Source organism: Methylobacter sp. BBA5.1, assembly GCF_000746145.1.
GTDB lineage: Bacteria > Pseudomonadota > Gammaproteobacteria > Methylococcales > Methylomonadaceae > Methylobacter > Methylobacter marinus.
On sequence record NZ_JQKS01000028.1, the window covers coordinates 18,560 to 65,898 of the forward strand.

At 55.9% G+C, this 47,339-nt stretch carries 38 protein-coding genes and 1 pseudogene; 20 read left to right on the forward strand and 19 right to left on the reverse strand.

Translation table 11 applies throughout. From position 1 onward, the window contains the following. Positions 1–35: 35 nt before the first annotated feature. Complete coding sequence (locus tag EK22_RS16725; RefSeq protein WP_036252815.1) at positions 36–620, forward strand: MMPL family transporter; 585 nt, start codon at positions 36–38, stop codon at positions 618–620. 130 nt (positions 621–750) lie between these two features. On the opposite strand, the gene EK22_RS16730 is transcribed toward EK22_RS16725, so the two are convergent. The 6 genes from EK22_RS16730 to EK22_RS16750 all read right to left on the reverse strand — a co-directional run bounded on the left by EK22_RS16730 (position 751) and on the right by EK22_RS16750 (position 7,746). Beyond that, positions 751–1,029, reverse strand: coding sequence for an Lpp/OprI family alanine-zipper lipoprotein (locus EK22_RS16730; protein ID WP_036252817.1), 279 nt, complete (start codon positions 1,027–1,029; stop codon positions 751–753). Between the two features lie 448 nt (positions 1,030–1,477). Next, positions 1,478–1,714 (reverse strand): hypothetical protein, encoded by a 237-nt coding sequence (locus EK22_RS25590; protein WP_369798224.1) that lies wholly within the window; start codon positions 1,712–1,714, stop codon positions 1,478–1,480. Continuing rightward, positions 1,696–1,944: an REP-associated tyrosine transposase gene (locus EK22_RS25595; protein ID WP_369798225.1), complete on the reverse strand. Its 249-nt coding sequence runs from the start codon at positions 1,942–1,944 to the stop codon at positions 1,696–1,698. Before EK22_RS25595 ends, EK22_RS25590 begins: the two co-directional genes overlap by 19 nt. 269 nt (positions 1,945–2,213) lie before the next feature. Beyond that, the gene (locus EK22_RS16740) at positions 2,214–6,962 is read right to left on the reverse strand and encodes an NAD-glutamate dehydrogenase domain-containing protein (protein ID WP_036252819.1); all 4,749 of its coding nucleotides are present in this window, start codon (positions 6,960–6,962) and stop codon (positions 2,214–2,216) included. Positions 6,963–6,972: 10 nt separating this feature from the next. Continuing rightward, on the reverse strand, positions 6,973–7,398 hold the full coding sequence (locus EK22_RS16745) for an ATP-binding protein (protein WP_036252820.1): 426 nt from the start codon (positions 7,396–7,398) through the stop codon (positions 6,973–6,975). A 9-nt stretch (positions 7,399–7,407) separates the two neighbouring features. Beyond that, complete coding sequence (locus EK22_RS16750; RefSeq protein WP_020157263.1) at positions 7,408–7,746, reverse strand: STAS domain-containing protein; 339 nt, start codon at positions 7,744–7,746, stop codon at positions 7,408–7,410. Positions 7,747–7,934: 188 nt separating this feature from the next. Here EK22_RS16750 and putA point away from each other — a divergent pair, with 188 nt between their 5' ends. The 5 genes from putA to EK22_RS16780 all read left to right on the forward strand — a co-directional run bounded on the left by putA (position 7,935) and on the right by EK22_RS16780 (position 14,158). Continuing rightward, positions 7,935–11,078 (forward strand): bifunctional proline dehydrogenase/L-glutamate gamma-semialdehyde dehydrogenase PutA, encoded by a 3,144-nt coding sequence (gene putA / locus EK22_RS16755; protein WP_051961939.1) that lies wholly within the window; start codon positions 7,935–7,937, stop codon positions 11,076–11,078. Between the two features lie 164 nt (positions 11,079–11,242). Beyond that, on the forward strand, positions 11,243–11,458 hold the full coding sequence (locus EK22_RS16760; RefSeq protein ID WP_036252821.1) for a (2Fe-2S)-binding protein: 216 nt from the start codon (positions 11,243–11,245) through the stop codon (positions 11,456–11,458). 18 nt (positions 11,459–11,476) lie between these two features. Next, positions 11,477–11,941 (forward strand): bacterioferritin, encoded by a 465-nt coding sequence (bfr, locus tag EK22_RS16765; RefSeq protein ID WP_020157266.1) that lies wholly within the window; start codon positions 11,477–11,479, stop codon positions 11,939–11,941. A gap of 122 nt (positions 11,942–12,063) precedes the next feature. Then, on the forward strand, positions 12,064–13,029 hold the full coding sequence (locus EK22_RS16770) for an oxygen-dependent tRNA uridine(34) hydroxylase TrhO (protein WP_036252822.1): 966 nt from the start codon (positions 12,064–12,066) through the stop codon (positions 13,027–13,029). A 469-nt stretch (positions 13,030–13,498) separates the two neighbouring features. Then, positions 13,499–14,158 (forward strand): TlpA family protein disulfide reductase, encoded by a 660-nt coding sequence (locus EK22_RS16780; protein ID WP_036252824.1) that lies wholly within the window; start codon positions 13,499–13,501, stop codon positions 14,156–14,158. A gap of 4 nt (positions 14,159–14,162) precedes the next feature. Here EK22_RS16780 and EK22_RS23270 read toward each other — a convergent pair whose 3' ends face one another. The 5 genes from EK22_RS23270 to EK22_RS16805 all read right to left on the reverse strand — a co-directional run bounded on the left by EK22_RS23270 (position 14,163) and on the right by EK22_RS16805 (position 23,486). Then, a complete protein-coding gene (locus EK22_RS23270; protein ID WP_051961940.1) occupies positions 14,163–15,848 on the reverse strand; it encodes a diguanylate cyclase in 1,686 nt (561 codons plus the stop codon). A gap of 3 nt (positions 15,849–15,851) precedes the next feature. Further along, positions 15,852–16,301, reverse strand: coding sequence for a response regulator (locus EK22_RS16790; protein WP_020157270.1), 450 nt, complete (start codon positions 16,299–16,301; stop codon positions 15,852–15,854). Positions 16,302–16,304: 3 nt separating this feature from the next. Continuing rightward, positions 16,305–18,455: a CHASE domain-containing sensor histidine kinase gene (locus EK22_RS16795; protein ID WP_235209433.1), complete on the reverse strand. Its 2,151-nt coding sequence runs from the start codon at positions 18,453–18,455 to the stop codon at positions 16,305–16,307. After that, positions 18,452–20,815 (reverse strand): PAS domain-containing sensor histidine kinase, encoded by a 2,364-nt coding sequence (locus tag EK22_RS23275; RefSeq protein ID WP_051961941.1) that lies wholly within the window; start codon positions 20,813–20,815, stop codon positions 18,452–18,454. The genes EK22_RS16795 and EK22_RS23275 overlap by 4 nt, the downstream gene beginning before the upstream one ends. Before the next feature lie 124 nt (positions 20,816–20,939). After that, entirely contained in the window at positions 20,940–23,486 is a 2,547-nt protein-coding gene (locus EK22_RS16805; RefSeq protein ID WP_235209434.1) for an EAL domain-containing protein, read from the reverse strand. A gap of 325 nt (positions 23,487–23,811) precedes the next feature. Here EK22_RS16805 and EK22_RS16810 point away from each other — a divergent pair, with 325 nt between their 5' ends. Continuing rightward, on the forward strand, positions 23,812–25,617 hold the full coding sequence (locus tag EK22_RS16810; RefSeq protein WP_051961942.1) for a glycoside hydrolase family 17 protein: 1,806 nt from the start codon (positions 23,812–23,814) through the stop codon (positions 25,615–25,617). An 83-nt stretch (positions 25,618–25,700) separates the two neighbouring features. Here EK22_RS16810 and EK22_RS16815 read toward each other — a convergent pair whose 3' ends face one another. Next, a complete protein-coding gene (locus EK22_RS16815; protein ID WP_036252826.1) occupies positions 25,701–26,342 on the reverse strand; it encodes a hypothetical protein in 642 nt (213 codons plus the stop codon). A gap of 260 nt (positions 26,343–26,602) precedes the next feature. Here EK22_RS16815 and EK22_RS16820 point away from each other — a divergent pair, with 260 nt between their 5' ends. From EK22_RS16820 to ahcY, 7 genes and pseudogenes are all read left to right on the forward strand, one after another. After that, entirely contained in the window at positions 26,603–27,109 is a 507-nt protein-coding gene (locus tag EK22_RS16820) for a hypothetical protein (RefSeq protein ID WP_027146944.1), read from the forward strand. A 59-nt stretch (positions 27,110–27,168) separates the two neighbouring features. Beyond that, on the forward strand, positions 27,169–27,300 hold the full coding sequence (locus EK22_RS25475; protein WP_255360596.1) for a NifB/NifX family molybdenum-iron cluster-binding protein: 132 nt from the start codon (positions 27,169–27,171) through the stop codon (positions 27,298–27,300). Between the two features lie 428 nt (positions 27,301–27,728). Next, positions 27,729–28,106 carry a heme-binding domain-containing protein gene (locus EK22_RS16825; RefSeq protein WP_036252828.1) on the forward strand — a complete coding sequence of 126 codons (378 nt, stop codon included), beginning with the start codon at positions 27,729–27,731 and terminating at the stop codon, positions 28,104–28,106. A gap of 194 nt (positions 28,107–28,300) precedes the next feature. Next, positions 28,301–29,066, forward strand: a pseudogene (locus EK22_RS25600) (cytochrome-c peroxidase). A 104-nt stretch (positions 29,067–29,170) separates the two neighbouring features. Next, the gene (locus EK22_RS16835) at positions 29,171–29,620 is read left to right on the forward strand and encodes a YkvA family protein (RefSeq protein WP_051961943.1); all 450 of its coding nucleotides are present in this window, start codon (positions 29,171–29,173) and stop codon (positions 29,618–29,620) included. Next, positions 29,583–30,518, forward strand: a complete 936-nt coding sequence (locus EK22_RS16840; RefSeq protein WP_235209435.1) for a ZIP family metal transporter — start codon at positions 29,583–29,585, stop codon at positions 30,516–30,518. Before EK22_RS16835 ends, EK22_RS16840 begins: the two co-directional genes overlap by 38 nt. Positions 30,519–30,616: 98 nt before the next feature. Next, entirely contained in the window at positions 30,617–31,882 is a 1,266-nt protein-coding gene (gene ahcY, locus EK22_RS16845; protein ID WP_036252866.1) for an adenosylhomocysteinase, read from the forward strand. Between the two features lie 50 nt (positions 31,883–31,932). On the opposite strand, the gene EK22_RS16850 is transcribed toward ahcY, so the two are convergent. From EK22_RS16850 to feoB, 3 genes are all read right to left on the reverse strand, one after another. Then, a complete protein-coding gene (locus EK22_RS16850; RefSeq protein WP_051961944.1) occupies positions 31,933–33,921 on the reverse strand; it encodes a heavy metal translocating P-type ATPase in 1,989 nt (662 codons plus the stop codon). A gap of 85 nt (positions 33,922–34,006) precedes the next feature. Beyond that, on the reverse strand, positions 34,007–34,528 hold the full coding sequence (locus EK22_RS25325; RefSeq protein WP_051961945.1) for a P-loop NTPase family protein: 522 nt from the start codon (positions 34,526–34,528) through the stop codon (positions 34,007–34,009). After that, positions 34,500–36,497: a ferrous iron transport protein B gene (feoB, locus tag EK22_RS16855; protein ID WP_051961946.1), complete on the reverse strand. Its 1,998-nt coding sequence runs from the start codon at positions 36,495–36,497 to the stop codon at positions 34,500–34,502. Before feoB ends, EK22_RS25325 begins: the two co-directional genes overlap by 29 nt. Positions 36,498–37,014: 517 nt before the next feature. Here feoB and EK22_RS16860 point away from each other — a divergent pair. The 3 genes from EK22_RS16860 to EK22_RS16870 all read left to right on the forward strand — a co-directional run bounded on the left by EK22_RS16860 (position 37,015) and on the right by EK22_RS16870 (position 39,400). After that, positions 37,015–37,629 (forward strand): cation efflux transmembrane domain-containing protein, encoded by a 615-nt coding sequence (locus EK22_RS16860; RefSeq protein ID WP_036252830.1) that lies wholly within the window; start codon positions 37,015–37,017, stop codon positions 37,627–37,629. A gap of 231 nt (positions 37,630–37,860) precedes the next feature. Beyond that, positions 37,861–38,394 carry a copper resistance protein NlpE gene (locus EK22_RS16865; protein WP_036252832.1) on the forward strand — a complete coding sequence of 178 codons (534 nt, stop codon included), beginning with the start codon at positions 37,861–37,863 and terminating at the stop codon, positions 38,392–38,394. Between the two features lie 649 nt (positions 38,395–39,043). Next, the gene (locus EK22_RS16870; RefSeq protein WP_036252834.1) at positions 39,044–39,400 is read left to right on the forward strand and encodes a hypothetical protein; all 357 of its coding nucleotides are present in this window, start codon (positions 39,044–39,046) and stop codon (positions 39,398–39,400) included. A 265-nt stretch (positions 39,401–39,665) separates the two neighbouring features. On the opposite strand, the gene EK22_RS16875 is transcribed toward EK22_RS16870, so the two are convergent. Next, the gene (locus tag EK22_RS16875; protein WP_020157289.1) at positions 39,666–40,601 is read right to left on the reverse strand and encodes a radical SAM protein; all 936 of its coding nucleotides are present in this window, start codon (positions 40,599–40,601) and stop codon (positions 39,666–39,668) included. Positions 40,602–40,638: 37 nt separating this feature from the next. Here EK22_RS16875 and EK22_RS16880 point away from each other — a divergent pair, with 37 nt between their 5' ends. The 3 genes from EK22_RS16880 to EK22_RS16890 all read left to right on the forward strand — a co-directional run bounded on the left by EK22_RS16880 (position 40,639) and on the right by EK22_RS16890 (position 44,747). Beyond that, positions 40,639–41,337, forward strand: coding sequence for a metal ABC transporter ATP-binding protein (locus EK22_RS16880; RefSeq protein WP_036252868.1), 699 nt, complete (start codon positions 40,639–40,641; stop codon positions 41,335–41,337). A 6-nt stretch (positions 41,338–41,343) separates the two neighbouring features. Further along, entirely contained in the window at positions 41,344–42,123 is a 780-nt protein-coding gene (locus EK22_RS16885; protein ID WP_036252836.1) for a metal ABC transporter permease, read from the forward strand. Positions 42,124–42,287: 164 nt separating this feature from the next. Continuing rightward, positions 42,288–44,747: an NAD-dependent epimerase/dehydratase family protein gene (locus tag EK22_RS16890; protein WP_036252838.1), complete on the forward strand. Its 2,460-nt coding sequence runs from the start codon at positions 42,288–42,290 to the stop codon at positions 44,745–44,747. 311 nt (positions 44,748–45,058) lie between these two features. Here EK22_RS16890 and EK22_RS16895 read toward each other — a convergent pair whose 3' ends face one another. The 3 genes from EK22_RS16895 to EK22_RS16905 all read right to left on the reverse strand — a co-directional run bounded on the left by EK22_RS16895 (position 45,059) and on the right by EK22_RS16905 (position 47,307). Then, a complete protein-coding gene (locus EK22_RS16895) occupies positions 45,059–45,388 on the reverse strand; it encodes an exosortase system-associated protein, TIGR04073 family (RefSeq protein WP_036252841.1) in 330 nt (109 codons plus the stop codon). 57 nt (positions 45,389–45,445) lie between these two features. Further along, positions 45,446–46,855, reverse strand: a complete 1,410-nt coding sequence (locus EK22_RS16900) for a high affinity choline transporter 1 (protein WP_036252843.1) — start codon at positions 46,853–46,855, stop codon at positions 45,446–45,448. Positions 46,856–47,052: 197 nt separating this feature from the next. Next, on the reverse strand, positions 47,053–47,307 hold the full coding sequence (locus EK22_RS16905) for a hypothetical protein (protein ID WP_232216307.1): 255 nt from the start codon (positions 47,305–47,307) through the stop codon (positions 47,053–47,055). Between the last annotated feature and the right edge of the window lie 32 nt (positions 47,308–47,339).

Sequence of the window (47,339 nt, forward strand, 5' to 3'; positions counted from 1 at the left end):
AACGCTGGCTCAGCGAGGACGGCGTTTACCGGATCATGATCACGCCCCGCAAGGATCTGAATGATGAGAACAATCTGCGCGAGTTCGTCAACGAAGTCCGGCAGCTGGCGCCCGACGCCACGGGTTTACCGGTCATTTACCTGGAATCGGGCAACGCGATCGTGCAAGCCTTTCGGCAGGCACTGATCAGCGCGCTGGCGGCCATCGTCCTGGTATTGCTGCTTACCCAGCGCAGCATCAAGGATACCCTGCTGATTCTCCTGCCCCTGCTGATGACGGCCATCCTGACCGGCGCCTCGACGGTGATCATGGACAATCCGTTCAATTTCGCCAATATCATCGTCATCCCGCTGCTTTTCGGACTCGGCGTCGATGCCGGCATCTATATTGTCAACCGCCTGCGCAATCCCGATCAGGAAGACAGCGTATTGAATACCAGCACGGCCAGAGGCGTGGTGTTCGGGGAAATGACCACGCTCTGCAGTCTGGTCAGCATGGCGTTCACGCCGCACCTGGGTCTGGCGAGCATGGGGCAACTGCTGGCCATCGGTTTGATCCTGATGATTATTTGCACGCTGATCATATTGCCGGCGTTTGCCTATCAAAAGGCGAGTGCTTGAACGGAGCCGAGATTGCATGGTTTCACCGTGGGGGGCCGGATGACTGGCATGGTCGGTAAATTGAAAATATAAACGCCAAAAAGCCCGGGAGTTTCCCCGCCGGGCGATTTTCCACTCTGGTAAAAAGTGATTATTTCATCATTGAGCGTCTGAAATTATTATCCAGCTTGCTGTTGGTATCTTGGGCCAATTGGGCAGCCCGATTGGCGGCGGCTTCCGCGGCTCCGGCCCTTGCGGCCGCGTCAGCCGCGGCAGTTTGGGCATTGGCCGCATCAGTCGATGCCTGTTGAACGGAAGCATTCAAGCCATCAACCTGCGACTGCAGGTTTTCTACATCCGAAGTCGTTGCGCAAGCTGTAACCAGACTGAAAGCCAGGGTGATTATTGATAATTTTATTACTTTTTTCATATTATTTTATTTACTGAACATTATTATTTTAAAAACATTTTATATATCCAATAACCCGATAATACTTAATCCGAGTTATTTGAATATATTGTCATCCTGAAAACTTAATTCGAACTTAACCCGGCGAGTTTAAGAATAGTATCAAGGTAGATATTGCATAACTATTAACCCGATCGTCATTAAACACCGGCCGAATTGCAGCCTGAAACGATTGAGGCAGGAAAAAGCGCTTTTAATCAGTTTAGGGTATAAAAGGTGAACCCGATCAATAGCAAGGCCGTAGGGTATACATCGCATACCTTTTCGGCCGTGTAATGAATAGACGGATTTTAGTGAATGAAGCTCCGTAGGTCGGGTTAGCGCAGCGTAACCCGACACTTTCGTGCCCGGCTGCGCCCACTTGGCTTCGATCCGTCGGGTTACGCCAAAGGCTAACCCGACCTACTGTTTATTCATGACCTATACCTTCGTAATCAATGCCGTCTCGCCCCCAATCGGGCGGATATGTGCCTGCTTCAACATAGCGGCGAAAACTGGAATACGGCCAATCGATTGGCGATGACGCCAAACCGTGTTTGACCGGGTTGTAATGGATGTAATCGACATGGCGCTGAAAATCGGTTTCGTCGCGTATCGCCGCATTGCCGGATCGCAATGTTTGGTAAATCAGGTTTTGATCATGCACCAGCGGGTAGCGTAATCGCTATCGCCGGGCGGCAATGTCCACAAGCAATGTAAATGATCCGGCATTACTACCATCGCGTCGATCTCGAACGGGCGGGATTTGCGTACGTTGAGAAATGCGTCGCGCAGGACTTCGACCATTGCCGCGTTGTTAAACACCGGTCTGCGATTTTCCGTGACTACGGTAAAGAAATAACTCCCTCCTGGAATGAATGCGCGTCGGTATTGCATGACTATTGTCCGGTTACGCTATCGCTAAAATTATTCATTGCAGATCAAATCTCATGGCTCCGTAGGTCGGGTTAGGATTTGGCTAAAAATGACTTCCTGAAACTGGAATCCTGCATAGGATGTGCAGACCAAAAGTAGGCGCTCTAGGCGACGCAGTGAAACGCATCGCTCGCGAACGATACCCTAAAGGGCACAAGTGCGCCTCCTGTCGTCGGCGCATCCTATGTTTAAACAGGTAAATTATTTATGACCAAATCCTTACTGACCTGTCAAGCCGGCCCCTGTTGATTATTAACCAGGCTTTCCAGTTCCCTGTTCAAAGCGATATAAGGCAGCAGATTGAGCGGCGGGACCGCGTTGATTTCCAGATAGATGCGCCGGTAGCGGTTGACTTTCTGCTTTTCGCGCGGCTGTTCGAAGTATGCGGTGCAGGTTTCAGTTTTTTCGGCCGCCATGGCCTTGACCAGCTTGCCTACCGTGCGCTTCATGCCTTCCTTTAAATCACTGGCGACTCGTCGCTCCCAATAGTCATGCAGGGGCATCGCCGCCAATTGCGCCTGGATGCCATCGAGCCCCAGATAGGCGCTGATATCATTGAACAGCTTCAGGACGGCAATAAATCCCTGCCCTGTTTCGACGGACAGCGATACGATCAGCGGAAAATCCTCAAGACTGCCGATCAACAGGATGCGCCGCGCGAGCGTGTCGGGCACGCCTTGCTGCCGGTAGTCGTCAAACCGCGCTTTGAATGGCTCGGTTTCGACAAGGCCGGATTCGTTAAAATGCGTTTCATATTCGATCAAATAACGGCAATAGTCGCTAATGGTCCGCTGGGTCGGCCGGATTTTTCTGCCATGGATCAATGCCCAGCGACAGAAACCGGCCAGAATGTTTTCCAGCTCCCGCAACAGCGCGTACTGCCTCTCGGCATCCAGCCGATTGTCCAGCGCATAAACCGCCCGCCGGAAAGCATCGCCGTCCAGCACCCGGTCAAAAGTCAGGTAACAGGTGACATTATCCATGGTATTGATGTTTTGCCTGTCGATATCGAGACTTAAAAAACCGCACCCGGCCTGATTGATGATTTTATTGCTGATGAAGGTCGACTTGATTTCGTTAGCCAGCGCATGCTCGGACAGGTGCTCTTTATAGCGCTCATTGACCTGTTCGGGAAAATAGGCCTGCAGGTAACAGTCACAACATCCCTCTTCCAGCAAAACGATCCGGTCCTGTATCTGCTGGGTCAACTGCATTTTAGCGGCCGCCATCAATACGGCCAGTTCCGGCCGGGTCAGGGTTTGTTTCGGCCGGGCTAATACCGGCTTGGTTTGCGGAAAGGATTCGACCGCCCTGTCGAAAATGCCGGCGGCTTCCAGGCGTTCGGCCAGTTGCAGGAAAATCATCGGGTTCTCGGCGCAGCGCCGCACATCGAGCGACAGGCAAAGACTCTGGGCGTAATTATTGGCTAAAACCAATTGGCAGACCTCATCGGTCATGCTGACGAACAACTGCTGATAATCGCTGATGACGCTTTTCTTTTGCAATCCCGTCAGCAGAATTTTCAAATTGACTTCATGGTCGGAGGCATCGACGCCTGCCGAATTATCGACCGCATCGGTGTTGATATGGCCGCCTTTCAGGCTGTATTCAATGCGCGCCTTCTGGGTAAAACCCAAATTGGCGCCCTCGCCGACCACGCGCGCGCCAAGTTCCGCCGCATCCACGCGCACGGCGTCATTGGCGCGGTCGCCAACGTCCTCGTGCTTTTCCGTGCCGGCTTTCACGTAAGTGCCGATACCGCCCAGCCACAACAACTCGACCGGCGCGGCCAGCAGGTAGCGGATCAGCGATTCGCCGTCCAGGGTGCGGTAGCGCACGCCCAGCCATTTTCTCAGCTCGGCGGAGATTGGAATATCCTTGGCCGAGCGCGGATAGACGCCGCCGCCCTTGGAGATCAGGAGGCGGTCGTAATCGTCCCAGCTCGACCCGGGCAGTTCGAACAGGCGCTTGCGCTCGTTGAACGGCGCATCGCCCGGCATCGGATCGGGATCGATAAAGATATGCTGCCCGCTGAAGGCGGCCAGCAAGCGGATGCACGGCGACAGCAGCATGCCGTTGCCGAACACGTCGCCGTCCATGCTGCCGATGCCGACCACCGTGAACGGCTCTTTCTGGATATCCTTGCCCAACTCGCGGAAATGGCGTTTGACGCATTCCCAGGCGCCGCGTGCGGTAATACCCAGGGCCTTATGGTTATATCCCCGGGAACCCCCGCTGGCGAAGGCATCGCCGAGCCAGAACCGGTAGTCTTCCGAGACCGCGTTGGCGGTATCCGAAAACTGCGCCGTGCCCTTGTCGGCGGCCACGACCAGATACGGGTCCGCGTCATCATAAGTCACGAGTCCTGCCGGCCTGACGACCTGCTGCTCCTCATCATAATTATCGGTTAAATCGAGCAGACCGCGTATCAAGGTGATATAGGCTTTTTTGCCGGCCGCTTTCAGGTCAAACGGCCCACCGTTTTTCTTGACGACAAACCCGCCCTTCGCGCCGGTCGGGACAATCAGCGCGTTTTTGCTGATCTGGGTCTGCATCAGCCCCAGAATCTCGGTCCTGAAATCGTCGGGACGGTCGGACCAGCGTATGCCGCCGCGGGAAATCTTGCCGCCGCGCAAATGGATGCCTTCCATATCGAACGCATGCACGTAAATTTCATGCTGTGGCCTGGGGGGCGGCATGTCGATGATGCCGAGACTGTTGATTTTAAAGGCGATAAAATAATCCGGCCGATTGCGTCGCAGGTGAAAATTACTGCGCATGGTCGCGTCGATCAGATTGAACAGCGTACGCAAGATCCGATCGTCGTTGATATTGGACACCGATTCGATGCCTTCCAATAACCGCAGGCGCAACGGAAACAACACCTGGTCTTCCCTGAGCATGAAATCATGCCAGGCCGGATCGGGCCTGAAGCGGGCTTCGAAATATTTGAACAGGTAATGCGCAACCCGCGGATTGTTCAGCAGGGCTCGATGCAGGCTGGCTATCGTGGTTTGATAGCCCAGTTGCAGATAATAATTGCGATAAGCCCTGAGCACGTCGATATCCTGCCAGTCCATGCCGGTCATGATCAGCAGACTGTTGAGCGCATCGTTTTCGGCCTTGCCGTCCAGTATCGCCTGAATGCACTCCAGCATGCGGCATTTCAGTCGATTGAAGCTGACGCCATGATCCTTGGCGGCCTTGATGGTAAAGCTTTTGATAAACAGCGGACTGCCTTCCAGCGTAACGTTAAACTGTACCTGGTCCATGACCCTCAGGCTCATGTTTTCCAGCACCGGGATATACTCGTCGAGAAAGCGTTCCTGCCGGCTGTAAAAATGCAGCCGGTAATGTTCCGTTTCCCGATAAGGGCCCAACAGACTGACGCGTTGATTGCCTGACGCCAGCACCTGTTTTAGCTGCAAAATATCCTTGATCGCATAGCGCGGCGACACCCGCGTCTGGTACTCGGCGGAAAACAGCGACGGGTATTTCTGCCACAGCCGGCCGTTGGTTTTCCCGCCGAAGACCCGTTCCACCAGCCGCATGAAGGATACCGACCAGGGCCGTGCCAGACGGTTTAACTGTCCGTCCAGCTTGTCGACGTTGATCGTGGTCAGATCCTGTTCGGGAGTCAGCACCAGTTGCAGGCCGATATAATTGCCGCCCGGAATGGTTTTTCGGCTGGACTCCAGGCGACTGGCCAGTTCCTTGCACAATAGCTCGTACAGCCGGGTCTCGATACCGTCTTTATAAAGCACGACCGGAACGACAATCAGGGCGGATATCCTGTTCGGGCTCGCGCTTGTCAGGATCAGCAATTTGATGATTTCAGGACGGTAAAGATAGCGTTTCAGCGACTGCGCGATTAAGTGCAATTGGATGTCGCTGGACAGGAAGGCTTCGATTTTCGGGAACAAATCGAATATTTCCTTGAGCTGGAAATATTCATGGCTGTCCCGGTACACCTTTATGGCATGCAACGTCTGGTTGATTTTTTCGCTCAGCGCGGGAATCGTGCTGATGGTCCCGTTCAGCTCCACTTCGTCAAACAGGCCGAAAAAACTCTGCTCGACCCATGAGCCATCCGCACCGGCTTGCCGGAAACCTATATAAACCAGCGGCTGGGCGCGGACAATCGGGCTGATGACCGGAATGGATTCAACGATAACGTCGGTTTGCCGGGCCAGCAGTTTTTTCAGACAACGGGGAAAATCGGCATCATAACAGGCATAAGGCGCAATATCGGTTAACGCGTCTTCGGCGCGCTTTATCATGTCCTGCTCGGGCAGCTCCGAGGAAAACTGCTGGCAGGCGACAAAGATGAACGCCTCGTCCTTGAGCCAGTCGATAAAATCGGCGTATTTCTTTAGCGAGGCGATTTGTTTCAGCCCGTTCAGTTGCTCATGAATCCCTGCACGGCTGCGGTCGACTTTCAATGCCGCGGTAATCGCCCTGGAAATACCCTGCAGCAGCAGGGCATCACTCTGTTCATCGATATAATCCAGCCGGATGACAATCAGCAATTCGCTGCCGCCCGAGATCACCTCGTTTTCCAGATACAACACGTGGTTTTCATGACGCCTGACGCTTAAAACCGGATGCGCCAGCAGCTCGATAGCGATGTCCAGCTTGGCCTGCAAAGCCATGATCGAATCCACGACATGCGGGACATTCTGGCAATTGACCAGCAACAGCCGGCTGTCGTTACTGTCCAGCGGAATGGTTTTTATCGCGGCGGTTTCGGTCCTCGATTCGATAAATTCCAGCGTCTGGTCGATCAAATCGGCCAGCAACGGGACCGGAAGCGTGATCAGATAACTGTCCGGGAACAGCAGATAATCCGCCAGCTTTCTTAAAAGCCGGCGTTTTTGATAGTTCTTATGGGTATCAAGAAGATGCTGAACGGCCACTATTTGCTGCCGTTGCCGCGTCCCTTTGACCTCTCGGTCATCACTTGTCAGCAATATATCCAACGATCCAGTCTCATTTCAGGTATTTGACAATCTCTAGCACATTGCAGTCATCCTGCCGCGTGTACGTCACCGAATCCATCAAGGTCTTGATAAAAAAGATGCCCATGCCGCCCTCCTTGGGATTCTCAAAATCCGGTATCGGCACATTTTCCAGATCAAAGCCCTGGCCATGATCGTAAACCTTGATGATAACGGCGTCCTCCTGAATTTGTATCGTTATCCGGACCGTGTCCTCGGTATTTTTATAATTGGCATGCTTGATGGCATTGATGGTCGCTTCGGTCAGCACCAGGTTTAAATGATAAGCCAAGGCTTCCCGGTCGCCCTCAAAGGTTTCCAGATCCTTGCCTATGCGCTCCCCTATACTACCGATCAAATCCAGATATTTGGTCTGTGTCGGAATGATTACGTCAACCTGAATATCCGAACTGCACATACAAAGCCTCTACGGTTCATTTTCAAATGCCTCATTTAAATCGGCATAAATTTCAAAAACCCGGTTTAATCGGGTCAATTCAAACATCGACAACACTTGCGGCTGCAAATTGGATAAAGCGAGTTTACCTGATCTGGCGGCCGTGTTTTTATAGCCGGACAATAAAGCGCCCAGTCCGGAGCTGTCGATAAACCGTACAAGCTCCAATTGGACGATTATATTTATCTCGCCCTGCTCAATCATGTCCAGAATATATTCCTTCAATTCCCCTGAATTATGGGCGTCTATTCTTTCAGCTTGAATAAAAAGAACGCTATAGCCATTCATTTTTTCCAGATTCAATTTCATCGTTTTTTTTCTTTTGTTCCAGATTAATCAACAGGTCTGCCGGCTCGCGAATGCCGGCGCCGCTTACAACGTCGTTTTTGTTCTTGTCATGTTATCAGTGTAGCTAATTTAACGGTTGAAACCTCATCCATCCAGTTAATTTTTGAAATATCCCTTGTGTTATTAGTCTAAAATCCAGTAAAAAGTTCATGATTTTCAGACCGGACCACAGGGTGACAACCGTGAGTCAAAACGCAACAGACGCGTTACGCGCCGCTATCAATCAGGCCTATCTGGCCGATGAACAGGACATCATCAGGACCCTGTCAGCCGGCCTGACCACGTATGATGCCGCTGCCGTCAGCGCCTGCGCCGAAACCCTGGTGACCGCGGTCAGAGCGCCCAGCCACCGGCCCACCGCCATCGAAGCCTTCCTGCACGAATACCAGCTCAATTCCCAGGAAGGCATTGTACTGATGGGCATTGCCGAAGCGCTGCTGCGCATTCCCGACAGCCAGACGCAGGACCAGTTTTTACAGGAAAAACTGACCGTTGCCGACTGGCAACGCCACGTTCAGCACAGCGATTCCTTCTGGGTCAATTTATCGACCCGCGCCTTACTGTTCACCCGGCAATTTGAACAGCAGGTCGCGCCCTCGAGCCAGCACTGGTTTCCGGTTTTCGAGCAATTGCTGTCCAGAATGGGCGCGCCGGTCATTCGCAGCGCCCTGAATCAGGCCATGCAGCATATGGCCCTGCAATTCGTGATCGCGGACTCGATAGAACAGGCCGTTGCGCGCGGCGAGCAACAATCGCTCTACCGCTATTCGTTCGACATGCTGGGCGAGGCCGCGCTGACAGCCGCCGATGCCGATCGTTATTTCCAGTCGTACGCCAAGGCCATCACCACACTGGCCGGACATGCCGGTAACGACGATATTTATGCCAATCCCGGCATTTCGGTCAAATTATCGGCGCTGTGCCCGCGCTACGAGCCTTTGCAACGGGTACGCGCCGTCAACGAGCTCACGGACCGGCTGCTGCATCTGGCCAATCATGCGCGCGCGGCCAATATTTCCCTCACCGTGGACGCCGAGGAATCCGAACGCCTGGACATGTCGCTGGATATTTTCGCCGCGGTTTTGGCGCACCTCGATGGCTGGCCGGGCCTGGGGCTGGCCGTGCAGGCTTACCAGAAGCGAGCCCTGCCGGTCATCCGCTGGCTGGCCGCACTGGCCGAATCCCGGCACTGCAAGATTCCGTTACGCCTCGTGAAAGGCGCCTACTGGGACAGCGAAATCAAACGGGCTCAGGAAAACGGCCTCAGCGATTACCCGGTATTCACGCATAAATCGGCAACCGATGTGGCTTATCTGGCCTGCGCGCAATTCATGCTGTCACGGCCCGAGGCATTCTATCCGCAATTCGCCAGCCATAACGCCCACACGCTCGCCGCCGTTCAGCAGATGGGCAGGCGGCATCCGGGCTATGAATTCCAGCGCCTGCACGGCATGGGCGAAGCGCTTTACCGCGAAATCGTCGAAAACCGGGACTGGCAAATCCCCTGCCGCGTTTACGCGCCGGTCGGTCGCTATCATGAACTGCTGCCCTACCTGGTCAGGCGCCTGCTGGAAAACGGCGCCAATACGTCGTTCATCAACCAGATCGACCACCCGGACATCAGCGTGGCGGAACTGACCGGCGATCCCGTGGCCGCGGTCAACACAGGCGGCCAAAAAACCTCGATCGTCCTGCCGCGCGATCTCTATGGCGAAACGCGGCTTAACTCGAGCGGCATCAATCTGGCCGGTCCCGAAGTATTGGAGCAACTGCAGCAGGACTTGAACGCGTTGACCGACCGGCACTGGACGGCCATGCCGCTGATCGACGGCCAGCCCTGGCCGGGCCAGGAACAGACCATCGTGAATCCATGGGACAACCGCCTGACGATCGGCACCGTCAGCCATGCCGGACAAGAGGCCATCGAGCGCGCATTAACATCGGCCGCCGAGGCGTTTGACAGCTGGCGCCTTTGCCCGGTCGAGACGCGGGCGACCTATCTGAAGCAGGCCGCCGATCTGTTCGAGCAGCACCGCCTGGAGCTGGTGTCGCTGTGTGTGCGCGAAGGCGGCCGCACCATCAAGGACGCCCTGTCGGAAGTCCGGGAAGCGGTGGATTTCTGCCGCTACTATGCCCAGTCGGCGCTCGAGTTATTCAGCGAGCCGATTCGGCTGCCCGGCCCTACCGGCGAGGACAACCGGCTTTATCATTATGGCCGCGGCGTCTATGTCTGCATCAGTCCGTGGAATTTTCCGATCGCCATTTTTACCGGCCAGATCGTCGCCGCGCTCGCGGCCGGCAATACCGTTATCGCCAAACCGGCCAGCCAGACCTCATTGACGGCCATGCATTGCGTGCGCCTGCTGCACCAGGCCGGCATCCCCGAATCGGTGCTGCAGTTCGTGCCGGCCGACGGCCGCACGACCGGCCAGCATGTCCTGCCCCATCCGCAGGTAGCCGGCATCGCCTTCACCGGTTCCACCGCCACGGCCCGGTTCATCAACCGGCAACTGGCCGAACATCACCAAACCATCGTGCCGGTCATTGCCGAAACCGGCGGCCAGAATGTCATGATCGCCGACAGCTCGGCGCTGCTGGAGCAACTGGTACAGGATGTCCTGCTGTCGGCTTTCAACAGTGCCGGCCAGCGCTGTTCCGCCTTGCGCGTGCTGTTTGTGCAACAGGAAATCGCCGACAGAACCATCGCCATGCTGATCGGCGCCATGAAGGAGTTATCAATCGGCAATCCAGGCCTGTACTCGACCGACATCGGCCCCGTAATCGACTCGGCCGCACGGGAGCCGTTAACAGCGCATCTGGAAACCATGAAGCAACAGGCGAAGCTGCTTTATCAAGTGCCGCTGCCCGAGACCTTGCGGCATGGCAGTTTTTTTGCGCCCACCCTGTTTGAAATCGAGTCGTTATCGCAACTGACCCGGGAAGTCTTCGGCCCGATCCTGCACCTGATCCGCTATCGCGCCGCCGATCTCGATCAGGTGATTGCCGCCGTCAACGCTACCGGCTACGGGCTGACGCTGGGTATACACAGCCGGATTGAAACGACCGCCGAAAAAATCCGGCGTGGCGTCAAAGTCGGCAATATTTATGTCAACCGCAACATGATCGGCGCGGTCGTCGGCGTGCAGCCTTTCGGCGGCATGCGGCTTTCCGGCACCGGCCCCAAGGCTGGCGGCCCCGATTATCTGCGCCGCTTCATGGTCGAACAGACGCTGACGACCAATACCGCCGCGATCGGCGGCAATGCGGCACTACTGGCCCAGGATTTGCGGTAGGCTGGGTTGGAGCATTCTTAAAAGGCAGGGTTGTCCAACCCCGCCTGCTTAACCTGAGTCGCCATGGACGAAAACTCGCAGGCGCATAAATTGCAAAAACCGCTTTATCTTTAAAATGAGAATTGTTATCATTTGCAAAAGACTTACTATCAGGAGATGCCCTTATGTACGTATGTGTTTGCAAAGCAGTCACCGATACTCAGATAAAGAACGCGATTGATAACGGCGTTTGTACGCGCAAGCAGATATTCGACTGCCTCGGGGTCGGCAGAAGTTGCGGAAAATGCAATAAACAGGTCAAGGAATTGCTTGACGGAAACCGCCGGCGGCAATCTATAATGCCGGAGGCATCAAACGAACCCATTCTTAACGCGTATTAGAAAATCCAGAGGTGTAGCATGCAAGGAGATAGCCAGGTTATCGAGTTTCTTAATAAGGCGCTGACTAATGAGCTGACCGCCATTAACCAGTATTTTTTACATGCCCGCATGTACAAAAACTGGGGATTTGCCAAGCTCAACGAGAAGGTCTACCACGAGTCCATCGATGAAATGAAGCACGCCGATCAATTGATCGAACGTATCCTGTTCCTGGAAGGCCTGCCCAACCTGCAAAATCTCGGCAAGCTGATGATCGGCGAAAATCCCCAGGAGATGCTCGAATGCGACTTGAAACTGGAACAGGACGCCATGCCCCTGCTTCGCGAGGCGATCGCCTATTGCGAAAACACCAAGGATTATGTATCCCGGGAAATCTTCGAACACATCCTCGAAAGCGAGGAAGAGCATGTCGACTGGCTGGAAACCCAACTGGAACTGATCGGCAAGCTCGGGCTGCAGAATTACCTGCAATCGCAGATGTAAGCCCGTCTTCAGATTTTTTCATACTTAGGAATTCTTAATACCGACAAATTTTGCCGGTATTACCTATAATATCTGCCTTTTGCCCCGGATTTACGGTCCGGCCTGCACAAGGAAACCCTCTTATGTCTCAAACAGTCGTTTGTGCGTTGTACAAATTTGTCACGCTCGATAATTATTGCGATTTACGTCAACCCTTGCATGATGTCATGCACGTCAATCAGGTGCGCGGCACCCTGTTACTGGCTCACGAAGGCATTAACGGCACGGTGGCCGGCTCGCGCCAGGCGATCGATACGCTGCTGGGCTGGCTGCGCGCCGATCCGCGCCTGTCCGATATCGATCACAAGGAATCGCTGACCGACAAACCGCCCTTCAACCGCACCAAGGTGAAACTCAAAAAAGAAATCGTGACCATGGGCGTCGAAGGCATAGACCCTAAAAGCGTGGTCGGCACCTATGTCAGCCCCCGGGACTGGAACGCGCTGATTTCGGACCCGGACGTGCTCGTGGTCGATACGCGCAATGATTACGAAGTGAAAGTCGGTACGTTTAAAAACGCCATCAATCCGAATACGACCAGCTTTCGCGCATTCCCGCGCTACGTCAGGGAACATCTTGATCCTGAAAAACACAAAAAAGTCGCGATGTTTTGCACAGGCGGCATACGTTGCGAGAAATCCACGGCTTTTCTGAAGGAACAGGGCTTCGATGAGGTTTATCACCTGAAAGGCGGCATTTTAAAATACCTGGAAGAAGTGCCGGCGGAAGAATCCCTGTGGCAGGGCGAATGTTTCGTTTTTGACGAGCGCATAACGGTCAATCTTCAGCTTGAAAAAGGCAGTTACGATCAATGCAATGCCTGCCGACTGCCGATTACCGAAGCCGACAAAGCCAGCGTTCATTATCAGCAAGGCGTCAGCTGTCCGCATTGTTACGATAAAATCACGCCGGAACAGAAAACCCGTTTCCTGGAGCGCGAAAAGCAGATACAACTGGCCAAACGACGCGGCGAAGCCCATATCGGCGCCGACGCGGCCAAGGCACTGACGGCAAAACGAGCGGCGAAATTGGTCCGACAGGTTGATTGATCAATCTCGAAAACCAGATAGAACACGAAGTTAACTAGGATGTTACGCACTGATGATTTTATCCCGTTTGCCGCGCCGAGCACCGCAGCTTTCGACGAGACAGCCCGAAGGGGCGCTTCATGGATGAAGCGCGTTGCCAGAGGGCCAAGGATGGCCCTTCTGGCAACCCTCGTCGAAAGCGAGGAGCACAGGATGCAAGCGGCAACCGGGCGGCCTTTTCTTTGGTTACTTTCTTTTGGCCGCGCAAAAGAAAGTAACTCGCCTTCGGGTGCGATAAACCCGATTAAATAAAACCGTCGCGCCAGCGACACTTTATTAAATCGATCTAACTTCAACTGGCTGCGTAACATCAGGAAGTTGAATTTTTTCCTTCGTCACTTTGATGATTTTATAACTTCAGGACTTACACAAAAATGTGGGGCGACAGAAGTCGCCGCCACAAACCATACCATTTTACGGGAGAGAAAAAATGACCGCGGAAATAGGCCAACCAGCCCCCTTGCTATCGGTATCCGACTGGGTTCAGGGCGAACCGGTCAATTTTGATCTGTTGTCAGGCCGGGTCGTACTGGTGGAAGTTTTTCAGGTCAACTGTCCGGGGTGTTTTTTATATGCCTTGCCGCAGGCCATCTATTTGCATCAGCACTACGCGGAGCAAGGCTTGACGGTCCTGGGCGTGGCGACCGCGTTCGAGGATTTCGATAAAAACAATCTGGACAATCTGGTCCGTCTGGCTGAAAGCGGCGAAGTTATCGGCGAGACTCGGCTTGCGTTGAACCAGCGCGGCGAACTGAGCGACGGATGCCTGCCCTATCGCATCCCGTTCCCGCTGGCCATGGACCGTTTGAACAAGCGCGAGGACATCATGACCGATGACGTTATCCTGTCCTTCATCAGGGCGCGCGTGCCCGACTTCGATCAACAGCCGGACAGCTACCGGCAACAGATCATCAAGCAGGCACAGCGGTATTTTCAATCCCTGTCCTACCGGGCCGAGACCTTTGAACGCTTCGACCTGAAAGGCACGCCGTCGCATATCCTGGTCGATAAACGCGGCATTTTAAGGGATTGCGCTTTCGGCGCCTATCCGGAGCTGGAAACGCGCGTGCTAGGGTTATTGCAGGAATAACCCATTATAGCCCGCTGGTAACCTTGACCCGATTGCGCCCACATGACTTGGCGCGGTACAGTGCCTGGTCGGCGCGGATCAGAACCGCGTCGGCCTGGTCATCCGTTGCCGCCATGCCCGCGATACCGATGCTTACCGTCACGGCAATCGTTTGGTCATCGATTTGCAGCGGCATGGAACCGATTTTCCGACGCAGGCGATCGGCAAATACCACGGCCTCCGCCAGGTCGGTGCCGGACAGGAAAATAGAAAACTCCTCGCCGCCCAGCCGGCCTATCGTATCCGTCCTGCGCAACGCATGATGCATAAGCGTTGCGATATGCTTGAGCAACGCATCGCCGATTGCGTGGCCGTATGTATCGTTAACTCGCTTGAAGTGGTCGATATCCAGCATCAGCACCGACACATGATGATTCTTAAGACGCTGCACGCGCGCCAGAGCCTCGGTCAGCCGGGCCATGAAATGGCGCCGGTTGGACAGGCCGGTCAGCGCGTCGGTCGTGGCCATCTCCCATAATTCGGCTTCCAGGCGTTTGCGTTCACTGATGTCGAGCTTGACGCCGACAAAATGGTTGATGGCGCCATTCTCGTCCCTGACCGGGGCAATGGTAAATTCCTCGTCATAGAGCGTGCCGTCCTTGCGCCGGTTGATCAGTTCGCCATGCCAGGTTTCTCCTTTCAAAATGGTCTGCCATAAATTCTGATAGAACTCCTCATCCTGCAGGCCCGATTTCACCAACTCCGTCGGTCGGAAGCCGATCGCCTCTTCCAGCGTATAGCCGGTCAGCTTCTCGAAAGCCGGGTTGACCCACTCGATTCTGGCCTCGGTATCGGTAATGATGACGCCATGGCTGACCGCCTCGAGCGCCGATACCAATAAATGGTCTCGCGCATCGGCCAGCTTGCGCTCGGTAATGTCCTGATGAGATATCACGACATAGCCGCTGTCGTTTTGAAAGCGCGTCACGCGCGCGACGAACCAGTGCTGTTCGGTCGCCGAATGACAGGGATATTCCATTCTGAAGGTTTCGCGCTCGCCGTTGATGACCGACCGGATGCCTGCCGCCATTGTCGCCGCCTGTTCTGAATCCTTGCCGGTAGCGTTATCGCAGACCGCCAGATAATTGGTCCCTGGCGAAGAATCGCTGTGCCCCGGAAAATTTTTCTCGTAAAAATCACGCCAGGCCTGATTGACGATGAGAATCCTGCCGGTCTGGTCGAGCACGCAGATCTGCGCGCTCAGCGCATTTATGGTTGAAACCGCGAACTGTTCCGAATCATGCAGACGATGTTCCAGCCGGAACCGGCTGATCGCATAGTGGATAGTACGGATAAGGGCATCGGAATCGAAGCTGCCTTTGACCAGACAGTCCTGAGCGCCGACATTGAGCGCGCGTAGCGCGAACTCCGCATCGTCGTGGCCGCTCAGAACAATGATAGGCAATGCGCCCGCCTCCCGGCGCATGGCTTTTACAGTCTCAAGACCACTGGAATCAGGCCGCGACAGATCCAGCAACAAGGCATCGAAAGACGCCTTATTGTGCAGCAGATCCCTGGCCTCGGCCAGTGTCGCAGCCCATGTAACTTCAAAACGTACGGTTCGGGAAGCCTCCAGGGCTGACCGGATCAGCTGAACATCGCCCGGCTCATCCTCGAACAACAGCACACGACAGGGTGTCGTGGCATTCATGGCTCAGCTCTTCCGGGGCAGGCGCGTCAAGGTAAACCAGTAGTTATCGAGTTGGCGGATCGCCGCCATAAACTGTTCCATGTCTACCGGTTTGGTAATATAACTGGCCGCGCCCAGTTGGTAGGAGGCCAGCACATCGCGCTCGGCGTCCGACGTCGTCAGCACCACCACCGGAATGGCGGCCAGACCATCATCGGACTTGGCAACCGACAGGAATTCGCGGCCATTCATGCGCGGCATGTTGAGATCGAGCAGAATCAGATCAGGCCGGGGCGCCGCGCGGTTGATTTCACCCTCGCCGCGCAGAAAAGCCAAAGCCTCGACACCGTCGGTGACGTGATGCAGATTGCAGAAGACCTGGTTCTCCTTCAATGCCGCACGCACCAGGTTGGCGTCGGCCGGCTCGTCCTCGACCAGCAGGATATCGAAAGGTTGGGTATTCTCAAGAATCATAGTTTATTTTCCGTCCGGCAATTCGAACACGACCATGGCGCCGCCCTGGGGAGCGCTTTCTATCCAGATGCTACCGTTGCGGCTCTCGACGATGCGCCGGGCAACCGATAAGCCGATGCCCGAGCCACTCTCGGCGCCGCCGGTTTTCAGGCGTTCGAAAATTTCGAACACGCGCCGGCGATACTCGGCCGGAATACCGGCGCCATTGTCGCAGATCCGATAGCGGCTCAACCCGGCCTCGCGCTCGCCGCTGATATGAATCCGCGGCCGATGCCCAGTGTCAGTGGGGCGGCCATAGCGCAGCGCATTATCCAATAACACGGCGAACAAATCCATCAGCCGCGCCCGGTCAAGCACGGCCGGCGGCAGCTTTTCGGCCGCAATCGAGGCGTCCAGAGCCGTCACCCGCGCGGACAGACGCTGTTCCACGGCCGCCAGCGCCGAGTTGGCATCTTCCGCCCGTACCATGCCGTGAGGCTCGCCGGCCGCCAGGTAAAGCTGAATATCGTGCACCAGGCCGCGCAGGCGATCGGCCTCCCATTCGAGCGTATCGAGATCGGTACCGATTTCCTGGTCATCGCGCAGGGCCTTCAGACGCTGGCGGAGACGTTGAGTATAGATTGTCAAACGACGCGCCGGTTCCATCAAATGATGAGCAGAGACCTCGGCGAAGCGGGTCAGATCGGCATTCGCGCGCAGCAAGGCTTCCTCGACCTGCTTGCGCTCGGTAATGTCGATCCCCGAGCCGATAAAGCCGGAAAAATTACCGTTATCGTCGAAACGCGGCACGCCGGTATCAACGACCCAACGATATTCGCCGTCATGGCGTCTTATCCGGTATTCCATGCGGAACGGTTCACGGCGATCGAAATGGCTGACATAACAGTCTGTACAGCGCTGCAGATCATCCGCATGCACGGACAGCATCCAGCCCTCCCCGGTTTCCTGCGCCAGAGTCCGGCCGGTGAAGTTTAGCCAGCCTTTATTGAACCAGATACAGCGCTTGTCCGCGTCTGCCAGCCAGATCAGTACGGGCGCCGAATCAGCCATGACCCGAAAGCGCTTCTCGCTTTCCTTGAGCTCGCGGGTCATGTTTTCGGCCATGGCCAACGCACGCGTCCGGCCCGTCGTCAACAACCATGCCAGCAGCGACAACAGGCTGCTGATAATTATGCCGACCACCGCGATGGCTTGCGGCTTGACCTTGTTGATGCGCGCTTCGAATGCGGGCCGGGAGTGTATTGCCAGCGTCCAGGGATGATCCGCGATGCGGATATGCCTGACGGTTTTAAAAAGCGGACTGGGCGTATGACCGATATCCGGCAAAACATGGCTATCGTACATTTTTGCCGGCCCGGCCACGGTCTCGCCATCGTAAATTTCGAGTCCGAGTTCAGCGGCGCGCTCGCCGCCGATGCCGGCCATCAGATCGTTCATGCGGAACGGCTCATACACCCAGCCGACAATATGGGTCCGGCGCTGCGCCAACGTGTCGTGCGACTGGCCTTTCCTGTAAACCGGCAGGTACATCAGAAAGCCTGCCTGCACCTGTTCATCGGTTTCCTGCACCAGTGTCACCTTGCCTGAGATACTGATCTTGTCCAGGTCGCGCGCTTCCATCATGGCCGCGCGCCGCACGGGCTCGGCATACATGTCATAGCCGAAGGCGCGCGGATTGCGGCCGCTGAACGGTTCCAGCTGGATAATGGCCGTATAAGTTTCGCGCTCGCCCTCGGGACGGATCGTGTAATCGGCAAAGCCTTGCCCGCGTATGGCCTGAATATGGCTGTTGATGCCCGCTTTCGGCACGATAACCGAATAACCGACGCCCTGAATGCCGGGATAATGCTGCTCAAGCTGTAACAGGGTGATGTAATCCCGGAACTCATTGCGTTCGATGAGCTCGGATGAGGCAAATAAAGCGCGCGCGCCGCGCAAGACCTGCTCATAAGTTGCCATGCGCTGTTCGAGGCGTTCGACGGTTTCGCGCACGCGAAAATTGAAATCGGTTTTCAAAGTCTGCTCGCCCTGCTGTCGCGCGTTGTGCCAGACGGCATAGGTCATGCCCAACGAAATGGCCAGCATAAGGCCGGACAGCAACTGCGACCCCAGCCTGTCGCGCGAGTAACGGGTTGTTCGGGCGGTTCGCGTCACGGACCGGTCTCATTGCCGGGGGACTTGACCGGCAGTTCGAAAATAAACGTACTGCCCTGCCCCTCGCCTTCCGACTCCACCCAAATGCGGCCGTCATGGTGTTCGACAATCCGGCGGCACAACGCCAGTCCCATGCCGGTCCCTTCAAAGCGAGCCCGCGATTGCAGGCGGCTGAAAAACTGGAACAGACGATCGATCTGCCGGGGGTCTATGCCTATGCCGTGGTCGCGGACACTGACGCGCCAGCGCCCTGCCGTCACCGCCGAAGCCACTTCGATGCGCGGCGGCTGCCCGGCTTCGTGGTACTTGACGGCATTGCCGAGCAGGTTCTGAAAAAGCCGGGTCAACTCGTCATGGCTGGCGAAAATGCGTGGCCATTGACCGCTGATTTCAATCCCGGCGCCGGCCTCTTCGATCGCGGGCGCCAGGAAGCTCAGGGCTTCGTCCAGCGACTCGCTGCTCAACATCCAACGCTTGGATTCGGTCTTGCGACCCACGCGCGAGTACTCGAGCAGGGATACGATCATCGCATCCATGCGCCTGGCGCCGTCCAGCGCGAAATTCAGGTTGTCGCGGTCCTCATCGTCCAGTTTGGCGTTCAGCCCTCTCGCCAGCAATTGCAGATGCCCAACCACGATGCGCAACGGCTGGCGCATGTCGTGCGAGACACTGTAGGCGAACTGTTCGAGATCGGCGTTCGATTGCAGCAGCGCCGCTTCGGCGGCTATGCGCTCGGTAATGTCCTGATTGACGGTGATCGCGCCCGTGATCCGGTCATCATCATCCCGAAGCGGAATGGCCGAATTCAAAATTGTCTTGCGCGTACCGTCAACGCACTCGATATCGATCACCTCGTCAAGCGCGGTATCGCCCTTGCCGATGGCGCGGACAAGTGCCCACTCGTGCGCCGCGATCGGCTTGCCGGTATCATGCCACCAGCCTTTGCATTCGCCGTATTGTTCCGGCTCGATAGTTCGGGCGCCGCCCCATATACGCCTTCCCGCCTCGTTGCCGGTCCGGATAGCGCCTTGAGCGTCGGCCACCCACACGCCCACCGGCAAGGTATTCAGAACCGTACGCAACAAGGCTTCTTGCTGTCTCAGCGCCTCCTCCGCCTGCTTGCGCTGGGTCACGTCGTCATAAATCACCACAATCTCTCCGCCCGGCAGTTTATAGACGTAATTTTCGCGCCAGCCGGCCATGCGCCCTTCGCAATGGAAAGACAACGAAAAATGCTCACCGACGCCGCTTTGCCAGACGCGCTGCAGGATGTTGGGCAGGCCGGATGTCACGGCGCAGGGAAACGCCTGTTCGAGATTTTTTCCGATTAGGTCGGCGCGCCGGACGTGCTCGATGCGCTCCACGGCCCGGTTGACCGATGCCACGATAAAACGCCGGCCGTCCTCTGAAGCGTGGTACATGACCGCGCCGCTGCTCATGTTCTCGAACAGTTCGTTAAGACGCGATTCGCTTTCGCGCAACGCCTGCTCCGACTGTATGCGCTCAGTAATATCTTCGACGATGGACCAGATGTAGTCCTTGCCGTCGGCGCCCGTGACCAGCACGCCGTTAAGACGCAAGGGCACCAGGCTGCCGTTCTTGCGCCGGTATTCCTTTTCATAAGGGCCATAGCGCCCGGTGCGTTCCAGCGCCTCTTTTTGCCGCCTCTCGTCGGCGACATATTTTTTCGGCGTCAGCGTCCAGTAATCCAAGGCTTTAAGCTCCTGCTCCGAATAGCCGCAGATAAGCAAAAAAGCATGGTTGAAGTCGACGAAACGCCCCTGCATATCGGTAAGGCAGATACCTAACGGAGACAGTTCGTAAAGACCTCGCAGTTTTTCCTCGCTGGCCTGCAAGGATGCCTGGGCTTGATACGCAGCCGTAATGTCGCGGTTGCTGGCGCGGTGTCCCAGCGGTTGCCCGTCGTCGCCGGTGACAACCCGGCAATAATGGCTGATCCAGCGGATACCGCCGTCGCGGCGCACGATACGAAAATCCGCCGGGGTTCTGATGCCGCGGGTTATATCATGAAAATGCCTCGCCATGACCGGACGGTCCTCGGGGTAAATAATGCGAATGAGCAGGTCGGGATCGGCAATGAACTCGGCTGGGGTATAACCGGTGACCCGTTCGCAGGAGGGGGTCATGTAAATGATCTCCTGATTCAGGCCCTGCCAGTATTCCCAGTCGAACGTGTAATCGGCCACGGTACGAAACATGGCTTCCTGTTTCGACAGCGCCTCGATCGAGCCCCGTTGACGCTGCCAGCTCCGATATATCATCACTGTCGACACTAGCGTCAGCAGCACTATCAGCACCATTAACGCCATCAGTGCATTGAGCTCGTTTGCTACCGGCATTGCTGATAGCCCTGATAGATTAAGAATCCCGCCAGAGCGAACATGAACAGATTAACCAGCAGAATGCCCGGCAGCAGTCGCGTCAGGGCGGACTTCGAATTCATAAAGCCCGGCATTGTAGGGCTCACACAGTTTCCGTCTTGTGCAACCGCGCGTGCCACAGTTCCGCCGGCTCAGGATTGCCGTACAGATTCCCCTGGTGGATGATGTGGCCGCGCGCGTTCAGGAAATCGGCCTGCGCCTGGGTTTCAACCCCTTCCGCCACGACTCTTAAGTGCAGATGCTGCGCCACGGATAAAATGACTTCCACCAGCGCGGCATCACTAGGATCGACCGGCGCGTCCTGAATAAAGCTCTTGTCGATCTTGAGTTCGTGGATAGGCAGGCGTTTCAGGTAAGCCAGACTGGAATAGCCGGTGCCGAAATCATCCATGGAAAAATGGATGCCCAGCGCGATCAGTTCCGTCATTTTGGCCACGACATCGCCCATGTCGGCGATCATGAGGCCTTCGGTCACTTCCAGCACCAGATGAGCCGGATTGGCGCCACTGCTGGCCAACAGGCGTTTAATGTCTTCGACAAAATTGGCCTGTTGAAAATGCCGCGGGCTGATGTTGACCGATATGCGCAAGTCAGTATCCTCGGCGCTCAGCTTGGCCAGCAGCCGGCAGACAGCGGTCAGCATCCAGAGGTCCAGGGCGACAATAAGACCGGATGCTTCGGCCACTGGAATGAACTGGTTGGGAAAAATCAGGCCGCGCTCCGGATGCTGCCAGCGTACCAGCGCCTCGGCGCCGACTTGCCTGCCCGCCGCGTTGACCTGCGGCTGCAGATAAAGCCGCAGCTGTTCATTGCTGATGGCGGAACGCAACTCGCCCTCCAGGCGGAAACGCTCCTTGATGCCTTCGCCCATGGCTGTCTCGAAGAATACGGTACTGCCGCCGCCTTTCGCTTTGGCTTTCGCCATCGCCATGTCGGCCTGGCGCAATACGTCAGCGGCGGTTTCCTGCAGCGATTCGGGCAGTAATGCGATGCCGATACTGACATCGAAATGCACGGTTTCGCCCTCCAGTTCGAGGCTTCCGTGCAATGTGTCCCGCAGCCTTTCGGTCATGGCCAACGCCTCGCGGCCGGCGGTTTCGATAGTCTCGCATAGGTCCGGCAACAGTATCGCGAATTCGTCGGAATCCAGCCGCGCCAGCAATTGGCCCGGCTTCAGCATCCGGCGCAGGCGTTCGGCCACGGCCTTGAGCAAGGCATCGCCGACGGCAAACCCGCGCGCCTCATTGATGTTTTTAAAGCGGTCGATATCAAGGAGCAGCACTTCGGCAAAACCGCCTTCGCGCCGCGCATGGGCCAGCAGCTGTTCCAGCTGTTTCAAAAACAGCGCCCGGTTGGCCAGATGCGTCAGCGGATCATTCCAGGCCAAATGCTCGACCGTTTCCTGGGCATCGCGGATTTCACTCAGGTCGGCGAATACGGCGGTATAGTGCTGGATGTTGCCGGCCTTATCCCTGACGACGCTCAGCGTCGCCCATTCCGGAAAAACCTCGCCGTTTTTGCGTTTTCCCCAGATTTCTCCGGCCCATTCGCCGTTCTGTTGCAGCGACCGCCACAGGCTCCGGTAAAAGTATTTATCGTGCCGGTCGGAGCCGAGTATACACGGGTGTTTTCCTGTTATTTCCCGCTCCAAATAACCGGTAATGCGCGTAAAAGCCGGATTGACCGCCACGATGTTGGCATCGGCGTCGGTGACCATAATGGCCTCGCCCGTGGTTTCGAACACGCGCGTGGCAAGGCGCTGGCGCGCTTCAATCTGTTTGCGCTCGGTAATGTCGCGCCCGACCACGACCAACCCCTTGCGGCGGCCATCTTCATGAAAAAGCGGGACTTTGGTGATGTCGAATATCAGCGATGAGCCATCCGGACGAGGGACGGTTTCTTCCGTGTGAGTGATGACGCGTGCTTGCCAGGCCACCTCGTCACTGGCTTCACAGCCCATAAGCGCCTCGCGGTAGAAATCCTGGTAGCGCGCCAGTTCGGAGTCTTTCTTGCCGTGATAATCGATCTTGTCGAGCTGAAAGAGCTTGAGGTCGAAGTCATTGGCTTCCAGCCAGCGCCCTTCGCCATCCTTGAAACAGACGATATCCGGCAATGCATTGATCAAGGTGCGCAGATGCATGCCGGTCTCGGCCAGACTCTGTTCCAGCCGTCCCCGACTGATAGCATAGCGAATGGCGCGTACGAGACTATCGGAATCGAAGCGTCCCTTGACCAGATAGTCCTGGGCGCCGAACGTCAGCGCTTGCAGCGCAAAACCGGTATCATCGTGGCCGGTCAGCACGATCAGCGCCTGCCTGTCCGCCGACTGGCGGGCGGCGCGCACGGTGTCAAGACCGTTGGAATCCGGCAATGATAAATCCAGCAGCAAGACATCGGGCGGATTCTGCCGGAGTTGCCGCCGCGCTTCGGCGAGTGTTGTCACCCAATCGATATCAAAACGCATATCCGCGGATGCCAGCAATGCATGTTTCACCAGGTTGGCGTCGCCCGGCTCATCCTCGACCAGCAAAACGCGACAGAACTCAATCCCATTCCCGATTGGTTCTTCCTCAGGGGATGGCTGAACGGGGTCTAGGGCGGAATAGTCGTTAGTCCGTCTTTGAGTCAAGTTACTTCCTTATTCGTGCATTGATGGCATGGTCGGATGATCATACTATACGATAATGATTTGTCAGAAAACAATGACGAGCCTGCGCTTCGGCTTATCGCGATAGTTAATTGCTTACATTAAGCATAGTAGGGTTTTATCGCGCGGTCTTGCTTTTTGCTTTCAGGCTGCGACGCGACGCCAGAACGATTTCCCGGCGCGCATGCATCGCCGCCCCGGCCGATCAATTCTCCTCTATTTTCGTCATTGTATTATCCTGCTCTCCTGATGGATAATAAGGCCATTGTCATCATCCGATTACTCTCTTGCCCGCCTGTTTATAATCATGAAAAAATCTACTGTTCTCATGCTCGTTGCGCTGACGGTGGCGTTGAATGGATTGTTCGGCTGGCTCAATAACCGGCCTGTCGATGTAGGCCCCGACGTACCGGACGGCAAACTGACCAGTCTGTCATTCGCACCGTTCCGTGACGGACAAAGCCCTATTGAAAAAGTCCTGCCGACGCCTGCTCAGATTGAGGAAGACATCAGCCTCCTGGCCGACAAAACCCGCTCGATACGCACCTATTCGAGCCTGGACGGCCTGCAAGTCGTGCCCGGGTTGGCGCGCAAATACGGACTGACCATGATCCAGGGCGCCTGGCTGACTTATGAACGTCCCTTTGATCCGGCCACGCTCAGTCCCGAGGAAGTGCGGGAACTGAACAAGGCCAAGGCGCTCAATCATGCGGAAATCAAGGAACTGATCCGCTCGGCAAACGCCAATCCCGACGTCGTCAAGCGCGTCATGGTCGGCAACGAAGTGTTGTTGCGCGGCGAGATGGAACCGGAGCAATTGATCACCTACATCCGCGAGGTCAAAAAGGCCGTCAAGCAACCCGTCTCTTATGCCGATGTCTGGTCGTTCTATTTGAAATACCCTGAAATCGGCAAGGAAGTCGATTTTATTACCATCCACATTCTGCCGTATTGGGAGGATGAACCGCTGGAAGTCAATGACGCCATCGCGCATATCGAAAAAACCTATCAACAGGTTTATGAACGGGTGCGTGCGCTGTATCCGGGCAAACCGATCCTGATCGGCGAATCCGGCTGGCCCAGCGACGGCCGCCAGCGCGGCTGGGCCGTGCCGAGCGTCGCGAACGAGGCGAGGTTCATCCGCGGCCTGATTCAGGTATCCAGGAAAAACGGCTTCAATCTGAACATCGTTGAAGCGTTTGACCAATCCTGGAAAAGTGCTCAGGAAGGCGTCGTCGGCGCCAATTGGGGGTTGCTGTCGGCCGATCGCGAGCCGGTGTTCTCCCTGACCGGCAAAGTGGTTGAAAATCCGGACTGGACTCATCGGCTAATCGCCTCGACAGTCATTCTGCTGCTGACCGTTGCCTTTCACTTCAAGGCATTGTCACGATTGCCGCTGCCGCGTCTGGCCGTATTCCTGGCTTTCGCGCAATTGCTGGCATCGCTGATGGCGACCCTGGCCGATGAATTATGGACCGCAAGCTTCACGCCGTTGCAAAGCGCCGGCACCGCCGCGATCATCGCTGTCAATGCGATGCTGACCGTTTGCCTGGCATACCGGGCGCTGGCCGTGCTGAACAACGATACCGCCAATAAAAAACTCGGCGCATGGCTGCAGGCCCTGTATGGCATTCTGATAGCGCTGGCCGTCTATAAAACCTATACCCTGGCGCTGGATGGGCGCTATATCAGCTTCCCGTACGAAACGACTTATATCGCCGTGACCGGTGTGCTGGGCCTGATCATCATGCGTTATCTCATTGAGCGGAGCGTGTCAGTAAGGTTGTTGGATTTCAACCGCCTGATCGGTTTCCGTCAGGGCGGCCAGAAACGCAACAAGGTTATCGCCTATGTTCTCGTCACCATGAGCCTGGCGCTGATTATCGGCGAGACGCGCGCTTTCCTGATCAGCCGCGATTTTATCGAAGCCCATCCCGATGTAACCGAGCGCCTCAAGCTGGCTGTCATCTATACCATCACCAACAGCCAGCTGCTGGCCTGGCTGGCCAGCCTGGGAGTGCTGGCACTGCCGCTGTGGTCCAGCGGTTACGATAAAAGCCCGAAAAATGCCTTATTCACGCACAAGAGCGTCGAGTTCAAGGAGCAGAAATAAAAATTGTTAATTCAATTAAGATACATGCGCAGGCCGGGTTTGCCCATAGGGCATAAAAGCATGGCGTAACCCGGCAATTCGCCCTAACGCATCTCCCGCATAAGGCTCTTTATCTTGCCGAGCACTTCCCGCTGCCGCTCCGGAGAAAGCCTGTTAAAGTCACGCTCAAATTCGGCCCAGCTGTAGGCCGCGCCATCGTCCGCTTTATCCGATACGGCCATGCCGCAATCGGCAAACACTTGCTGAATCGGCTGGTCCGCCCCTTCCAAATCAATCGCCGCTGTCAGAACCTGTCTGATCATGGTGTTGACGCGAATAAAAATCGATTGGCCCGCCAGAATGCCGTCGACAACTTCCCTGGCATGCTCTTCCGTATAGCCGCGGCGTTTCGAGTCCGGGAACGTTTTCATGGAGATCTTGATCGGCGGGTTTTTGTCGATTTGATACTCGACATCAAAAGCTCGGCCTTGCGAGGCGATCAGGCTGCTGGCGTCAATGACAAATTGCAGCCTGCTTTCCTTGCAGGCGACCTCCAGCCTGATGTGTTCATACCGGGCACTGCTCGGCAGCGGCGATCTGGCGTAGCTATAAGGCCGGTTGGTCAAGCGGTCCCGGTCCTGATGATAGCTCCAGGCACTGGCGGCCGTGGCAGCGGCGGGCAAAGTCATCAGAAGCGTCAGCATGATTCTGGAAATGGAGTTGCCGAAAGTACCGCGGTGCTTCATTTTGATTCCTGGAAATTTGAAAAAACCATTAACTTAATCAGATTACCATTGAAAGTCACGACTAAATTTAAGTAACCCCCTGAAAGTACCGGGATACCGATTAATCCGGTACTGAGCAAAATGCCGCCGCATCATTTTCCCGTGCCTGATTCAGAAGGTGATCTCGCCGTTCTTTATCAGGTTCGGTTATATCACGATAACTCAGGAACGGCGCGGCAAAGTTCATGTCGAAGCTTTATAAAATCAAACCGGAGAAGATAATGAGAAGAATATATTTTTTGTCCCCCGATATTGAAACGACACATAAAATTGTCGACGAATTACGCGCCGAAGGCATAGAAGACCGTCATATCCATATATTAGCCAAAAGAGACACGCCCCTGGAGGATTTGCCCGAAGCATCGGTCTTTCAGAAAACGGATTTTATACCGGCATTGGAACGAGGCGCGGCACTAGGCGGCACAACAGGTGTGCTGGCGGGACTTATCGGTTTACGCCTCGCGGGATTCGTAATTGCCGGCGGCCCCGTTCTTGGTATTTTGATTTACGGCGCAACCATCGGCGCAATGATGAGCGGCCTGGCCGGCCTTCAGGTTGGAAATTCAAAAGTCAAAAAATACGAGGAAGCCATTGAACGCGGCGAACTGCTGGTCATGGTCGACATCGCCAAGGAACGCATCGACTCACTCAGCCAATTGATTACCAAACATCACCCTACCGCTCAATTTGAGGGTATTGAGCCGCTTTTACCGCCGTCTTATAACTAATTTCTGCAAACCATCTGAATTCAAGGACGATCATTTCAGCCGACAAGCCAGCAATTATCATGAAAATTGCTGTCGCCAGCCAAAACCGAAAAGACATCACCGGCCATGCCGGTCGGTGCAGAAAATTCTGGATTTATCAAAGTAGCCGCATTCTGGCGCTGACGGAATACCTGTATCGGCTGCAGGAATAAGTGAGCGGATGAATCATGCATTGCCGCTTGATGAACAAGTCGCGTGTACGCTGGCGTCGCCGGCGGCCGGTTATGAGTCCGCATCTTTGCTCTGGACTCGTTGTTTCTGATTAATGAATAGATGTTCTAAATTAAGCTTCCCGGACTATCATTACTTAGGAATGCGCATAAAATAACTTCCTAAGTGCGAGGATGAATTTTCCGGTGTAGGTGTGGATTTATTTATGCCCTATGGGGACTTGTGCCCTTCAGGGTATCCACACAGTGCGAATACCCTGAAGGGCACAAGTGAATTCGCACCTACAATTCCCTGATTTATTTCATGCCCGTTCCTTAGCCAGATCACGCTTAGCGGCCTATAAACTGGCATGGACTTTGACCGGACTTTAGCTGTACAGTATCAATCTCTAACGCATCGGAACCAAACAATGACCAGAATCCGATGGTTTTTACTTTTTCTGCTGGCTGTCATTTTATTTTTCCCCATTTCCAACCTGATCGGTTTGACGGGTGAAAATGAGCCGGTTCCGGTTGTTTCCGGCAGTTCCGAAAGCTTTACCCAAGTGTCACGGATTTTGCAGAACAAATGCGTCGATTGCCATTCGCCCGGCATGACCCGAATGCCGATCTATTCGGACCTGCCGATAGCCAAACAGCTTATGGAGAGAGATGTCGAGGAAGCCGGAGACAGGCTGGTTCTATCCAAACAGGTCTATAGCGGCGAACAAACCTTTACGCCCCTGATGCTGGCCCGACTGGAAAATGTCATCCGAAACGACAGCATGCCCCTTCGCTATATCTGCTGATGCACTGGACCGGGCGCCTGACGGCCGACGAGCAAGACAGCATCCTTGCCTGGATTGCCGAGGAACGGGCCTAACATCCCTGGAGCCGGGATGCCGCCGAAGCGTTTAAAGGCGAACCGGTGCACCCATTGCCGTTAACGGTTGATCTCGACCCTGAAAAAGTGGCGCTGGGCGACAAACTCTTCCACGATCGCATGCTTTCCGGAGACGATACTTTAAACTGTGCTTTCTGCCACGACCTGGCCCGGGGCGGCACCGATCAGGCCAGGGTCGCTATCGGCATACGCGGACAGGAGGGCCCGATCAATTCACCGACCGTCTATAACGCCATGTACAACATCGCCCAATTCTGGGACGGCCGCGCCAAGGACTTGCAGGAACGCCGCAGGGCCTGTCGCCAACCATGTCGAAATGGGCGCGGAATGGGACAAGGTCATCGAGAAACTTAACAACGTAGAGCACTACAGGGACGCTTTCGCCAAACTGTATCCGGAAGAAGGCCTGACGCAATCGACGGTGACCCATGCGATTGCCGTTTTCGAGGAATCGCTGGTGACGCCCAACTCCCGTTTCGACCGCTACCTGCGCGGCGAACAGGACATGCTGACGGAGGATGAAAAGGACGGCTACGACTTGTTTAAAACGCATTGCGCCTCCTGCCACTTCGGTCCGGTGCTCGGCGGCTTATCCTATGAAAAAATGGGCGTCAAACAGGATTATTTCAAACTGCGCGGCGGCCAGCCGACTGAAGTCGACAACGGCCGTTTCAACGTGACCGGGCAGGAAAAAGATCGCCATTTCTTCAAGGTTCCCGTATTGCGTAACATAGAATTGACTTACCCCTATTTTCATGACGGCTCGGTCAATGACCTTGCCGAGATCGTGGCTTTCCTGAACACGCTGACCGGCGAGTACCGAGGAAAACCGCTCACACAGTTGACCGCTGAAGATATTAAATAAACAAGCGCAATTCTTGGATAATTTGTCTCCACGGATCAATTTTCAGTTGTGACACTCTCATGGGAGATTAAATATAACCGCCACAGTCAACAGCGGAGATCAGTATGACCAGTGATGACGATAACCGGAAATCCCCGGATCAGTTGAACCAGGCCTTTTTTGAACATAACAGCAGAAAAGTCACCGACCGGCACCTCGATCGAATTATTGAGAAGGCTATCGAAATCAAGGATAAGGTGAAAAGCATCCCCTCGCTGCATAAGCTCTTGAAAGACGTGCAACTGTGCCTGGAATTGATCAGGGATTATCGCTCCGGCGCCTACAGGAATATCGCGGCCTGGGCGATTGTGGCCGTGGTCTTCGGTCTGCTGTACCTGGTCAATCCCGTGGAGCTGATCCCGGATTTTATCCCGGTAATCGGCTACATGGACGATGTGGCCGTCCTGGCGCTTATCCTGAAGCTCGTGCAATCCGAATTGGAAAAATATGCGGCCTGGCGCAAAACTCGCGCCGAGTATGAAGATACTTTTTCGGGGCAGTCGGACCGTGACTGAAGCGGAGGCGGGCCTGGCCTTTGTCGCCTCCGAGTGGGATCTGTCTTTTTTCACAACATGGATTCACACCGGTCTTCAGACTGCCGCCCATTGGTTTGCCGGGATTTCGCACATTCTGCAAGCCCTGCTGGCATCCGTATTCAACTGGGGAATGACTGCTTTGGGCGCCGCACTGGTCTTTTTTATCCAACGGGTCAACCAGAAGCTGCTTGACGTCATGCTCGGATTTTCGGGAGGCGTGATGCTGGCGGCCAGCTATTGGTCCCTGTTGGCGCCGGCGATCGATTTGTCGAGCGATTACGGGGCTTTTGCCTGGTTTCCGGCTGCGGCGGGATTCAGCCTCGGCGCGTTCGCACTGAGTATCGCCGGCATGCTTCTGCACCGTCTTCAGATCGGCGCGGTGGATACAACGATACAAAAGGAAGGACTCACGACCTGGCAACGCACCTTGCTGCTGGTATCCGCCATTACATTGCACAACATTCCCGAAGGGCTGGCCGTCGGCGTCGCTTTCGGCGCGCTGGCCGGCGGTTTCGAAACGGCCAGTCTGGGCACCGCGGTCGCCCTGGCTATCGGCATCGGCCTGCAAAACTTTCCCGAAGGCACCGCAGTGGCCATGCCCTTGCGCCGCGCGGGCTGGTCGCCGCTGCGCAGTTTCTGGTACGGTCAACTCTCCGCCGTGGTCGAGCCCGTCGCCGCCGTCATAGGCGCCGCCGCCGTCACCGTGAGCCTTCCCATCATGCCTTATGCCCTCGCCTTCGCCGCCGGCGCCATGATCTTTGTCGTGATCGACGTGGTGATCCCCGAATCAAGGGAGAGAGGCAATGCCCATTACGCTTCGCGGGGCATTATCCTGGGCTTTATCGTCATGATGATTCTGGATGTGGCTTTGGGCTGACATTGGCTGTCTAATTGGCGATTGGCGGTTTTTTTATGCCCGATTGCCGCTGGCTGTTACAAAACGCGTTTCTCAACCATTCGTCAGGAGAACCCGCTATGCTCAATATCGACCATGACATCAATGACCTTTCGCTGGCCGATCAAGGCCGGGAGCGCATCGACTGGGCTTTTTCCGAAATGCCGGTGCTGCGCGCGATACAGGCGCGCTTCAGGCAAGAGCGGCCATTGGCCGGGGCACGCATCAGCGGCTGCCTGCATATCACCACCGAAACCGCCAACCTGGCCCGCACCTTGACCGCGGGCGGCGCCGAACTGGTCCTGTGCGCCAGCAACCCGCTCAGCACCCAGGATGATGTCGCCGCCGCGCTGGTGCGGCATGACCAAATTCCCGTCTTCGCCAGATGCGGTGAAGACAGCGACACCTATTACCGGCATATCGGCAAGGCGTTGGATCATCGCCCGCACCTGACCATGGATGACGGCGCCGATCTGGTCAGCGAACTGCATAAAAGCCGCCGCGAGTTACTGGACGAGATGATCGGCGGCAGCGAGGAAACCACCACCGGCGTGATACGGCTGCGGGCGATGGCGGCGGACGATGCGCTCCGGTTTCCGGTGATCGCGGTCAACGATGCGATGACCAAGCACCTGTTCGACAACCGTTACGGTACCGGCCAAAGCACGCTGGACGGCATCATCCGCGCCACCAATATCCTGCTGGCCGGCAAGACGTTCACGGTGGCCGGCTACGGCTGGTGCGGACGCGGCATCGCGATGCGCGCCAAGGGCCACGGAGCCCAGGTCATCGTCACCGAGGTCGACCCGCTCCGGGCCCTTGAAGCGGCGATGGACGGTTTTCGGGTCATGCCCATGCTGCAGGCGGCCGCCTGCTCGGATTTCATTGTCACCGCCACCGGCGACAAACATGTGCTGGACCAGGCGCATTTTCAGGTCATCAAGGACGGCTGCGTGATCGCCAATTCCGGCCATTTCAATGTCGAAATCAACATTCCGGCGCTGGAAGCGCTGGCCGCCAACAAACACAAACCACGCGCCCATGTCGTAACGTATTTTCTGGAAGACGGCCGCCAGATCCGCTTGCAGGCCGAGGGGCGGCTGGTCAACCTGGCTGCGGCCGAAGGCCATCCGGCCGCTGTGATGGATATGAGCTTCGCCAATCAGGCCCTGAGCATGGCCTATTTATGGCGTCATGGCGCCGGTCTCGACAACGCCGTACATCCGGTGCCGGCCGGGATCGATCAACAGGTGGCCCGGATGAAACTGGCAGCGATGGGCATTGATATCGACACCTTGACAGCGGAACAGCAGAATTATCTAACATCCTGGCGGGAAGGCACTTAACAGCGAATTTAGCAAGTCCCGACTTTGCAAAAATTTTCTCGAGGCAGGGTCTAGGACTCCTGTTCGGCGACTGCTTCGGAATCGGAAGGCAAGCGCTCGGCTTGGCCGCGCTGCTCGCGGCCGGTCAGCTCATCCATTTTTCTGAACATAGGCCCGATCGGCGATTGCTCGATGCCGGTGAAATATAGTCGGCCGGCATTGACGACGACAAACACCGAACTGACATGATGCAGCAGCGCGGCAAAAATCGGATTGAGCAGGCCGAACGTGGCCAGCGCCAGGCCGACGCTGTTGAAACCGACGGCCCACATATAATTCTGCCGGATAATGCCGCCCATTTTATGGCCGAGCCGCAAGATCGTGACCAGATCCTGGGCATCGTGCCCGAGAATGACCACATCCGATGAAATGATCGCCAGATTGACATTCTTGTGCCCGCCGATGGCGATGCCGACATTGGCGGCGGCCAGAGACGGCGCGTCATTGACGCCATCGCCGACCATGGCCACCTTGCCCTGCGCCTGAAATTGTTTGACCAGCGCGGTTTTGTCGTCCGGCTTGCAATTGAAGTGGTATTCATCGGCGTGGATGTAGTCGGCCACGCGTTTGGCTTCCTGCTCCTCATTGTCGCCGGTCGCCAGCACCACTTTTTCGATGCCGCAGGCACGGATGGTATCGGCCAGGCCCTGCATTTCCGACAGCATGACGTCGCGAATGACGATGACGCCCTTGACTTCGCCGCCGGCCGCCAGCCAGATCGCCCGGCCGGTATAATCGATAGCCGGCAATTCAATGCCCTGAAGACTCAGCGTTTCGGCGCTGCCCATCAGGATGTCCTGACCTTCGATTCGGGCCTTGATGCCGCGGCCCGGCAGATCCTCGGCCCGTTCGACCGGCAGAAAAGCATTAACGCCCTGTTTTTTTGCATAGTTGATGATCGAGCGCGCGATCGGGTGATCGAAACGGGATTCGATCGACGCGGCCAGTTCCAGCAATGGCTGTGTCGGCAGGCCTATTTCGATGACCTGGCTGACTTCGGGCTCCGCCAATGTGACCGTCCCGGTTTTATCCAGAATCAGGGTTTTGATGTCCTGCATGTTTTCCAGCGGTTCGCCGCCGCGGGCCAGAATGTTCGACCGGGCCAGGTAACCGATATTGGCCGCGAATGCGGTCGGCGTCGCCAGCGCCCAGGCGCAGGGACAGACCACCGCCAGCGCCGTCGCCATCAGATGCAGGCTGCCGGTGATAAACAACAGCAGAAAGGCATAGGCCGTGACCGACAGCAGCAGAATCTGTACCGTGGTATCGGCGCGCCGCTGCAGATCCGATTTATTCTCTAGACTGTTTTCGATTTCCTGGGTGATCACCGAAAGAAACGAATCGTCCCCGTTTTTGCCGGCCTTGACCTGCAGCGGCCCGCTCAGATTCAGCGTGCCCGATGTCACGCTGGCCCCGGTCTTCTTGTAAACCGGGAAGGGTTCGCCGGTAATGGTGGATTCGTCGATCGCCGAGGCGCCTTCGATGATGGTTCCGTCTATCGGCACCATCGCGCCTTTAGCGATCAGCACGACATCGTCTTGGTGAATCTGGTTGATGGGTATTTCTACAATGTTATCGCCTTGCAGCTTCTGGGCGGTTTTTTTACCCTCCTGAATCAGGCTTTCGATCTTTTCCCGGTTTTTCCGGATGATCGTGAAGGAGATGTACAACCCTAAGCCGATAAACCAGGCGACCATCGCCCCGCTCAACGGCGCGCCGTCGATCAGCGTCACGGTCATGACCAGTACGATCAGCAATTCCGCCGACACCTTGCGCATGATCAGCACGCTTTTCAACAGGCTTTCCAGATAAAGCGCCAGGCAGAACAGATAGAACGGCATGCCCAGCCAGTACAAGGCCGGCAGGTCATAAAGCGCATCCAGGCCGAACAAGGCCACCGGAATGACGGCGGCGATGACGCGCAGCAGCATGATATCCCGGCGGGGGCTGATTTTCAGCAGTTCGGCATCGATGCTGTCGAAATAGGTTTTATAAATCATGATTGTGTCCTTTGTCAGATGTAGGTCGGGTTAGCGCCAGCGTAACCCGACATCCTCTCTATCGATGCGTCGGGTTACGCTGGCGCTAACCCGACCTACGCTTGTTAAGATCTCCCCAATAACGAAACACCAGCACAACCGCAACGGCGATCATCGCAGTCCCGGCTAGCCAGGCCGTCGAGGTTTCCGGATGCTCGCTAAAAGTTGCCAACTGATAAAACAGCGTCGCGGTCAGATAAGCCAGCCCCGTGGACCAGGCCACCATGAACGCCGACCAGCCCAGGCTGGATTCCCGGTAAGCGGCGGCCGACGTGGCGATACAGGGGAAATACAGCAGAATGAACAGCATATAGGCGAAGGCGCCGATGGGTCCGTGAAAATACGCATGCAGCGCCGCAACGAACGGGTCCTGGCCGGTCGTTTGGCTTTCCGGGCCGGTGCCGAACATTTTTTTCAGCCCCATGGGAATGGTCATCAAGGCCCGTTTGACCGCATCGCCCAGATCGAAGGCCGGCTTGGCGGCTTCCGGTTGAGCGGCTTGCGCGTAGATGGTCTTCAGCGTGCTGATCACGACGACTTTATGCAGCACGCCGGTAAACAGCGCCACCGTCGCAGGCCAGTTGTCTTCCCTGACGCCCAGCGGCGCTGAGCACCGAATTTTCGATGTTATTGGCTCTGAAGGAGCCGTCCGTCCCCAGCGAACTGAGGATGCTCAAGAGCACGACCATCGTGATGATGAGTTTCCCGACCCGCACGACAAAGGTCTCGACCCGGGTCCAGCTGTTGATCAGCACATTTTTCAACTTCGGAACGTGATAATTCGGAATTTCCATCATCACCAGCGAGAATTCCTCTTTCAGAAATGTGTTCTTCAGCAACAAGGCGGTCAATACGGCGAATACCACGCCTATCAGATAGAGTATAAAAACGATCAATCCGCCGTTGTCCGGAAAAAAAACCGCGGCAAACAGCGTGAAGACAGCCAGACGCGCGCCGCAGGTCATGAACGGATTCAACAGGATGCTCAACAGGCGGTCGCGCGGGCGCTCCAGCGTGCGGGTCGCCAGCATCGCCGGCACGTTGCAGCCGAAGCCCAGAATCATCGGCACAAAGGCCTTGCCGGGCAGTCCCAGGACGCGCATGAAGCGGTCCATCGCAAACGTCGCGCGGGCCATGTAGCCCGACTCCTCCAGTACCGAAATGAACAGATACAGAAAGCCGAGAATCGGGACGAACGCGACCACTTCCCGGATGCCGTTGCCGACGCCCTGGGCCATCAGCATGATCAACCATTGCGGATTATCCAGCAGCGTCAAAAAATGCCCCATGCCATCGACAAAAAGCGCCTGCGCGAGGTCGTTAAAGAATGGTTTGAAGGCGCGCCCGAGCTTGATCGTGAATGTGAACATCAGATACATCACCCCGAAGAAGATCGGAATGCCCAGAAAACGGTTCATAATCACGTTGTCGATTTTGTCGGACAGGTTGCGGCCCAGCTCGGATTTGCGCGTCAGCGTCTCTTTAACCAAGCCGCTGATAAAGCCGTAGCGGCTGTCCACAATCAGGATATCCGCCTCTTCGCCGGTTTGTTCTTCGATTTCGCGGCGCAGCTGCGCCGCCATCCCGGCCAGCGACGGGTCGGCATGGTCGAGCGCGAAACCGTCCTGTTCCAGCAGTTTGACGGCGAACCAGCGCGCATCGCCGAAGCGGTTGTCCAGCTGCTGTTCGACCAGCGACGCCAGCCGGTCCAGCGCCGCCTTCACCGCCAACGGATAGCCGACAGCGAAATGGGACAGCGTTTTAGGCTCCAGCAAGCGGTTGACCGTCGATTTCAGCGCCTTGACCTGATCGCCCCGGGTTGCCATCAGCGAAACCAGCGGGCAGTCGAGACGCCGGGCAATTTCATCGCTGTCGATTTTGATGTCGCGGCCCGTCGCATCGTCCATGTTGTTCAGCACCACCAGCATCGGCAGCCGCATTTCCAGCAGTTGCGTAGTGAGGTACAGATTATGTTCGAGATGGGAGGTGTCGACGATATTGATGATCAGATCCGCCTGCTGCGACAGCACGTAATCCCGGGCGATTTTTTCATCCAGGGACGTGGCGGTATCGCTCACGTCCAGCGCATAGATGCCGGGCAGATCGACGACTCTGACGGCCTTGTTGTCGTATCGGTACAAGCCGCTTTTGCGTTCGACGGTGACGCCGGGCCAGTTGCCGACATGCTGCCGGGCGCCGGTCAGGCCGTTGAACAGCGTGGTTTTGCCGCTGTTGGGATTGCCGATGACGGCGACGGTGTATTCCCGCTGCTGCGGAGCAGGCTTAGTGACGGTCGCTTCGCTGTCCAGGCGTTCAATTTTTAAGCCGGCCACCTCGTCCCGGCGCACGCTGATATCCATACCGCGCATCCGGATTTCCACCGGATCGCCCAACGGCGCGATACGCACAACCTTGAACTCCGTGTCGGGCGTCAGGCCCATGGCCATCAGCTTATGCCGGTAAGGCAGGAAGTTTTTGTCGTAATCCGCGACGCGTCCCCGGTCGCCGGCTTTCATGTCGCCCAAATTGATATACATTTACAACTATCCTGCATGTGGAAATTTATAAGGTGCGGTGATAGCGCCTGCTTGAAATGGCACCGCCCCTTGTCAACGAATATTAGTTCTATCTTATACCCTAAAATTAATCAAACCCGTCCTGCTCAGGGAAATATCATAGAGACATTATTTGTAAGACCCCGGCCTTGATCTGGCCGCCTAATTATTAATTCGCATCGACTGTATTCAGTTTGGTACAAGACAGGCAGCCATTGCCCAGTTACGTCAGAACTTTGGCAATCAACTCAATGGGTTTATGATGAATTACAATGAATCAGGTTTCATATAAGACAGTCAATATTGTCGATATTCGATTCCTTAGGATTTGGCTAAAGATTACTTCCTGAAACTGGAATCTTGCATAGGATGTGCTGAGCCGAAGCGCATCGCTCGCGAACGATGTGCCTCCTGTCGTCGGCACATCCTATGTTTAAACAGGGAAATTATTTACAACCAAATCCTTATTTCATTCACGTTTCTTAATGAGGATTGCACGATGAGCGGTTGTTGCGACGATGAATGTTCCCTGGAGCGCCTGCGCGAACGGCAGCGCGGGACGCTATACATGGTTCTCGGCATCAATGCCGTGATGTTCTTTGTTATCGTCGCCGCGGCGCTTTATGGCAATTCAACCGCGCTGCTGGCTGACAGTCTCGATAACCTGGGCGACGCATTGACCTACGGCCTGAGCCTGTACGCGGTATCGAGGAGCACGGCCGTCAAGGCCAAAGTCGCCCTGTTTAAAGGGGGACTTATTTTTCTTGCGGCGATCGCCGTGGCCGCTCAGGTTATTTACAAACTGTTCGTCCCGAGTCTGCCCCTCTTCGAGGTCATGGGCGCGTTCAGCCTGCTTGATCTTGCCGCGAATTCCTTGTGCCTTTTTCTGCTGTGGCGGCACCGCCGCGAGGATGTGAACATGAGTTCGGTATGGGAGTGTTCGAGAAACGACATCGTCTCCAATCTTGCGGTTTTTGCGGCGGCAGGAGCCGTCTGGCTTACCGGTTCCGGTTGGCCCGACATGGCGGTTGCGCTGGGACTCGTGGTGTTTCTGATGCGCTCGGCCATCCGTGTTATTGCTTCGGCCATGGCCGAGTACCGTGCGGCATCCTGAGATTGCGATCCCCAAAGGCGCCGGCATGCGTTGCCGCGCTTCACCCACCGCACCCTCTTCACCTCCAGCGCTATCTGTCGCCAATACCGTCTGAATGACCGGAGGTTGGCAAATGACGTGGTTCGGACCGGTTTTTGCTGACAAATTTACAAGCTCTTTGAGGGCAAATCTGGTAAATTTTCCCTTCCATTATCCACTGGCATAACCATCGTTACTTTCCGGGGAGTCATTATGCAAGCATTAAAAAAACCCTTTACACACAGTCTGGGCTTGTTGCTTTTTACCAGTCTGTTCTCTGCTGTTCCCGCAATGGCAGCCACCGACCTCGAAGCGCAAGAAGGCTTCGCCAGAGCACGGGCAAAAATCCACGAACAGGAAACCAATCACGCCGCACACGAAAACCCTATCGATAAAAGTCTGGAATTTCGTGGTGTTTTCTACGGCTATCTCCCCTGCGACGATTGCGCGGGAATTAAAACGACGCTGTCTTTAAAACAAAAAGACAATTATTTGCTGGTAACTCAGCCCGCAAGAGAGTCCTCAAGGGAATTTTATGAAAAAGGGAAATACAGCTGGAACGACGAAGATCAAACCGTTGTTTTAACGCCAAAGAAGGGCGGGACGCACAAACGGTACTACCATATTGAAGATGAAGGGACGCTCATTCAGCTTAATGACGATGGCGCCAGGATGACCCGTGAGGCGGATCGCTATGTTTTGCGCAGAAGCGATACGGTCAAATCGCGAGAGGTACATATTCACTGACGTACAGCCTGCTCGAAAACAACGGAAGCGCATAAAGGGCTTGCCTGGAACAAACCGCCTCGGCAAAAGCAAAGGCGGTTTTTTATTGCCGAGACAGGATATCGGACATCGACAAAACTCCATCAACATAAACAAATTCGGTCAGGCGCTTTTCCGTGTCGACTTGTCCCTCATTCACAGCCCTTTCCCCCTTGTGACGTACAGCCGGTAGCCCATGCTGCAATCACCGCATGGCATGCAATCGAACATAACAAACGTCGATGGCTGATCTCTTTTAACCTGAGCCATCCATGAAACATGGCTTTTTTTAAACCCGACTCCCCTGCCATCTGATAATTTCAAGAGATTATCTTCGAAGGCTTGCCTGTTAAACCGGGATAACATACCTCTGGTACAGGATAAACATAGCCCGCAGCTATAGGGTGGGCGCATGCCGCGTCCCCACGCGAAACATCCGTTAGGTATTTATCCGTATTGTCCACGGAGTTCACACTATGATAGTTTCACTGCAAATCACATCCATTTAAAACTAAGTTCATCTTAAAGCTAAGGTCATCGGCGATTAATCCGCGGCATGCAGGCCGAAACAGTTTGTTTTTCAAGCATGTTTACCGACACCATCCGATAATCACAACCAAGACTTTATTTTATGAATATTATCAAACACACAGCATTAACGTTCTTACTGGCTTTCTCATTGGCTTCAACCAGCCTTATCGCTTATGCGCAGGAAGAAGAAGCCGCCAAACCTTCAGTTTTCAGCCCCAATGAAGCCATCATGCATCTTGAAGCGGCGAGAGTCGAAATCGTCAAAAACGATTTCGTGCCGCCCAGTAATCATTTAAAAGCCGCGCGTGCGATTGCCAAAAAAATAACGGGAGATCCGGACATCGTCAAACAGGCCAACGCATGCATCATTCAGGCGCAAATCAAATTAAAAGAAGGTGATATTGAAGGCGCGACAGAAAAAATCAACAAAACGTTGGAACTGTATAATTCCCTTTGATTTTAAATGGCGGACAAACCGCGCTCTTACTCGAACCGAACTTTGGCGGCCGGCGCAACAACGGGGCCGCCTCAAACGGCGCCATAACTCCATGAATTTAACAACTGGCACTCAGTTAGCCTTGGTCTGACGAGTAAAATTTGCAGAGCATTCATAGCGTGTGAATAGTGCGAATAAATTCGCACCTACAATTTACCCGCCATAATTAAATTGACTGACTACCAGGGCATTACGGCAGTGGTGGGATAAGAGATGCAAATTGTTTTTAATGATGCATTCTTAGATAAAAATAATGCCCCTGGTACTCGACTTCCCGCAATGCTTTCCGGGCCAACAACTGTTGAACGACGCTCCAGTCCTGACCGGTTTTGCCAAGCAGCTTTAAAACAGCGTCCTTGCGCATCGGGTGCACCGCGGTGATTGCCAGCAGATCATCGGTAAAATTGCCGGTCGAAGAGAAGGCATCGCCTTCGTAGCCGGTGAGCAATTCAACGCCGGGCATGATCAGGCTTACGGTTTGGTAGATGCGGTTGAGCGTTTCCGCGCCGGGTGCGTGAACGCTGCTATCGGCGGTGGGACGCGTAGGTATGGCGAGATAAACGTTGTCGGGCGCCAGTGTTTGCAAAAATGCCGCCAGACGTTCCACCGAGCCCTGACCGGTATTGATGCCTTCGAGCAACATGGTTTCGGTCGCCAGCGTCCCGTTAAAATCGGCGGCAAAAGCCCGCATGCCGGCCAATATGTCGTCCAATACAAGCCCTTCACAGGGCCGGTTAATGCGCCGCCAGACCGGTGCGTCAACGGAATCCACCTTTAGCGACACCCAATCGGCCAGGTTCAGTATTTCCCGCACCGGGGCTTGCCAGATCAGCGAGGCATTGGAGATGATGGCAATGTTGATGTTCAGGCCGCGCAACAATTCAATAGCCTTGCCGAGACCGGCATCGAGGGTAGGCTCGCCGTCCGGAACGAAGGTTAAATAATCGACGGTTTCCTGCCGCTCATTAAGCTTTGCCAGGTGCTGCTCGACGGCATCGAAAATATCTTCCGGCCGGTAAAAAGCACGGGGCTGAATTTCCGAGGCTTGCGTCGGTCCTACCTGGCAATACAGGCAGGAATAGGAACAGTGCTTCGGCGGTATATTGTTGATGCCCAGACTGCGTCCCAGGCGTCTTGACGGTACGGGTCCAAATACAAGCATACGCGCCTCACTTTTTTATTGCATGGCGGTGGAAATAATGACCAATGATAACAAAATCTTGGAAGTCAGCAATTTGCGCATGGCCTATGACGGACAAGCCATCATCGAAGGGCTTACTTTTTCCGTGGCGCAACGGGACATTCTGATCGTTTTAGGCCCTAACGGCGCCGGAAAAACCACGCTGCTGCGCGGCCTGCTGAATCTTCTGCCCTATCAGGGCAGCGTTATCTGGCATGCCCGGAAAATCGGCTATCTTCCGCCTCAGGAATCGCTGCAGCGGCAAGGCCTTCCGCCGCTGCAACTGGCGGAATTCTTTCACTTCAAAACGCATGATACCGGATCGATCAAGGCAATGTTGTCCGATGTCGGTCTGGATGACAGTTTTTTAAGCCGACAATTCAACGAATTATCGACAGGACAGTTTCAACGCATGATGATTGCCTGGTCGTTGCTGGATAATCCGGATGTCTTGATCCTGGATGAGCCCACGTCGGGCATCGATATCGGCGGAGAGGAAACCATTTACAGCCTGCTGCATAAATTCTGGCAGAAACAGAACCTGACCATGCTGTTGGTGACTCACGACCTGCATGTCGTCTGGGAATACGCCACGCAAGTCCTCTGCCTGAACCGGCAGCAGATGTGCATGGGCAAGCCCGACGAAGTCTTGACGCCGGAACAGTTGAAGCTGCTTTACGGTACCGGCATTAAATTTTATCAACATCGGCACGGGTAAAAAATCATGGTCGGACACATTTTTCTTGCGCTTATTCTTGCTGGGATAATCGGCGCCGTCGGCGGTTATCTGGGGTCGTTGATGTTGACCAAACGCATGGCATTAATGGGTGGGGCGCTCGGCCATCTGACCTTGCCCGGCGTGGCCCTGGCATTGCTTTACGGTTTCGACGTGTCGCTCGGCGCGGTGCTGTTCCTGGCGTTCGGCGTGGCAATGATCTGGTTTCTGGAACGAAAGACCCGGCTGCACCTGGAAGCGCTGACAGCGGTGGTGTTTTCCGGCTCGCTGGCGGTCGCCTTTCTGTTCCTGCCGGAAGAAGAGACGGATATCGCCTTACTGGGCAACATTTCCCGGATAACACCGGCTACCGTTTTCAGTACCGCCGCGATTTCCCTGGGCCTGTTCTGGATGATCAAATCCATTTATGAGGATTTGATCCTGGCCGGCATTTCACCGGACCTGGCGCAGACCGCCGGCGCGGACCTGAAGCGCAATAACACGCTCTATCTCATCTGCATTGCCATCACCGTGGCTTTGGGCGTGCGTATCGTCGGAGGCTTGATGACCGCGGCGCTGCTTGCCATTCCTGCCTGCACGGCGAGAAACCTCAGCACCAGCCTGGGGCAATACGCGCTGATCAGTACCCTCGCAGGATGCCTGGCCTGCCTGGCCGGCATCCTGGTCTATGCGGCTTCAGGCATTCCGCCAGGCCCCGCGATTATTATCGTCAGCGTGATTCTGTTCCTGGTTTCCGTTTTCAAACCTTTTGCCCTGTCCTTTCACTGATGCCGGTGCGCGGACAGGTTCTTCCGCTATAGCGCAAGTGTTTGTATTATCGATAAAAGCATGAACTTTATCTTGCCCTTGTCGCTCGAAAATCCGTCAGGTATCCGTTTCGCGATGGCTCGATAAACCGGATGATCGCTCAAACTCTTCAGGAGAAAACGCTCATGGTTAACAAGACTGCGAACGCCAAAGACATTGTGTTGATTACCGGCATCAGCGGTTTCCTCGGCCAGGCGCTGAGCAAAGCGCTGGAACAGCATTACCGTGTTGTCGGCCTCGACCGGGATGCCGACCCTGAAAAATTTCCCGGCTACATCGATATAGACCTGACCTCGGACAGCGCCGTTGAAAAAGCCCTGGATGACGTACGCCAGCATCACGGCACGCGCATCGCCTCGGTGGTGCATCTGGCCGGCTATTATGATTTTACCGGCGAACCGAACCCGCTTTACGAGAGCGTCAACGTCAAGGGCACCCGCCGCCTGTTGCGCGCCTTGCAAGGGTTTGAAGTCGAACAGTTCATCTACGCCAGCACGATGCTCGTGCACGCGCCGACCGATCCCGGCGTGCCGATCACGGAGGATTGGCCGATACAGCCTAAATGGGCCTATCCCCAATCGAAGCGGGAAACCGAGCAAGTCATCCTCAACGAGCACGGCGCCATCCCCTATATATTGGCGCGCATCGCCGGCGTCTATACTGATAGCCTGCAACCGCCGACGCTCGCGAATCAGATACAGCGGATTTACGAGCGCCAGTTCACCAGCCGGTTTTTCGCCGGCGATATCTCGCACGGCCAATCGTTTGTTCATATCGACGACCTGATCGAGGCTTTCATGCGCATGATCCGGCGGCGCAGGCAACTGCCTGACGAACTTGAGCTGCTCCTGGGCGAGCCGTTGACATTAGGGTATGAAGCGCTGCAGAACGAGATCGGCTACCTGATTCACGGCGAAACATGGCCGACCGAGACGTTGCCGAAACTGTTGGCCAAGGCCGGCGCCGGCTTGCAGGAGCGCATGGAAGTCGCGATACCGGATTCCATCGACAAGGGCGAAAAGCCCTTCATCAAACCGTTCATGGTCGATCTGGCCGATGATCATTATGAACTGAACATCGCCCGGGCCCGAAGCCTGCTCGCTTGGGAACCGCGGCATTCGCTGCGCGACACGCTGCCGGCGATCGTGGCGGCGCTGAAAGCCGACCCGTTGAGCTGGTATCGGCGCAATAAACTGACTCCCGCGGAATGGGTCGAAACCATGGCCGCCCAGCCCGAGCCGGCCGAGAACCTGCTGCATGGCTATAACGAGTCGTGGCGTCAGACGCACAGCGAAAACCTTTGGGCGCATTTTTTGAACATGGCGTTGGGCACCTGGCTCATGACCAGTCCGGCTACCCTGGGTTATCCGGGTGAAGCCATGGTTCTCAACGATCTGATCGCGGGTGCTCTGGTGCTGGTATTCGGCGCGCTGTCGCTGTCGCGGCGCATGGCTTGGGCGCGCATTGCCAATGCGGTCGTGGGATTGTGGCTGTTGTTCGCGCCGCTGGTGTTCTGGACCTCGAGCGCGGCGGCTTATTTGAACGATACCCTGGTGGGCTCGCTGGTGATCGGCTTCGCGGTCCTGGTCCGCCCCATGCCCGGCGTCGGCCTCATGGCCAGCTTGAAAGGCCCCGACATTCCGCCCGGCTGGGACTACAGCCCATCGGCATGGACGCAGCGCATACCGATCATTTTCCTGGCTTTCATCGGCCTCTACGTTTCGCGCTATCTGGCCGCCTATCAGTTGGGCCATCTCCCAAACGCCTGGGACCCTTTCTTCGGCGACGGCACCGAGCGCATCATCACTTCCGACATCTCCAAGGCCTGGCCCGTGCCCGACGCCGGCCTCGGCGCCGTGACTTACCTGCTGGAAATACTGACCGGCATCATCGGCGGGCGCGACCGCTGGCGCACGATGCCCTGGCTGGTCATTCTGTTCGGCCTCATGATCGTGCCCCTGGGCGCCGTCAGCATTTTTTTCATCATTATCCAGCCTATTCTGATCGGCACCTGGTGCACGTTGTGCCTGGTAGGGGCCGCGGCCATGCTGATCCAGATTCCCTACGCCTTCGATGAAATAATCGCCACGGGCCAATTTCTGGCCGAACGCCGCCGCAAGGGCAAATCGGTCATATTGGCTTTCCTGCGCGGCGACACGATGGAAGGCGGCCGCAAGACCGAACGGGAAAATTTCGAAGGCTCGCCCTGGGCACTCCTCAAGGATATGCTCGGCGGTGGCGTCAATCTGCCCTGGACGCTGGTTCTGAGCGCGGCCATCGGCGTCTGGCTGATGTGCACGCGGCTGATTTTCGGGACGCAAGGCGAGCAGGCCAATAGCGATCACCTGATCGGCGCTCTCGTGGTGACGGTTTCCATCACAGCGCTGGCGGAAGTGATGCGGCCGGCGCGCTTCATCAATATACTGCTGGCTGTCGCCCTGATAGCCTCGCCGTTAATGCTGGAGGGCGGCAGTCGCCTCGCCGACTGGTCCGGCGTCCTGGCGGCGCTGTTGCTGATTGCCGCCAGCCTGCCGCGCGGCAAGGTCGAGCACAGCTATGGCGGCTGGAGCCGGTATTTGTTTTAGCGGTTGGCTAAAAGCCCGTAGGGTCCGCACTGCGTACCTTTCCCTGGTTCCCACGGTCCTGAGGCTGTGAAAGAATTAGTGAAAAACGTCATAAAAAGCCTTATTCACCACGAAGATCACGAAGGACACGAAGAAAAAATTAAGTTAATCAAAGGCTTAAAACTTCGTGCTCTTCGTGTCCTTCGTGGTTAAACCCTTTAAATTGAATACTTTCACAGTCTCTCCTCCGTGGGAACCGATACCGTGCTTTGAGAGCGGCATGTCGTATGCACACCCAGCCAAGCCTAGTGAGTTGCGTGGTTTATGAAATATTATTCGAAATAATCCCAAGGATATTCAGGCGCTAAGATAGGCCGAAAACCTTCCGGAGCCGGGAAAGGCGCGGTAACAAACTCATAAACGCCGATGAGTTCACGGGCCACCAGCATGCCCACCCCTTTCGCCAGGCCGATGGGTACGCCAACGGCACCCTGGGCGCGCGTTTCATGGATAATATTGCCCGGCACTTCCAGAAAACCACAGGTCATGCCCGCCAGTCCCCGGCCAAATTTATGCGCGGCTGATTGCGCATGGGCATCAGGAAATGACAATAGCATCGCCGCCGTAAAAGCAGCCAACAGATAAGTGCGTAACTTTTTCATATGCATTCCTCTACTTCTTATTATGTGGAAAGCCTATCTTACTGCATAAGCCGGGTATTAAAAATTGAAGTCTTTGCGCTTAACCATCAGCCATGACTTGGGCCGCCGCGTTTCCAAGTACCCCGCCAGCACATAGCTGACCAGCGCCGTCGCCAGAGACAGCAGATAAGGCGCGCCCAGATCGAGCACATGATGCCCGACAATCCATGTCGACATGCCGGTCAGCAGCGTAACGGCGGCGCTCATGCTGCCGCCGAAACGCGTGAACAGGCCGAACACGACGACGATGAAAATACCGGCGCTGCCGAATGCCGACGCCTCTTCCACCAGCGTGTAGACGCGATCGGCATGCAGCGCCAGCACAAAGGCGATGATGCCGCATGCCATGACCACGATCCGCGCGACTCTGACCTTGCCCTGATCGCTGATGGTCCTGACGGCCGGCACGATCAGGTTATGCGACACCAGGGCGGAGGCCGCCAGCAGGGCGCTGTCGACGGTCGACAAAATAGCCGAGATCAGCGCGCCGGCGAAAATGATGTACAAAAACGTATTCAGATGCTCGCGGGCCAGCCGCGGCAGAATCTGCTCCGGCTGCGCCAGGCCCGGCACCAATTGAAAGCCGAGCAGGCCGATGAACACCGGTATCAAGCCCACGGCCAGATACAACAGGCCTCCCTGGATACAGGCCCGGCGCGCCACCTCGGGCGAGCGGCTGGCCAGCACGCGTGCGACGAGTTCCTGCGACAGGACCGAGCCGCAGATCGGTATGGCCCACTGCTCGATTTTGGCGATCAGGCCGCCGGATTCGGCGCCGAACAGACTGAGCCGTTCCGGATGGATATGCGCCATGGACGCGTCGAAACCGCCGCCCGCCTCCAGCACAAAAAACAGCAGCAGCAACAGGCCGATAATCAACGCGACGCCCTGCACGGCGTCGGTCACGACATCAGCCATCAGGCCGCCGTACATGGTATAGACGATCACGACCAGCGCCGCGGCGGCAATGGCCAGTTCCACTTCAAATCCCGACACGGCCGACAACACCTGCCCGAACGCGCGAATCTGCGCGGCCGCCCACATGACCGAGGTCGGCGCGATCAGCAGAACGGCCAGGTTTTGAACCCTGGCCGAATAGCGCTGGGCAAACAGGTCGGCCAGCGTGGTCAGATTGCGCCGCCATAACTGCACGGCGAACACCATGCCCATCAGCACCAGGCAGATGGTATAGCCGAACGGGTCGATGGTCGCGCCCGACAGGCCGTTCTCGTAAACGGAGCCGGCCGCGCCTATGCAGGTTTCGGCGCCGAACCAGGTCGCGAACACGCTCAGACTGGCCATGCCCGGGCCAAGGCTGCGCCCGGCCAGGAGATAATCGTTTTCACTGACGATACGGCGCGAAAAATACACGCCGATCAGCAATTGCAGCAGGATATAGGCAATAATCCCGTAGACAACTGTAGGCATATTCTTACAATGGGCTTAAAAAAAGGCCGCTATTCTAGCGCAGCTGGCCTGATATTTTGTAACGAAATGATCCGGCGAAGCATGCGGAGAGAATATTAAGATCTGATGTTACGCAGTAAGTTGAATTCAGATCGGTTTAGCAAAGTGTCGCTAGCGCGACGATTATTTGAATCGGGTTTATCGCACCCGAAGGCGAGTTACTTTCTTTTGCGCGGCCTCGGCAATTGCTCCTGCATTGCTCTACCTCCTGCATCCATGCAGTCGAAAAGAAAGTAACCAAAGAAAAGGCCGCCCGTTGCCGCTTTTTCCTTGCGCTCCTCACTTTCGACGAGGGTTGCCAAAAGGGACTTCCTGTCCCTTTGGCAACGCGCTGCATCCATGCAGCGCCCCTTCGGGCTGTTCTCGCCGAAAGCTGCGGTGCTCGGCGCGGCAAACGGGATAAAATCGTCCATGCCTAACATCAGTTAAGATAAAAAACTTTATG

Coding starts and splice junctions, on each gene's coding strand:
- EK22_RS16745 (WP_036252820.1), bottom strand. CDS start 7,398: ATGTGCAGTTCGGATATTCAGGTTGACGTAATCATTCCGACACAGACC.
- EK22_RS16815 (WP_036252826.1), bottom strand. CDS start 26,342: ATGAAGCACCGCGGTACTTTCGGCAACTCCATTTCCAGAATCATGCTG.
- ahcY (WP_036252866.1), top strand. CDS start 30,617: ATGCTCAATATCGACCATGACATCAATGACCTTTCGCTGGCCGATCAA.
- EK22_RS16770 (WP_036252822.1), top strand. CDS start 12,064: ATGTCTCAAACAGTCGTTTGTGCGTTGTACAAATTTGTCACGCTCGAT.
- EK22_RS16840 (WP_235209435.1), top strand. CDS start 29,583: ATGAAGATACTTTTTCGGGGCAGTCGGACCGTGACTGAAGCGGAGGCG.
- EK22_RS16890 (WP_036252838.1), top strand. CDS start 42,288: ATGGTTAACAAGACTGCGAACGCCAAAGACATTGTGTTGATTACCGGC.
- EK22_RS16820 (WP_027146944.1), top strand. CDS start 26,603: ATGAGAAGAATATATTTTTTGTCCCCCGATATTGAAACGACACATAAA.
- EK22_RS16850 (WP_051961944.1), bottom strand. CDS start 33,921: ATGATTTATAAAACCTATTTCGACAGCATCGATGCCGAACTGCTGAAA.
- EK22_RS23270 (WP_051961940.1), bottom strand. CDS start 15,848: ATGAATGCCACGACACCCTGTCGTGTGCTGTTGTTCGAGGATGAGCCG.
- EK22_RS25475 (WP_255360596.1), top strand. CDS start 27,169: ATGAAAATTGCTGTCGCCAGCCAAAACCGAAAAGACATCACCGGCCAT.
- EK22_RS16885 (WP_036252836.1), top strand. CDS start 41,344: ATGGTCGGACACATTTTTCTTGCGCTTATTCTTGCTGGGATAATCGGC.
- putA (WP_051961939.1), top strand. CDS start 7,935: ATGATTTTCAGACCGGACCACAGGGTGACAACCGTGAGTCAAAACGCA.
- EK22_RS16905 (WP_232216307.1), bottom strand. CDS start 47,307: ATGGACGATTTTATCCCGTTTGCCGCGCCGAGCACCGCAGCTTTCGGC.
- EK22_RS16875 (WP_020157289.1), bottom strand. CDS start 40,601: ATGCTTGTATTTGGACCCGTACCGTCAAGACGCCTGGGACGCAGTCTG.
- EK22_RS16835 (WP_051961943.1), top strand. CDS start 29,171: ATGACCAGTGATGACGATAACCGGAAATCCCCGGATCAGTTGAACCAG.
- EK22_RS16900 (WP_036252843.1), bottom strand. CDS start 46,855: ATGCCTACAGTTGTCTACGGGATTATTGCCTATATCCTGCTGCAATTG.
- EK22_RS16825 (WP_036252828.1), top strand. CDS start 27,729: ATGACCAGAATCCGATGGTTTTTACTTTTTCTGCTGGCTGTCATTTTA.
- EK22_RS16730 (WP_036252817.1), bottom strand. CDS start 1,029: ATGAAAAAAGTAATAAAATTATCAATAATCACCCTGGCTTTCAGTCTG.
- EK22_RS16895 (WP_036252841.1), bottom strand. CDS start 45,388: ATGAAAAAGTTACGCACTTATCTGTTGGCTGCTTTTACGGCGGCGATG.
- EK22_RS16790 (WP_020157270.1), bottom strand. CDS start 16,301: ATGATTCTTGAGAATACCCAACCTTTCGATATCCTGCTGGTCGAGGAC.
- EK22_RS16750 (WP_020157263.1), bottom strand. CDS start 7,746: ATGAAATTGAATCTGGAAAAAATGAATGGCTATAGCGTTCTTTTTATT.
- EK22_RS16780 (WP_036252824.1), top strand. CDS start 13,499: ATGACCGCGGAAATAGGCCAACCAGCCCCCTTGCTATCGGTATCCGAC.
- EK22_RS16870 (WP_036252834.1), top strand. CDS start 39,044: ATGAATATTATCAAACACACAGCATTAACGTTCTTACTGGCTTTCTCA.
- EK22_RS16810 (WP_051961942.1), top strand. CDS start 23,812: ATGAAAAAATCTACTGTTCTCATGCTCGTTGCGCTGACGGTGGCGTTG.
- EK22_RS16725 (WP_036252815.1), top strand. CDS start 36: ATGATCACGCCCCGCAAGGATCTGAATGATGAGAACAATCTGCGCGAG.
- bfr (WP_020157266.1), top strand. CDS start 11,477: ATGCAAGGAGATAGCCAGGTTATCGAGTTTCTTAATAAGGCGCTGACT.
- EK22_RS23275 (WP_051961941.1), bottom strand. CDS start 20,815: ATGCCGGTAGCAAACGAGCTCAATGCACTGATGGCGTTAATGGTGCTG.
- feoB (WP_051961946.1), bottom strand. CDS start 36,497: ATGTATATCAATTTGGGCGACATGAAAGCCGGCGACCGGGGACGCGTC.
- EK22_RS16880 (WP_036252868.1), top strand. CDS start 40,639: ATGACCAATGATAACAAAATCTTGGAAGTCAGCAATTTGCGCATGGCC.
- EK22_RS16760 (WP_036252821.1), top strand. CDS start 11,243: ATGTACGTATGTGTTTGCAAAGCAGTCACCGATACTCAGATAAAGAAC.
- EK22_RS25595 (WP_369798225.1), bottom strand. CDS start 1,944: ATGCAATACCGACGCGCATTCATTCCAGGAGGGAGTTATTTCTTTACC.
- EK22_RS16860 (WP_036252830.1), top strand. CDS start 37,015: ATGAGCGGTTGTTGCGACGATGAATGTTCCCTGGAGCGCCTGCGCGAA.
- EK22_RS16865 (WP_036252832.1), top strand. CDS start 37,861: ATGCAAGCATTAAAAAAACCCTTTACACACAGTCTGGGCTTGTTGCTT.